This is a genomic window from Pseudomonas sp. Pc102 (assembly GCF_018408275.1).
In the GTDB taxonomy this organism is placed as follows: domain Bacteria; phylum Pseudomonadota; class Gammaproteobacteria; order Pseudomonadales; family Pseudomonadaceae; genus Metapseudomonas; species Metapseudomonas tohonis.
Map to the genome: position 1 here is coordinate 3374862 of NZ_AP021905.1, position 56059 is coordinate 3430920.

The 56059-nt window shown below is 66.6% G+C and carries 50 protein-coding genes and 1 pseudogene (2 of these 51 only partly in view); 32 read left to right on the plus strand and 19 right to left on the minus strand.

Annotation, left to right across the window (positions count from 1 at the left end):
- Both PHLH3_RS15530 and PHLH3_RS15535 read right to left on the minus strand, forming a co-directional pair.
- On the minus strand, positions 1-555 hold the start of the coding sequence (locus PHLH3_RS15530) for a HAMP domain-containing sensor histidine kinase (RefSeq protein ID WP_213630580.1). Its footprint begins 711 nt before the window's first position; only the first 555 of its 1266 coding nucleotides appear in the window; its start codon is at positions 553-555; its stop codon lies beyond the left edge, outside the window.
- 41 nt (positions 556-596) lie between these two features.
- Complete coding sequence (locus tag PHLH3_RS15535; protein WP_213624727.1) at positions 597-1337, minus strand: response regulator; 741 nt, start codon at positions 1335-1337, stop codon at positions 597-599.
- A 201-nt stretch (positions 1338-1538) separates the two neighbouring features.
- Here PHLH3_RS15535 and PHLH3_RS15540 point away from each other — a divergent pair, with 201 nt between their 5' ends.
- Together PHLH3_RS15540 and PHLH3_RS15545 are read left to right on the plus strand one after the other, a co-directional pair.
- Positions 1539-1805: a DUF2790 domain-containing protein gene (locus tag PHLH3_RS15540; protein ID WP_213624729.1), complete on the plus strand. Its 267-nt coding sequence runs from the start codon at positions 1539-1541 to the stop codon at positions 1803-1805.
- A gap of 36 nt (positions 1806-1841) precedes the next feature.
- Entirely contained in the window at positions 1842-3053 is a 1212-nt protein-coding gene (locus PHLH3_RS15545) for a cytochrome c biogenesis protein CcdA (protein ID WP_213624731.1), read from the plus strand.
- A gap of 64 nt (positions 3054-3117) precedes the next feature.
- On the opposite strand, the gene PHLH3_RS15550 is transcribed toward PHLH3_RS15545, so the two are convergent.
- Positions 3118-3324 (minus strand): 4-oxalocrotonate tautomerase family protein, encoded by a 207-nt coding sequence (locus tag PHLH3_RS15550; protein WP_173180224.1) that lies wholly within the window; start codon positions 3322-3324, stop codon positions 3118-3120.
- A gap of 134 nt (positions 3325-3458) precedes the next feature.
- On the opposite strand from PHLH3_RS15550, the gene PHLH3_RS15555 reads away from it, so the two are divergent.
- Positions 3459-4379: a LysR family transcriptional regulator gene (locus PHLH3_RS15555; RefSeq protein ID WP_213624733.1), complete on the plus strand. Its 921-nt coding sequence runs from the start codon at positions 3459-3461 to the stop codon at positions 4377-4379.
- A 36-nt stretch (positions 4380-4415) separates the two neighbouring features.
- On the opposite strand, the gene ssuD is transcribed toward PHLH3_RS15555, so the two are convergent.
- Together ssuD and PHLH3_RS15565 are read right to left on the minus strand one after the other, a co-directional pair.
- The gene (ssuD, locus tag PHLH3_RS15560) at positions 4416-5546 is read right to left on the minus strand and encodes an FMNH2-dependent alkanesulfonate monooxygenase (protein WP_213624735.1); all 1131 of its coding nucleotides are present in this window, start codon (positions 5544-5546) and stop codon (positions 4416-4418) included.
- A gap of 333 nt (positions 5547-5879) precedes the next feature.
- Positions 5880-6356: a hypothetical protein gene (locus PHLH3_RS15565; protein WP_213624737.1), complete on the minus strand. Its 477-nt coding sequence runs from the start codon at positions 6354-6356 to the stop codon at positions 5880-5882.
- A gap of 293 nt (positions 6357-6649) precedes the next feature.
- Between PHLH3_RS15565 and PHLH3_RS15570 the strand changes: the two genes are divergently transcribed.
- From PHLH3_RS15570 to PHLH3_RS15580, 3 genes and pseudogenes are all read left to right on the plus strand, one after another.
- On the plus strand, positions 6650-7561 hold the full coding sequence (locus tag PHLH3_RS15570) for a bifunctional GNAT family N-acetyltransferase/nucleoside diphosphate kinase regulator (RefSeq protein WP_244862886.1): 912 nt from the start codon (positions 6650-6652) through the stop codon (positions 7559-7561).
- Positions 7562-7739: 178 nt separating this feature from the next.
- A pseudogene (locus tag PHLH3_RS15575) lies at positions 7740-8462 on the plus strand (NtaA/DmoA family FMN-dependent monooxygenase); the annotation flags it as partial.
- Positions 8463-8548: 86 nt separating this feature from the next.
- Positions 8549-9649 (plus strand): sigma-54 dependent transcriptional regulator, encoded by a 1101-nt coding sequence (locus PHLH3_RS15580; protein ID WP_213624741.1) that lies wholly within the window; start codon positions 8549-8551, stop codon positions 9647-9649.
- 55 nt (positions 9650-9704) lie between these two features.
- On the opposite strand, the gene PHLH3_RS15585 is transcribed toward PHLH3_RS15580, so the two are convergent.
- The 9 genes from PHLH3_RS15585 to PHLH3_RS15625 all read right to left on the minus strand — a co-directional run bounded on the left by PHLH3_RS15585 (position 9705) and on the right by PHLH3_RS15625 (position 22702).
- The gene (locus tag PHLH3_RS15585) at positions 9705-10835 is read right to left on the minus strand and encodes an LLM class flavin-dependent oxidoreductase (RefSeq protein WP_213624743.1); all 1131 of its coding nucleotides are present in this window, start codon (positions 10833-10835) and stop codon (positions 9705-9707) included.
- Entirely contained in the window at positions 10825-11859 is a 1035-nt protein-coding gene (locus PHLH3_RS15590; RefSeq protein WP_213624745.1) for an LLM class flavin-dependent oxidoreductase, read from the minus strand. Before PHLH3_RS15590 ends, PHLH3_RS15585 begins: the two co-directional genes overlap by 11 nt.
- A 32-nt stretch (positions 11860-11891) precedes the next feature.
- On the minus strand, positions 11892-12932 hold the full coding sequence (locus tag PHLH3_RS15595) for an LLM class flavin-dependent oxidoreductase (protein ID WP_213624747.1): 1041 nt from the start codon (positions 12930-12932) through the stop codon (positions 11892-11894).
- A 39-nt stretch (positions 12933-12971) separates the two neighbouring features.
- Positions 12972-13997: an LLM class flavin-dependent oxidoreductase gene (locus tag PHLH3_RS15600; protein WP_213624749.1), complete on the minus strand. Its 1026-nt coding sequence runs from the start codon at positions 13995-13997 to the stop codon at positions 12972-12974.
- Complete coding sequence (locus PHLH3_RS15605; protein WP_213624751.1) at positions 13994-14935, minus strand: 5'/3'-nucleotidase SurE; 942 nt, start codon at positions 14933-14935, stop codon at positions 13994-13996. The genes PHLH3_RS15600 and PHLH3_RS15605 overlap by 4 nt, the downstream gene beginning before the upstream one ends.
- Positions 14932-16290 (minus strand): LLM class flavin-dependent oxidoreductase, encoded by a 1359-nt coding sequence (locus PHLH3_RS15610; RefSeq protein ID WP_213624753.1) that lies wholly within the window; start codon positions 16288-16290, stop codon positions 14932-14934. Before PHLH3_RS15610 ends, PHLH3_RS15605 begins: the two co-directional genes overlap by 4 nt.
- Positions 16291-16302: 12 nt before the next feature.
- Positions 16303-18576, minus strand: coding sequence for a TonB-dependent receptor (locus tag PHLH3_RS15615; protein ID WP_213624755.1), 2274 nt, complete (start codon positions 18574-18576; stop codon positions 16303-16305).
- Positions 18577-18803: 227 nt separating this feature from the next.
- Positions 18804-20381, minus strand: a complete 1578-nt coding sequence (locus PHLH3_RS15620; protein WP_213624757.1) for an alkaline phosphatase D family protein — start codon at positions 20379-20381, stop codon at positions 18804-18806.
- 50 nt (positions 20382-20431) lie between these two features.
- Complete coding sequence (locus PHLH3_RS15625; RefSeq protein ID WP_213624759.1) at positions 20432-22702, minus strand: TonB-dependent receptor; 2271 nt, start codon at positions 22700-22702, stop codon at positions 20432-20434.
- Between the two features lie 351 nt (positions 22703-23053).
- On the opposite strand from PHLH3_RS15625, the gene PHLH3_RS15630 reads away from it, so the two are divergent.
- A complete protein-coding gene (locus PHLH3_RS15630) occupies positions 23054-24049 on the plus strand; it encodes a P1 family peptidase (protein WP_213624761.1) in 996 nt (331 codons plus the stop codon).
- Positions 24050-24072: 23 nt separating this feature from the next.
- On the opposite strand, the gene PHLH3_RS15635 is transcribed toward PHLH3_RS15630, so the two are convergent.
- Positions 24073-25449 (minus strand): tetratricopeptide repeat protein, encoded by a 1377-nt coding sequence (locus PHLH3_RS15635; RefSeq protein ID WP_213624763.1) that lies wholly within the window; start codon positions 25447-25449, stop codon positions 24073-24075.
- Positions 25450-25694: 245 nt separating this feature from the next.
- Here PHLH3_RS15635 and PHLH3_RS15640 point away from each other — a divergent pair, with 245 nt between their 5' ends.
- The 19 genes from PHLH3_RS15640 (at position 25695) to PHLH3_RS15730 (ending at position 49921) form a co-directional block, all read left to right on the plus strand.
- On the plus strand, positions 25695-27296 hold the full coding sequence (locus PHLH3_RS15640; RefSeq protein WP_213624765.1) for an ABC transporter substrate-binding protein: 1602 nt from the start codon (positions 25695-25697) through the stop codon (positions 27294-27296).
- The gene (locus PHLH3_RS15645) at positions 27293-28306 is read left to right on the plus strand and encodes an ABC transporter permease (RefSeq protein ID WP_213624767.1); all 1014 of its coding nucleotides are present in this window, start codon (positions 27293-27295) and stop codon (positions 28304-28306) included. The genes PHLH3_RS15640 and PHLH3_RS15645 overlap by 4 nt, the downstream gene beginning before the upstream one ends.
- A complete protein-coding gene (locus PHLH3_RS15650) occupies positions 28303-29136 on the plus strand; it encodes an ABC transporter permease (protein ID WP_213624768.1) in 834 nt (277 codons plus the stop codon). The genes PHLH3_RS15645 and PHLH3_RS15650 overlap by 4 nt, the downstream gene beginning before the upstream one ends.
- Complete coding sequence (locus PHLH3_RS15655; protein WP_213624770.1) at positions 29133-30758, plus strand: ABC transporter ATP-binding protein; 1626 nt, start codon at positions 29133-29135, stop codon at positions 30756-30758. The genes PHLH3_RS15650 and PHLH3_RS15655 overlap by 4 nt, the downstream gene beginning before the upstream one ends.
- A complete protein-coding gene (locus PHLH3_RS15660) occupies positions 30755-31975 on the plus strand; it encodes an LLM class flavin-dependent oxidoreductase (protein WP_213624772.1) in 1221 nt (406 codons plus the stop codon). The genes PHLH3_RS15655 and PHLH3_RS15660 overlap by 4 nt, the downstream gene beginning before the upstream one ends.
- Positions 31968-32816 carry an alpha/beta hydrolase gene (locus tag PHLH3_RS15665; RefSeq protein ID WP_213624774.1) on the plus strand — a complete coding sequence of 283 codons (849 nt, stop codon included), beginning with the start codon at positions 31968-31970 and terminating at the stop codon, positions 32814-32816. Before PHLH3_RS15660 ends, PHLH3_RS15665 begins: the two co-directional genes overlap by 8 nt.
- Positions 32817-33522: 706 nt before the next feature.
- Positions 33523-35403: a 3-dehydroquinate synthase gene (locus PHLH3_RS15670; protein ID WP_213624776.1), complete on the plus strand. Its 1881-nt coding sequence runs from the start codon at positions 33523-33525 to the stop codon at positions 35401-35403.
- Positions 35400-36290, plus strand: coding sequence for a UbiA family prenyltransferase (locus tag PHLH3_RS15675; protein ID WP_213624778.1), 891 nt, complete (start codon positions 35400-35402; stop codon positions 36288-36290). Before PHLH3_RS15670 ends, PHLH3_RS15675 begins: the two co-directional genes overlap by 4 nt.
- Positions 36287-37039 carry an EboA domain-containing protein gene (locus PHLH3_RS15680; protein WP_213624780.1) on the plus strand — a complete coding sequence of 251 codons (753 nt, stop codon included), beginning with the start codon at positions 36287-36289 and terminating at the stop codon, positions 37037-37039. The genes PHLH3_RS15675 and PHLH3_RS15680 overlap by 4 nt, the downstream gene beginning before the upstream one ends.
- Positions 37040-37061: 22 nt before the next feature.
- Positions 37062-37946, plus strand: a complete 885-nt coding sequence (locus tag PHLH3_RS15685; protein ID WP_213624782.1) for a TatD family hydrolase — start codon at positions 37062-37064, stop codon at positions 37944-37946.
- On the plus strand, positions 37943-39163 hold the full coding sequence (eboE, locus tag PHLH3_RS15690; RefSeq protein ID WP_213624784.1) for a metabolite traffic protein EboE: 1221 nt from the start codon (positions 37943-37945) through the stop codon (positions 39161-39163). The genes PHLH3_RS15685 and eboE overlap by 4 nt, the downstream gene beginning before the upstream one ends.
- Positions 39156-40601, plus strand: a complete 1446-nt coding sequence (locus PHLH3_RS15695) for a nucleotide pyrophosphatase/phosphodiesterase family protein (protein ID WP_213624786.1) — start codon at positions 39156-39158, stop codon at positions 40599-40601. The genes eboE and PHLH3_RS15695 overlap by 8 nt, the downstream gene beginning before the upstream one ends.
- Positions 40571-41734, plus strand: a complete 1164-nt coding sequence (locus tag PHLH3_RS15700; protein ID WP_213624788.1) for a hypothetical protein — start codon at positions 40571-40573, stop codon at positions 41732-41734. The genes PHLH3_RS15695 and PHLH3_RS15700 overlap by 31 nt, the downstream gene beginning before the upstream one ends.
- Positions 41731-44133, plus strand: a complete 2403-nt coding sequence (locus tag PHLH3_RS15705; protein WP_213624790.1) for a hypothetical protein — start codon at positions 41731-41733, stop codon at positions 44131-44133. The genes PHLH3_RS15700 and PHLH3_RS15705 overlap by 4 nt, the downstream gene beginning before the upstream one ends.
- A gap of 73 nt (positions 44134-44206) precedes the next feature.
- On the plus strand, positions 44207-45139 hold the full coding sequence (locus PHLH3_RS15710; RefSeq protein WP_213624792.1) for a hypothetical protein: 933 nt from the start codon (positions 44207-44209) through the stop codon (positions 45137-45139).
- 18 nt (positions 45140-45157) lie between these two features.
- Positions 45158-46429, plus strand: a complete 1272-nt coding sequence (locus tag PHLH3_RS15715; protein ID WP_213624794.1) for a hypothetical protein — start codon at positions 45158-45160, stop codon at positions 46427-46429.
- Between the two features lie 4 nt (positions 46430-46433).
- A complete protein-coding gene (locus tag PHLH3_RS15720; protein WP_213624796.1) occupies positions 46434-48239 on the plus strand; it encodes a hypothetical protein in 1806 nt (601 codons plus the stop codon).
- 10 nt (positions 48240-48249) lie between these two features.
- Entirely contained in the window at positions 48250-49308 is a 1059-nt protein-coding gene (locus PHLH3_RS15725; RefSeq protein WP_213624798.1) for a hypothetical protein, read from the plus strand.
- Positions 49309-49417: 109 nt separating this feature from the next.
- Complete coding sequence (locus tag PHLH3_RS15730; protein WP_213624800.1) at positions 49418-49921, plus strand: hypothetical protein; 504 nt, start codon at positions 49418-49420, stop codon at positions 49919-49921.
- A gap of 1 nt (position 49922) precedes the next feature.
- Here the strand turns inward: PHLH3_RS15730 and PHLH3_RS15735 are convergent, their stop codons facing one another.
- On the minus strand, positions 49923-50333 hold the full coding sequence (locus tag PHLH3_RS15735; RefSeq protein WP_213624802.1) for a hypothetical protein: 411 nt from the start codon (positions 50331-50333) through the stop codon (positions 49923-49925).
- Positions 50334-50545: 212 nt separating this feature from the next.
- On the opposite strand from PHLH3_RS15735, the gene PHLH3_RS15740 reads away from it, so the two are divergent.
- Together PHLH3_RS15740 and PHLH3_RS30675 are read left to right on the plus strand one after the other, a co-directional pair.
- Positions 50546-50830, plus strand: coding sequence for a hypothetical protein (locus tag PHLH3_RS15740; RefSeq protein ID WP_213624805.1), 285 nt, complete (start codon positions 50546-50548; stop codon positions 50828-50830).
- Positions 50831-50980: 150 nt separating this feature from the next.
- On the plus strand, positions 50981-51106 hold the full coding sequence (locus PHLH3_RS30675) for a hypothetical protein (RefSeq protein ID WP_271106178.1): 126 nt from the start codon (positions 50981-50983) through the stop codon (positions 51104-51106).
- A 265-nt stretch (positions 51107-51371) separates the two neighbouring features.
- On the opposite strand, the gene PHLH3_RS15745 is transcribed toward PHLH3_RS30675, so the two are convergent.
- The 3 genes from PHLH3_RS15745 to PHLH3_RS15755 form a co-directional block, all read right to left on the minus strand.
- Positions 51372-52325, minus strand: a complete 954-nt coding sequence (locus PHLH3_RS15745; protein WP_213624807.1) for a FecR family protein — start codon at positions 52323-52325, stop codon at positions 51372-51374.
- 67 nt (positions 52326-52392) lie between these two features.
- Complete coding sequence (locus PHLH3_RS15750; RefSeq protein ID WP_213624809.1) at positions 52393-52938, minus strand: RNA polymerase sigma factor; 546 nt, start codon at positions 52936-52938, stop codon at positions 52393-52395.
- Complete coding sequence (locus tag PHLH3_RS15755) at positions 52935-53522, minus strand: STN domain-containing protein (RefSeq protein ID WP_213624811.1); 588 nt, start codon at positions 53520-53522, stop codon at positions 52935-52937. Before PHLH3_RS15755 ends, PHLH3_RS15750 begins: the two co-directional genes overlap by 4 nt.
- Before the next feature lie 299 nt (positions 53523-53821).
- On the opposite strand from PHLH3_RS15755, the gene PHLH3_RS15760 reads away from it, so the two are divergent.
- The 4 genes from PHLH3_RS15760 to PHLH3_RS15775 form a co-directional block, all read left to right on the plus strand.
- Positions 53822-54139 carry a hypothetical protein gene (locus PHLH3_RS15760; protein ID WP_213624813.1) on the plus strand — a complete coding sequence of 106 codons (318 nt, stop codon included), beginning with the start codon at positions 53822-53824 and terminating at the stop codon, positions 54137-54139.
- 250 nt (positions 54140-54389) lie between these two features.
- Positions 54390-55202, plus strand: coding sequence for an ABC transporter substrate-binding protein (locus PHLH3_RS15765; protein WP_213624815.1), 813 nt, complete (start codon positions 54390-54392; stop codon positions 55200-55202).
- A gap of 123 nt (positions 55203-55325) precedes the next feature.
- A complete protein-coding gene (locus PHLH3_RS15770; RefSeq protein WP_213624817.1) occupies positions 55326-56051 on the plus strand; it encodes an amino acid ABC transporter permease in 726 nt (241 codons plus the stop codon).
- A gap of 1 nt (position 56052) precedes the next feature.
- On the plus strand, positions 56053-56059 hold the 5' portion of the coding sequence (locus tag PHLH3_RS15775) for an amino acid ABC transporter permease (RefSeq protein WP_213624819.1). 686 nt of this gene lie beyond the right edge of the window; only the first 7 of its 693 coding nucleotides appear in the window; its start codon is at positions 56053-56055; its stop codon lies off the right edge, out of view.

Genomic DNA, 56059 nt, shown 5'->3' on the forward strand with positions numbered 1-56059 from the left:
CAGCGGCGTGGCGGGCGTGTCTGGGTCGAGCTGGTCGACGGCGCTGGCCAGGCGGGTGAGGGGGCGGATGGCCATGCGCACGGCGAGCCAGGTGCACAGCAGCAGCACCGCCAGTTGCAGGCTGAGCATCAACGGCAGCCAGCCGGCCATGGGAATGGGCGCGGGAGTCACGTCCAGCGTCAACGGGTGGCCGTCGCGCAGTCGCATGTGCACCTGGAAGTGCGGCGCGGGCCCTTCGAGGGTGGCGAAGCTCAGGGCGTAGTCCTTGCCCAGGGCGCGCTCGATGGAGGTGGCGGCCATGGGCGCCGCGCTCATGTCCATGGGCGTGCCCGGCAGGCCCGGGTCCAGGCGGTAGCGGTAGTTCGGCCGCTCCAGCAGCGGCAGCCAGGCCGCGCGCTCCTGGGCGGGGAGGCGGTCGATCAGGGCGACGACGGTGCTCACGTCCATTTCCAGGTTGTTGAGCATCATGCTGCGGCCGGTCTGGTAGCGCTCGTAGAACTGCGAGCTGAAGGACATGCCGTAGGCGAGCACCAGGCCACTGAGGAAGATCAGCATCAGCCGCGCGGCCAGCGTCCGTGGCCAGTGGAGGAGGGTGCTCACGACAGGGGCTCGATCAGTTGCACGGGCAGGGAGAAGACGTAGCCCTCGCTGCGCACGGTCTTGATGCAGGCCGGCTCGCGGGCGTCGTCCAGCAGGCGTTGGCGCAGGCGGCTGACCAGCAGGTCGATGGACCGGTCGAACACGTCGGCCTCGCGGCCCTGGGTCAGGTTCAGCAATTGCTCGCGGCTGAGCACGCGCTGCGGGTGGTCGAGGAAGACCCGCAGCAGGCGGTACTCGGCGCCGCTCAGGGCGACCATGGTGCCTTCGGCGTCGAGCAGGTGGCGTGCACTGGTGTCCAGGCGCCACTGGCCGAAGCCGATCAGGCGGCTGCTTTCGCTGATCTGCAGGTTCGGCGGCAGCATGCGGGTGCGGCGCAGCACAGAGTTGATCCGGGCCAGCAGCTCGCGGGCGGAGAAGGGCTTGGTCAGGTAGTCGTCGGCGCCCATCTCCAGGCCGACGATGCGGTCGGTCTCCTCGCTGCGGGCGGTGAGCATCAGCACCGGGGTGGACCTGTGCCTGCCCACGCGCAGCTCGCGGCAGAGCTTCAGGCCGTCTTCGCCGGGCATCATGATGTCGAGCACGATCAGGTCGACCGTGTTGCCGTCGAGAAAGCCGCGCATCTGCCGGCCATCGGCCGCCAGGCTCACGCGCAGGCCGTTCTTCTTCAGGTAGTTGCCGACCAGCTCGCGGATTTCCCGGTCGTCGTCGACGATCAGGATGTGGTCGATGTGGTCCATGGAGCGTTCCTCGGAGGGTGTCGGCGCTAGTGTATCGACGTCGCGCCCGCTTGCCCGCTGCCCTTTGTATTGCAGTGTATACAGGGCGCGTTTGTTACCTGGCGCGGCAAATCGGCGGCGCTTCCGACACAGTGGCGATACCCCCTGGCCTTGCAATGGAGGCCCGGCAACCCGGCCGGCTTCCATCACCAGGAGATCGACATGAAATCACTCGCCCGTACCGCCGCCTTCGCCCTGTCGCTGGTCCTGCCGCTGCTGGGCTCCGGCCTGCAGGCGGCGCAGACCCTGCCCGTCGAGCAGTACCACTACGGCATGCAGCTGGATGTGCAGAAGGTCCTGGCGCTGCACGAGGCGCCGAACGTGCTCTGCCAGGTCGTCGAAGCCCGCATGGACTACCTGGATTCCCAGGGCCGCGAACACCGTCTCGCCTACCTGAAGCACGCCACGGCCTGCCAGGACAGCAACTGAGCCGTTGCCCCCGAAATCGCCTGCGCCGAGGTGCCCATGCTGCTCATCGCCTTCATCGGCGGGGTGCTGACCCTGTTCAGCCCCTGCATTCTTCCCGTGCTGCCGCTGCTGTTGTCGCGCTCCGGCAGTTCGACCAGTTCGACGCTGCTGACCCTGCTCGGCCTCGCCTCGGGCTTCGCCGCGCTGGCGAGCCTGGCGGCCGTTTCCGCCGACTGGGCCATCGAGGCCAGCACCTGGGGGCGCTGGGTCGCCCTGGCGGTGCTGGGCTCATCGGCGCTTGCGTTGCTTTCCAGCCGTGTCGCCAACTGGCTTTCCCGGCCCTGGCTGTGGCTGGCCGAGCGCCTGCACGGCCAGGCACGACGGCTGCCGTCGGCACTTGCGGCCTGGCTGCTGGGCTGTGCCACGGGCCTGCTGTGGGCGCCCTGCGCGGGGCCGATCCTCGGGCTGATCCTCTCCGGGGCGATGCTCGATGGCCCCAATGCCTCCACCAGCCTGCTGCTGTTCAGCTTCGGCCTGGGCAGCGCGACCGCTCTGGCGGTGGCGATCTTCCTCGGGCGCGGCGTGCTGCAGCGCCTGCGGCCGTCATTGCGGCTGGTCGGCTGGCTGCGCCGCGGCACGGGCGTGGTGGCGCTGCTGGCGGTGGTCGGCATCGCCAGCGGTCTCGGCCCGCGACTGGCCGGCGCCGGCTCATCGGCCCTGGCTTCGGGTCTCGAAGCTCGGGTGCTCGATGATCTGCCGGAGCTGCTGGAGCATCTGGTCGGCGATGCCCGCGCGGATGGGCGGCTGCCCGACCTGGGCCCCGCACCGTCGCTGGGGGGCGCCAGCCAGTGGCTTAACAGCCCGTCGCTGGACATGCAGGCGCTGCGCGGCAGGGTGGTGCTGGTGGATTTCTGGACCTACGACTGCATCAATTGCCGCAACAGCCTGCCCCATGTGAACGAGTGGGCACGCCGCTATGCCGACCAGGGGCTGGTGGTGATCGGGGTGCACACGCCGGAATACCCCTTCGAGCGGGTCGAGGCGAATGTACGCCAGGCCATCACGCGCCTGGGCATCCGGCACCCCGTGGCCACCGACAACCAGTACCGGGTGTGGCGCGCGTTCGACAACCAGTACTGGCCGGCGCACTACTTCATCGATGCCAGGGGGCGCATCCGCCACATGCATGCGGGGGAGGGGCGTTATGCGGAGCAGGAGGCGGTGATCCAGGCGCTGTTGAAGGAGCGGGATGAAGCGGCGCAACGCTGACAGGAGGGCTGACGGAAAAAAGGGAGGCACCGGGCCTCCCTTTTGCACCTGCTGCCGGCGGGCCTCAACCGGGCGGGTTCCTGCGGTACTCGGTGGTGGTGATGCCGGCGTAGCCCCAGTTATCGGTGTCGACTTCCTCGATGACGATATGGGTGAGGTGCGGGTCCTTGCCCAGGACCCGTTGCAGGGTGTCGGTGATCTCGGCGATGACCTGGGCCTTCTGTTCGCGGGTGACGCCGTCGCGGGTGATGCGGACGTTGACGAATGGCATCTGGAGTTCCTCTGGAGGGGGCGGATGGCGCCGAGGCACGTGGCGTTCGGCGGGGGTGAGGGAACTGTATTTGTTCCGTTTCGCTGGATAAATGTAGGATCGGAAACTTCAGTTGATACCCGGTGTAATCAATCGTGAAGCGTCATTTCGAAGACATCCAGCTGGGCAGCATCGAGCTGTTCTGCCTTGCCGCGGAAGAAGGCAGTTTCACGGCGGCCGCGCTGGTGGCCGGGGTCACGCCGGCGGCGGTCAGCCGCTCCATTTCACGCCTGGAGGAGCGCCTGGGCACGCGGTTGTTCCAGCGCACGACGCGCAGCATCCGCCTTACGGAAAACGGGCGTGGCTACTTCGAGCAATGCCGCCAGGCGCTGACCCAGCTGATCGAGGCCGAGCGCGACATGATGGGCCGCCAGCAGGAGCCGACGGGCCAGCTGCGCATCAGCATTCCCACCACCTACGGTCACCACCGCATCCTCCCGGTGCTGGCGCGCTTTCGCGAGCGCTGCCCGGGGGTGAAGCTCGACATCCACCTGAGCAACCGCAACATCGACTTCGTCGGCGAGGGCTACGACCTGGCGATCCGCGTGCGCGCGTTGCCCGATTCGACGCTGATCGCCCGGCACCTGGAAGACGCCGCCCTGGTGGTGGTGGCCAGCCCGGACTACCTGGCCAGGGTTCCGGCGCCGCAATCCCTGGAGGAGCTGGCCGAGCACGACTGCATCCAGTTCGAGCTGCCCAGCAACGGCCGACGCATCCCCTGGCTATTCAACGAACGGGGCCAGGAGCGGGAGCTGCTGCTGACTGGCAACTACTGCTGCTCGGACGATGTGCTCGGCGGCGTGACCCTGGCCAAACACGGCGCGGGGCTGTTCCAGACCTACCGCTTCATCGTCGAGCGGGAGCTGGCGGAGGGGACGCTGGTGGAGGTGCTGCCGGCGTTCGGCGGGCGTTCGCGGCCTTTCACCCTGCTGTATCCGCAGGGCCGGCACATGCCCTTGCGCCTGCGCGCCTTCATCGAGTTCCTGATGGCGTGCAAGCGCGAGTGGAAGGTCTGAAACCGGGCCCTTGAACAGTGCCCGGATCGGTCCTTTCTAGGCAGCCCGCTCCTTGCCGGCGCGGATATCGAAGGCGCCGCCGGTGAAGGTGCCCTCGGTGGTGACCTTGCCCTTGCCGGGCAACAGCGGGAACACCAGTTCGGCGAAGCGGTAGGCCTCTTCCAGGTGCGGGTAGCCGGAGAGCACGAAGCTCTCGATGCCCAGGTCGGCGTATTCCTGCAGCCGCGCGGCGACGGTCTGCGGGTCCCCCACCAGGGCGGTGCCCGCGCCGCCACGTACCAGGCCCACGCCGGCCCAGAGGTTGGGCGCCACTTCCAGACGGTCACGCCGCCCCTGGTGCAGGGCGGCCATGCGCCGCTGGCCTTCGGAATCCATGCGCGCGTAGTTGGCCTGGGCGGCGGCGATGGTGGCGTCGTCCAGGTGGCTGATCAGTTCGTCGGCGGCGGCCCAGGCCGCCTCGTTGGTCTCCCGCACGATCACGTGCAGGCGCACGCCGAAGCGCACCGTGCGCCCGTGTTCCGCCGCGCGGGCCCGTACGTCGGCGATCTTCTCGGCCACCGCCGCCGGAGGCTCGCCCCAGCTCAGGTAGGCGTCCACATGCTTGGCGGCGAGCTCGTGGGCCGCCGGTGAAGAGCCGCCGAAGTAGAGCGGCGGGTAGGGCTTCTGCAGTGGCGGGAAGAAGTTCTGTGCGCCCTGGACCTTGTGGTGGTCGCCGTCGAAGTCGACGGTCTCGCCCTGCAGCAGGCGGCGCCAGATGGTGAGGAATTCGTCCGAGGCGGCGTAGCGCGCGTCATGGTCGAGGAACACGCCATCGGCGGCGAGCTCCGTGGCGTCGCCGCCCGGCACCACGTTGAGCAGCAGGCGCCCGCCGCTGGCCTCGTCGAGGCTCGCGGCCTGGCGGGCCGTGGCGGTGGGGTTGCCGAGGGTGGTGCGCAGGGCCACCAGCAGCTTGATGCGCTGGGTGACCGGCACCAGGCTGGCAGCGGTCACCCAGGGGTCGAGGCAACTGGCGCCGGTGGGAATCAGCACGCCGTCGTAGCCGAGCTGGTCCGCCGCCACGGCGATCTGCCGCATGTAGGCGTTGGTGGCCGGGCGACCACTCTCGGAACGGCCAAGGAAGCGGGTATCGCCGGAAGTCGGCAGGAACCAGAAAACGTCGAAGCTCATGGATCAATCCTCGTTGCAGGCCAGCGTCCCGCAGAGGGCAGGGCGCATCGATGGTGTGCAACGCAGGGCAGGAAGGCGCTTGCTCGGGCAAGTCTCTGTAGCGGGCTGGGCCCGGTGGATCGGCATATATCCTAAAAGCTCAAGATGATCTCCGATAAATAATTTCGGGGAATAAGTATGTGCCAAAACACGCGGCGACCGGGGTGGGCCGATGGGCGGGAGGCGGCAGGCCCGCGCTGGGCGGTGCGGGCTACCAGGGCAGGGCAGTGCGACTCTACGGGTGCGTTGGAGGGATGCGAGGACGGCCTTGCGACATTGCCTCGCGTGCGGGGCTCACTGCGGATTCATGCAGTTGATCACGCTGGCGTTGGTGATGATGTCCTTGCCGTCCGTGTAGAGCGTGATGCTGCAGAAGTAGTCGAGCACGGTGCGGTTTTCGTAGTAGCCGGTCTCGCGGTACACCGGCTCGCTGCCGACCTGCGCCACGCCGGCGACGCCACCGCCGCCGACGCCCACCCAGGTTTCCTTCTGGCCGACATATTCCTTGCCGGTGCTGACGAATACCTGCTCCGGCGTCACGTGGGTCTGTACGCGGTTCCAGGCATAGAAACCACCGCTGCCGTACGAGGACGGCCCCATGCCCTGGTCGGGCTGGCCGAACAGCTCGAAGGCCTTGCTGGCCGGTTGGCCGATGAGCTTCTGCGCGGCCGCGCGGACGCCGTTGTCATCGGTATGGGTCGGCGTGTGGACTGCGCATGCACCAACGGACAGAGCCGCTAGAGCGATGAGGGCGAGCCTTAGTGAGGACACGGTTTCACTCCTTGTGATGGCAAGAATCCTTCAACGGGCCTGGACTCTATTACCCGCGCCGACCGCGGTCGATTAGGGCGAGTGTGCTAGTGGCGAACGGCTGCGCCTCTGGGGTGATTGGGCGTGAGCCCGCCGATGCCGCGTCCAGGTGTCGGGAAGCGCTTAATCTCGGGGCAATGGCGCACAGGTTGTTCGGCAATCCCGCGTTATGGCTTAAAGTCGCCGGTCGCCGAAAGAACCGTCATGGCCTAGCCATGAAGGGCTTTCATCCTCTAAGAACGAATGGGGTGAAGATGAACAGGCCTTTCATTTCCCTGTGCCCTGAAATTACCCGGGCAGACGCGCTGAAGCTGATGGATTGGTTGGAGGATGAGCGCGTCACCAGCTACCTCAGCGATTCGCGGGACGTCTCCCGTTCCATTGAGCAGGCCATGGAGCGGACCCAGATGCCGATCCTGACCCATCTGTTCAACGGCGACGGGCGATTCTTCATGGCCTATGACCGGCAGGACACCCCGGTGGGCTTCGTCCGTCTCATAAAGAGCGGGTCGTGTTGCGAGATCGTCCTGGCGATCGGGGACAGCGGCAAATGGGGCCGGAACCTGGGCGCCCGCACCATCCGCGAGGGCATGAAGCTGGCCTTCCTCGACATGCGTGCCAAGAAGCTCATCGCCAAGATCCACCCGGACAACACCCGTTCGCTGAAAGCCTTTCTGCGCAGCGGCTTTCAGCGCGAGAGCGAAACACCGACATTGCATTCGTTTTCCATGACGGCGGGGCGCTATCTCCAGCTCCTGCGCGAAGGTGCCGTGAGCGACGCCACCGGTATCTGCATCACCGAGATCGACAAGGCCCGGCTCGAAAGCCTGCTCGTGCTCGAGGAAGGCCCGGCCGTCGTCGAGCTCGAACACGAACTGGAGCGAGCCATGGTCGTCCAGCCGCAACGGGTGGCGCGCAATGTCGTGACGATGAACTCCAGGGCATTGCTGCAACTGGACGACGAGGAGATCGAAGTGGCCCTGGTCTATCCCGAGGACGCGAACAGCCGCGCCGGGAAGCATTCGGTGTGTTCCGACATCGGCGCCGCCATCCTGGGTTATCAGGAGGGGGACGCCATCGACTGGCGGATCGCCGATCGGACGCGAAGGATCGAGATCAGGAAAGTGCTGTACCAGCCGGAAGCAGCGGGCGACTTCCATCTCTAGCGTCGTCGGGCTGACGTGAAGATCCCCTGGGACGGGGCGAGGCGGGCGTGCATCGGCCAGGCTCGCCCGACCCATCCTGTTATGCGTTTTGGTTCGCCTGAGAGACGTTTTGATTTCTTCAAAAAGGCGGATGGCCTTGCAAGACTGGCCATCTCGCCTACTCGCAAGGAACGCCCTCATGCCGTCTCGCCAGCTCAAGCTCGGTGCGTTCATGCGACCCGTGAGTATCCACACGGGGGCCTGGCGTTATCCGGGTGCCTTTCGTGATGCCAATTTCAATTTCCAGCACCTCAAGCGTTTTGCCCAGACCCTGGAGCGGGGGCGTTTCGATGCGTTCTTCATGGCGGACCACCTCGCCTTGTTGAACATGCCGCTGGAGGCGCTGAAGCGAAGCCACACCGCTACCTCGTTCGAGCCGTTCACCCTGCTTTCGGCACTCAGCCAGGCCACCGAGCACATTGGCCTGGTGGCCACGGCATCCACCAGTTTCGAGGAGCCTTTTCATGTAGCCCGCCGCTTTGCCTCGCTGGATCACCTGAAGCAATGGCCGCGCCGGGTGGAACATCGTCACCACGTCCAACCCGGAGGCCGCGCTGAATTTCGGCCTGGAGGAGCATATCGAGCACGACCGTCGCTACCAGCGTGCGCGGGAGTTCCATGACGTGGTCACCGGCCTGTGGGACAGCTGGGCCGACGATGCGTTTATCCGCGATGCCGACAGCGGCGAGTACTTTGACCCGGATCGCCTGCATCGCCTGGACCACAAGGGCGAGTTCTTCAGCGTGCGCGGTCCCCTGCATATCGCCCGTCCCCCCAGGGGTGGCCGGTGATCGTGCAGGCCGGAGCCTCGGAGGCGGGGCGCCAGCTGGCTACGGCGATAAAGCTCAATTTGGCATTAGGATATAAAAATATATTATTTATTGTTATAAGCGGGCGCCGCCTATCGTGCCTTTCATCCTCCGTGACGACAGCCGATCCGAGCCGTGCATGAACAGTCTTTCTGACAAGGATTCAGCTGTACTGACGCTCCCCGAAGGGGAAAGTCAGCCGCTGTCGATTCGCGCCAAGGCACTGGTGTTCAACGACCCCCGTTCGCGCGAACTGCTCGGGTATCTGGATCGCCTCGCACCCAGCGAAGTGCCGGTGCTGATCAATGGCGAAACCGGTACCGGCAAGGAGCTGGTCGCCCGCTACCTGCATCGCCACAGTGGTCGTACCGGTCGCTTCGTGGCGGTGAACTGTGGTGCGATCAATGAAAGTCTCGCCGAGAGCGAATTGTTCGGACACGAGGCCGGTGCGTTCTCCGGTGCCACTGGCCGGCGTATCGGCTGGTTCGAGGAGGCCGACGGCGGCACCCTGTTTCTCGATGAGATCGGTGACCTGCCGATGCCGCTGCAGGTGAAACTGCTCCGCGCGTTGCAGGAGCAGGAAATCGTGCGCGTGGGCTCACGTAAACCGATCAAAGTGGATATCCGCCTGCTGACCGCGACCAACGTCGACCTCGAGCAAGCGGTGGAGGCGGGCAATTTTCGTCTGGATCTGTTCTACCGAGTCAACGTCGCCCAGGTCAGCGTGCTGCCCTTGCGCAATCGTCCGCTGGACATCCTGCCGCTGGCCGAACACTTCCGCGATCGCTACTGCCAGCGCCTGAAGATCGCCCCGCCGATGTTTTCCGAAGCAGCGGTCAATGCACTGCTCGACTATGCCTGGCCGGGCAATATCCGCGAGCTCGAAAACGTCGTGCACCTGGCACTGCTGGTGGCCACTGGCAAGGTCATCCGCCCGGACGACTTGAAGTTCGCGGGTGGAGGACTGGCAGCCAGCCGTAACGTGGCGGGTGCCGGCAGCGCCGTGCCGCGTCTGCCGCAGGAGGTGATTCGCGAACAGTTCCAGCGCCTGTTCGAAGTGCCCGGCGAGACGCTATTCAAGGACCTGGAAGAACTGCTGGTACGTGAAGCCTATGCCTTTTGCAGCTACAACCAGGTACGCAGCGCGGCGTTGCTCGGAATCACCCGCAACGCCATGCGGACGCTGCTGTCCAACCACGGGCTGCTCAAGGCGCTAGAGCCGAAGGCCAAGGTGCGGTAAACGCGATCTGCTGGCGAGCCCTCCGCCAGGCAGAGGGCTCGGCGAGAGTCGCCTTTCAGGCTCCGCCCAATTGCCTGGATCGCTCCGTTCCCCGCACCCTCGGTAACAACTCCGCCCCCAGGTGTATTGCCTCTTCCAGGTGAGGAAACCCGGAAAGGGTGAAACTGCTCACTCCCAGCTGCCGATACTCTTCCAGTCGTTCAGCCACTTCCTCGTAGCTGCCCACCAAGGCCGTACCTGCCCCCCCACGAACCAAGCCGACCCCGGCCCAAAGGTTTGGCGAGACTTCCAGCTCCCGGGCCCCTGGCTGTCGCCCGCGGTGCAGCTCGTTCTGTCGTGACTGGCCCACCGACTGGTAGGAATCCAGCTGCTGCTGGGCACGCTCGATGGCGTCCTTGGGAATCTCTTTGACCAGCCGTTCAACCTGCGTCCAGGCCTGTTCGGCACTGGGCGCGGCGAACACGTGCAAGCGCAAGCCGAAGCGCATGCTGCGACCGGCCGCCGATGCCAGCGCGCGCATGGTCTCGACGCGCCCGGCGATCATCGCCGGCGGCTCGCCCCACATCAGGTACACATGCGCCTGAGTGGCAGCCACCTGCTGTGCTGCCGCCGAGGCACCGCCGAAGTACAGGTGCGGCAACGGGCTGCCCGGCGCCTCCTGCAATCCGGCACCGGTGTGGTAATGCCGCCCCTGGTAATGCTGGCCCTCACCGGCCCAGAGCGCCTGGAACAGCTGCAGGAACTCTTCGGTGCGCGCGTAGCGCTCATCGTGTTCGAGAAAGTCGCCCAGCGAGCGCTGTTCGAAGCGGCTGGACCCCGTGACCACATGCAACGCCAGTCGGTTGCCGCAGATGCGCTGCAAGGTCGCGGCCTTGTGAAGGGTGTAGGCGGGTAGCTCTACACCCGGGCGCAGGGTGATCAGGAATTTCAGGCGCTGCACTTCCTGAGCCAGTACGGTGGTGATCAGCCAGGGGTCTTCGAAGCCGGCCGCGGTGGGCACCATGATCGCGTCGAAGCCACTGCGTTCGGCAGCCCGCACGACCTGGCGCAGATAGCCCAGTGTCGGCGCCCGCTCACCCTTGGGGAACAGCCCCGATTTGGGAAGACCACTGCTGGTGAGGTGACGACCATCGCCGTTGGTGGGCAGGAACCAGTTCAGTTCCAGGGGTCGCTCGTCATTGCCCATGGCTGTGCTTCTCCGTGGTCACGCCGCGTGCGCGCAGGCGCGGCAGCAATTCTTCTCCGACACGGAGGATCTCCTGCACGGCCGGCGCCCCTTGCAGGATCACGTGGTCGATACCCAAGTCCTGCAACGCCACCAGGCGACTGGTCACCTGGTCGAGGCTGCCCACCAGAAACACCGGCAGCAGGGCGGAAGGACGCCACAGATTGGGGTAGATCTCGAAGCGTCGAACCGTTGCCGTGGCGAGCTGGACCACCGAGCTGTCGGCAAAGCCACTGGGTGGCGCGACAAAGTGGCGGTGTTCGCTCAGCCAGGTGTCGGCTGCGGCCCAGGCCTGGGTCTCGTCGTCCGCCATGATCAGGCCCAAGGTGGTAGCGAAGCCCAATCGCCGTTGATGGCGATCGGCAGCCTCGTGCAGGCGCCCGATGGTAGCGGCCAGGCGTTGCGGTGCCTGGGCATCGAGCAGGCAGGTATCGGCATGGGCGGCGATCAGCTCGGTGCTCTGGGATTCGTCCAACAGCAGCGGCACTGTCTGGCGGCTGTGGCAGTCGGCATACCCGGCATTTTCCAGATGGAAGTACTGGCCGAAGAAGTCCAGCGATCCGTTGGCCGGACCGAGTAGATGCCCAAGGATATTCAGGTATTCACCAATCCGCTCGCTGCGCTGGTCGCGGTTGAGCAGGTCACCGAAGGTGCGACGCACGCTGCTGTGCTCGCTATCTGGCAAATGCAGGTGCAGGCGGTTGTGACTGATCGACTGCAAGCTCTGCGCAGCGGCTGCCAGTGCGGCGGGCAGCATGACATCGCTTGGGAAACTGGTGGTCAGGCGCAGGTCGCGCGTGTGGGCACAGAGCGCCGCCGCCACGGTAAAACTCTCCGGCAGGCCCGCTCCGCTAGGGATGAACAGGCCATCGAGGCCGGCATATTCCGCTGCCTGAGCCACCTGCACCCAGTCGGCGAAATCCGTTGCTCCGCTCGCCAAGGGGCCGGTGGCAGGGGATAGGCGCCAACTGATGGAGAGGCTCATGGCTCGGAGGGACTCGTGGCGGGCGTGCCGCATCATCCCACCGCGACACCTGGCTGTGTAGTGCCAACGGGCGTATCAGCGCCACGCTGGCGCGGCTGCCAGCCGAGGGCCGGGGCGATCTCCCTGGCGATGGTTTCCAGGCGGCGGAGAATCTGTTCCTGCGTCGAGCTTTCCGATTGCACCAGGGGGATGAAGTAGTCGGCGTAGGGCAGCAGCGACGGATCGGAGCGCAGGCTGGCGATCACCTCGTCGGGATGGCCGTGGTGCACGTTGAGCAAGCGCAGGTGCTGCTCCAGGGTGGTGGCCTCGTCGATGATCCCTTCGCGGATCAGGCGCGGCACGTGCAGCTCGATGTCCGGCGCCAGCTCGGCCTGGGCGGTGGCGCGGTCCCTGGCGGGGAATACCGCGCGGACCACGCCGATGCGTGGCCTGGCATCGCTGTGGTTCCAGGCCGCGAGGTAGGCGTCGGCCAAAGGTTTCTGCACGGTCAGCGGGTCGTGGGTGGCGGTGCCCAGCAGCAGGCCATTGCCCTGCCGTGCAGCGTCCACCGCGCCCTCCGGCGTGCCATGGGAATGCCACAGGCGACGGTCCAGCTCCGCTGCCGGCGGTTGCAGGCTGGCGGCATTGGCCAGCGGGGCGCCGGACAGGGCCTGTCGCAGCCTGTTCAGGCCGTCCCGGAACAGCGCGTTGCGTTGCTCGGGGTCCTGGCCGAAGGCGTCGAACACCGCCAGGTTGGCGCCACCGCTGCCCAGGCCCAGTTGCACCCGGCCACCGCTGATTTCGTCCAGCACGGCGGCGTCTTCGACCAGGCGCAGGCTGTCTTCCAGGGGCAGCACGATGACCCCGGTGCCCAGTTCGATGCGCTGCGTGCGGGCCGCCACGGCAGCCAGCAGCACCAGGGGTGACGAGGCCTGGCCGAAACCGCCGCTCAGGTGGTGCTGGGCGATCCAGCCGCCGTCGAAGCCGAGTGCTTCGGCCACTTCGAACTGCTCGATGAGGTCGCGGTAGGTCTGCTTGGGGTCACGGCCAAAGGCGTGGGTGAGAAAGCCGAGTTTGAAGCGGCGTTGGCTCATGGAAGGTACTCCGGTATCGGTGACCGTTCGTGGTCCGGCCTAGGCGGTGGCGGTGGTGGGTTGGGGGGCGCTTGCGGTGCCATGTGGCTGCCAGCCCAATGCCGGCGCAATCTCGCTGGCAATGCGCTCGAGGTGGTGGATGGCTTCGTCCAGGCCGGTGGAGCTGGTCTGTACCTGCACCACCAGGTGATCGTCGGGCTGCAACCGGGCGCCCTGGGCCAGGCGGCGGACGATGCCCTCGCTGTCGCCGTAGAGCACGCCGAGGCGATTGAGTTCTTCGGCAAAGCTCAGGCCGTCATCGCCGGGATAGACGCCGATGCTGCGTTGGCGCTGGAGGTAGCGGCTGATGTCCTGGCGCAGGCTGGAGTCCGGATCACTGGCATCGACGCCGGGAAAGATCGCACGCACCAGGGCCACCCGCGGCCGCGTGCCATGGCCCAGTAGCCAGGCGTCGCGGTAGCGATGGATCAACTCGACACTGCCGGAGGAGGGCTGGTGCGGGTTGGGGGCGACGATCAGGCCGTTGCCGCGCTCGGCCACCTGTTCCACCCGCGAAGTGGCTTCCCAGAGCCGTGCGCCGAGGCCCGCTGCCGGTGGATTGAGCGCCTGCCCCTGGTCGTTGAGAACGGCGCCGGCCAGGTAGTTCTGCAACTGCTGCAGACGGTCGTCGTACAGTTCATGGCGCTCGCCGATGGGCTGGCCGAAGGCACTGAAGCTGTCCGGGTCGAACCCTGCCCCCAGCCCCAGTTGCAGGCGCCCATCGGCGAGCAGGTCCAGGGTGGCGGCATCCTCGGCCAGGCGCAGTGCCGGCTCATGGGGCAGCACCACGATGCCGGTGCCAAGCCTGATCCGCGATGTGCGTTGTGCGGCCGCTGCCAGCAGGGGCAGCGGTGAGGGCAGGCGGCCTGTTTCGCAGCCCAGGTGGTGCTGGGCCACCCAACCGCTGTCGAACCCCAGCGCCTCGGCGACGCGGAACAGCTCCAGGGCGTTCTGGTACACCTGGCGATCGTAGAGCGGGCTGTAGACCCGATTGAGAAAACCTAAGGAAAAACTGCGCCGGCTCATGGCTGCGTCCCCTTGCTGTCGCGGGTCAATTGAAGGGCCGTCAGTGCTTTCAGGCTGGCCGGTGTCGGCGCTTCGCCGGGCAGGCCATTGAATGGACTGATGGTGAGGAATCCCTTGGCCAGCCACACCGCTTCGTCCTCTTGCTGCCCGGGGCCGGCCGCCGGAACGGCGGCGAAACTGATGCCAGGCTTGCCAGCCTGGGCCTTGAACAGCGGTCCGAGGTCGTCGGTGTACGCCACCTGGAAGGGCACCTGGCTGCCGATGCGGGTAAGGCGAATGCCCTGGATCGCCCCGGTGGGCGGCAGGTTGACGTTCAGCCCCACCCCTTTGGGCAACAGCGCGCCATCGGGCTGCCGATGACGCTCCAGCGTGCTCACCAACCGCCCCACAATCGCCGCCACGCGGCCACTGTCGGCCTCTTTCAGGTCCGTGCTGACGGCAATGCTCGGCACGCCGCGCTGCAAGGCGGTGGCAGCGGCATTGAAGGTACCGGAGATGTTGTTCAGGGCGCCGAGGTTGTTGCCAGGGTTGGGCCCGACGATGACCAGGTCGGGACCCGGCAGCACCTTTTCCAGGCCCAGCAGCACGGCCATCACCGGCGTGCCGCTGATCTCGACGGTCACGTCCTGGCCGGCACAGGCCTGGCTCTCACAGCGGCCCTGTTCAGTGGTGGTCAGGTAGTAGCTGTCGGGGTAGGCCGGGTCCCTGTCCTGGCCGATCTTTACCTCGCGGCCATAGAAGAACGCACCGCCGCGGGCGCTCTGCTCACTGTAGGGCGCGGCAATCTTCACACGGTGCCCCTGGTCCTTGAGGGTCTGGTAGAGGGCGCGGATGTTCGGGTGGTCGTAGCCATCGTCATTGCTCAACAGGATGTCCAGGGCGCTGGCCGGGGCGGCGGCCAGGGCGAGCGACAACGACACCCAGGTCCAGGGCTTCATGCGCTGACCCCCTGCGTACTCAGCCGGTTGACCGGTCGTTTCAGGCCCAGGTGCTCACGCAACGTGCGGCCCTGGTACTCGGTGCGGAACAGGCCACGGCGCTGCAGCTCGGGAATCACCTGCTCGACGAAGACTTCCAGCCCCGTGGGGAACACCGGGAAAAATACGTTGAAGCCATCGCAGGCGCGGGCCTGGAGCCAGCGCTCGAAGATGTCGGCGATGTCGCTGGCGGTGCCGATGGCAGGATTGCCGCCGGCCAGGCGCAGGTAGAGCTGGCGGATGCTCAGATTCTCGCGGCGGGCGAGGGCGATCACCTGGTCGCGACGGCTACCGCGCTGGCCCACCGGGGTGTCCGGCAGCGGGCCGTCGATGTCGTGGTCCGACAGGTCGATCTCGTCCCCCAGGGTGTCGGCCAGCAGACGCAGGCCCACCACCGGGTCGATCAGCGCCTGCAGCTCGTCGAACTGTGCCTGCGCCTCCTCGCGGGTGTTGCCCACGAACGGGGTGATGCCCGGGAGGATCTTGATCTCATCCGGACCACGGCCGAAGGTGGCCGCCAGTTCCTTGATTTCGCGGTAGAAGGCCTGCCCGGCCTCGATGTCATGCGGGGCGACGAAAATCGCCTCCGCCACCCGCGCTGCCAGGGCCCTTCCGGCAGCCGAAGCACCGGCCTGGACCAGTACCGGGTGCCCCTGCGGCGGGCGGGCCACGTTCAACGGCCCGCGCACGGAGAAGTGCGCGCCCTTGTGGTTCAGCACGTGCAGCTTGGCCGGGTCGAAATACAGGCCGCTGTCCTTGTCACGCACGAAGGCATCGTCGTCCCAGCTGTCCCACAGACCCTTGACCACGTCGTGGAACTCTTCCGCACGCTGGTAGCGGTCGGCGTGGTCCACATGGCTTTCGCGACCGAAGTTCCAGGCTTCGTCGGATACCACCGAGGTCACCAGATTCCACGCGGCCCGGCCCTTGGATATGTGGTCCAGCGAGGCGAACTTGCGGGCGATGTGGTACGGCTCGTTGTAGGTGGTGGTGGCGGTGGCGATCAGGCCGATGCGCTCGGTGACTGCCGCCAGTGCCGAGAGCAGGGTCAGTGGCTCGAAGTGTTCCGCACGGGCGGTACGGCTCAGGGCGTCGAGATGATGCCCCCAGAGCGCCACCACATCGGCGATGAACAGGGCATCGAACCTGCCCCGTTCGGCCAGTTGGGCGATGCGCTTGAAGTGCTCGAAATCCTGGCTGGCATCGGCCTGGGCCAGGGGGTGGCGCCAGGCAGCCACGTGGTGGCCGCTGTTGGCGAGAAAGACGTTCAGGTGCAGCTGGTCGGTGCGTGGTAGCCGTGCGTTCGGGTCGCTCATCGGACTGTCCCCTCAGTAGCTGTACGAAGCGCGCACGCCGACGCTGCGCGGGTCGCCGGCCTGGGCCACGCTGGTGCCCGGCAGGAAGAAGTTGCGGGTCACGTCGTACTCTTCGTCCAGCAGGTTGCGCGCCCACACTCCGGCGCTCCATTTGCCGTTGCGCGGCGACAGGGTGACGCTGGCGTTGACCAGCCAGTAGGGGTCGACGGTGTAGTCCTTGCCGAGAAGGATTTCCTGCTTGTATTCGTCGCGGTAGCTGTAGTTGGTTTCCGCGCGGATCTCGAACTGGTCCACCGGCCAGGTGTAGGCGAACGAGCCGCCGTAGCTGAGTTTGGGGAAGCTCAGCGCTTCACCCTTGTAGTTGGTGTAGCGTTCACCGCCGGCGGCGAGGGTGGCGGCGCCGTTCACGGCATTGAAGTCGTCGGTGTATTTGCCTTCCTTGTAGCCCAGGTATTGCTGGACTTCGAAGCCTTGCAGCGGATGCCACAGCAGCTCCAGTTCGCCACCGGTGATGCGTGAACGCGGTGCGTTGACGAAGGCGCCCACCAGCGAGTTGCTCTGCTGGCTGTAGCTCAGGCCCAGCACCTGCTGGTCGTGGTAGCCGTAGTAGAACAGCGCACCGTTCAGACGCAGCCGGTCGGTGATATCGCTCTTGAAGCCCACCTCGAAGGCGTTGACCGACTCCGGATCGAACGGTGCGATCGCCAGTTGGTTGCCGCTGTTGTGTGCGGTGTAGCCGCCGGACTTGTAGCCACGGCTGTAGCTCGCATAGAGCAGGTGGCTGGGGGTGAGCTGGTACTCCAGGCCGACCTTGCCCGAGGTGCCGGTGTTGGAGAACGAGGTGTGGTCCGGGAAGGCGGTGGTGCCGGGGAACAGGGTGCCGTTGAGGAAGCCCGAGTAGTAGTCCTCCAGGTCGCGTTTCTCATGCTCCTGGCGCAGGCCGATGATGCCCTTGAGCTGATCGGTGAAGGCGTAGTCGACCTGGCCGAACAGGCCCTGGGTCTGCACTTTCTGCACGTAGCTCGTCAGGGTTGAAAAGCCCAGGCGGTCGGTGAAGTCGGAGTTGAATTTTTCGTTCAGGCGGTCCTGGGAAAGGAACACCCCGGTCACCCAGTTCAACTGCTGCTTGCCATCCGAACCCAGGCGCAGTTCCTGGGTGACGCTGTTGACGCGGTCATCGAAGTACTCGTCCGAGTCGGCATTGACCGTGGCATCCCAGTCCCCCAGCTCACGGCGGCGCAGTTCGTTGTAGCCGGTGACGCTGGTCAGCAGCAGGCCGCCGACGTGCCAGTTGGCGGTCAGGCTGATGTTGTCGTTGGTGTTGTCGACATGGGGCTTGCTGCCACCGGAAATATCGGCCGCTTCGGCGAATTCCGGGCGCAGGCTCCAGCCGGTGTGATGGGTGTTGCGGTCGCGAATGGTGCCGGTCCTGGCCGAGGTGTAGTCCTGGAACAGGTACAGGCCACGGCTCTCGGACTTGTCGTAGGCGTGCTGCAGGCTCAGGCGGAAGTCCAGGTCGTCGGTGGCATCCCAGGCCAGTTGGCCGCGCACCGCGAGTTTGTCGCGATCGCCCAGCGACTCGCCGGTATCGCGGTTGGTCTGCCAGGCCCCGCCCTGGTCGGTGATGAACGACAAGCGCCCGCGCAAGGTGTCGGTCAGCGGCCCGGAGACATAGCCCTCGGTGGTCCAGGCATCGTAGGAGCCGTAGTCGGCGGTGATGCCGGCCTCGAACGAGCGGGTCGGGCGGCGGGTGATGAAGTTCACCGTACCGCCGGTGGTGTTGCGCCCGTACAGGGTGCCCTGGGGGCCGCGCAGGACCTCCACGCGGTCGATGTCGAAGAGTACGCCCTGGGTCTGGACCGGCAGGGAGAAGGCCACGTCATCGACGTTCACGCCGACGCTGGAGGAGTTGTTCGAGGTGTAGTCGATGAAACCGATGCCACGCAGGCGGAACTGCGGCTGGCCGCTGCCGAAGGCCGGCTCCACTTCGAGGCTGGGGGTGACGCGCTGCAGGTCATTGACCGTGGAGACGCCTTTTTCCTTGAGGCTGTCGCCCTCGATCACCGAGATGGCGGCACCGATATCCTGCACCGCCTCCTGGCGACGCTGGGCGGTGACCACCACCTTGGGCAGGGCGGTGCCGTCGGCCTGGACCTGGGTTTCTTCGCTGTTGCTGCCTGCTGTGGGCTCGGCCGCCTGTACCGGCGTTGCGAGCAACCCCGCGCTGGCCAGCACGATGGCCAATGCCAACGGGCTGAGCGGGGTAGGTTGGGTGTTGGATGACATGAATGGCTCCTGTGGGTGAACTGTGTCGTCAGCTCCCCGGCGCGTCCTCGTGTGGCGTAGCTGGGTTCTGAGGCTGCTTCAGCAAGGGCTGTGCCACTCATCCAACTCTTTGTTTTAAAAGGATATTTAGTGATCACTGGGTGTTGGCTGCTGATTTTCGTACAGCGTGCCGGACAGAGTGCTGGGAAGCGCGCAGGGCCGCCGCTCCCTGCAAGCGCCCAACTCGGCTAGGTCTCGTGCAGCGTGGCGCTGCCGTTTTCCAGGGTGAAGCGCTTGAGCGTGCTGAGGCGGGCATTCGGGTCGGCACGGTCGGAGATGGCCTGCATGCGCACCCGCAACTCCCCTGGTTGCAGGTGCAGGGACAGGTAGCCGCGCGAGCGGCTGTCGTAGAAGCGGATCGGCGGGTTGTCCGGCAATACGGCTTGTACGGCCTGGTAACTGGGCCCGTTGGAGGTGATGGAGGTGCCGACGAACTCGGCGGCCACCAGGGGCGAATCGGGGTTTTCCGGCTCCAGGTGCAGATGGTTGGCCCAGAACGAGTGGTAGTCGCCGCTGAGAATCACCGGGTTGGCAGCACGGCTCTCATGCAGGGTTTTCAGCAGGCGCGAACGGCCTGCCTGAAAGCCATCCCAGTTGTCGGTCCAGTAGCGATCCTCGGCATGGCCGGGCCCGGGAATGCGCAACGGCGCCACCAGCAGGTCCTGGGCCAGCAGGTTCCAGCGGGCCGTGCTCTGGCGCAGTTGCCGGTCCAGCCACTGTTCCTGTTGAAAACCCAGCAAGGTGCGCTGCGGGTCGGCCAGGTCCGGGCAGTTGGCCTTTGCCAGGTGCCCCTTGCCGTAGTCGGGGGCGGCGTAGCAAGGCTGCCGGGAGCGGTATTGACGACCATCCAGCAGCGGCAGACTGGCCAGGTCGCCGTAGCGGAACTGGCGATAGATTTGCGGCAGCCCATTGGTTCCGATGGGTAGGCGGCGCACCGGGAGGTTTTCCAGAAACGCCTGGTAGGCGGCCGCGCGCCGGCGGTGGAAGGCGGCGGGGTCGACACCGGGCAGCTTGGATGTCGCGCCGGAGTAGTCGTCCTGCACCTCATGGTCATCCCAGGTCGCCAGGCAGGGCGCAGCGGCATGCAGCGCCTGCAGGTCGGTGTCGCTGTGGTGCAGGGCATAACGGTAGCGATAGCCGGCCAGGTCCGTGGCCTCCGGCGCGCCGTAGGGGCGCACCAGGTCCGGTGTGCCGGCAGGCAGGCTGTACTCGTAGATGTAATCGCCGAGAAACAGCGTCAGGTCCGGTCGCTCCTCGGCCATGTGCCGGTAGGCGCTGAAATAGCCACGCTCCCAGTGCGCGCATGAGGCCACGGCCAGGTGCAGGCTCTTGGGGGCGGTACCGGGGGCGGGCAGGGTCAACCCCCGTCCCGTCTGGCTGATTTCGCCCAGGCCGATGAAGCGGTACCAGTATTCACTCCCGGGTTGCAGCCCGTGCAGTTCCACATGCACGGCATGCCCACGCAGGCGCAGGGCCGTGGTCTGGCCCCGTTGCACCACGCGACGGAAGGCCTGGTCCGTGGCCACTTCCCAACTCAGGGGGATGCGTTCGGGCAGGCTCAGCTCGTTGCCGGGGTAGAAGGGCAGTCGGGCCAGGCGTGTCCAGATCACGAAGCCGTCGGGTGCCGGGTCGCCGCTGGCGACGCCGAGAGTGAAGGGGGTGTCGAGCCCTGCCAGGGCGCGACCGTGGCGCAGCAGCCAGGGTGCGGCCGCCACACCGGCCAACAGGCGCAAGGCCTGGCGGCGGCCAATGGAAGAGGCATTCATCGCGGATATCCATTGAGCGCCGCAGCCAGGGCGGCTGCGGCGAGGTGGGGTCAGAAGAACCGGTAGGTCGCTTCCAGGCCGATGGTGCGCGGGTCGCCCGAGGTGGCGATCTGTGCGTTGGAGAGGAACGAGCCCTTGTACAGGTCGTATTTGCGGTCGAACAGGTTATGGGCGTACAGCGCCACTTCCCAGTTCTCCCCCAGGGGCGCGGCGGCCAGGCGGGCATTGGCCAGCCAGTAGTGGTTGGTGCTGCGCAGCGGGTCGCTGTTGACCAGGGTGTCGTGGTAGGCGTAGTCGAAGTTCGCCGTCCACAACAAGGGCCCGATGGGCCGGCTGTAGCGCAAGGCGCCGCCGTAGCTGGTCTCGGGGAAGTTGGTCAGCTTGTCGCCGGAGAAGTCGTTGTACACCGGGAAGGCATAGCCATTGGCGACGGTGGCGGCCGCGTCCAGTCCCTCGTAGTCCTTGTAGCGGCCTTCCTTGTAGCCGGCGTACTGGCTGATGGTCAGTCCGGACAGCGGTTGCCATTGCAGTTCGAGCTCGGCCCCCCAGATTTCCGAGCGGGGAATGTTCACCAGCTTGCCGACGTTGCCCACGGCCTGGCTGATCCACATCTGCGACTGGTACTGCTGGTCGCGGTAGTCGTAGTAGAACACCGCGCCATTGAGACGCAGGGCCTGGGTCAGGTCGCTCTTGAAGCCGATCTCGTAGGCCAGCAGTTTTTCCGGCTTGAACGGTTCGATCAGGCTGGCGGCCTGCAGCGCGTTGGTGTTGTAGGTGGTGAAACCACCGGACTTCACGCCGCGGCTGATGCTGGCGTAGATCAGGTGCCCGGCTGCAGGGCGCCATTCAAGGGCAAGCCTGGCCGAGGTTTCGTTGGTGTTCAGCTGTTCATCCAGGGGTGAAGTCCGGGCATTCAGGTAGCCCGTGACATAGTCGTTGAGGCTGCGCTCCTCATGCTCCTGACGCAGGCCGAACACCAGGGTCCAGTCATCGGCCAGGGCATAGCGGCCCTGGCCGAACAGGCTGTAGGTCTCGGCCTTCTGGTTGTATTCGGTGAGGTAGATATTGCCCAGGCCCCGGTACTCGGTGAAGTCGGAGTAGAACTGCTCATCGAGCTTTTCCCTGGCGTAGTAGCCCCCCACCACCCAATCGAGCGGGCCGTCGCCTTCGGAGGCCAGCCGCAGTTCCTGGGAGAACACCTTGATATCGGTATCGAAGAACTCGTCGGACTGGGCAATTCTCGAACCGTCCCAGTCGATGTATTCCTGGCGGCGCAGCTGGTTGTAGGCGCTGATGCTGGTCAGGGTCAGGTGCTCGTCGAGGCTGTATTCGGCCGTCAGCGACAGGCCCTGGTTGGTGTTGTCACGTCCCGGCTTGTCGCCTGCCTTCAGCCCGGTGGCCTGAGCGAAGGCCGGCTTCAGGCCCCAGCCGGTAAGGTCATGGCGGCTGTCCGGTGGAATGGTTGCGTAACTGGTCTGGCCGGCGATGTTGCGCGGCACCAGGCCCTGGTACAGGCGCGCGCCTCGGCTGTCGGACTGGTCGCGACCATGGTGGGCGGACAGGCTCAGGCGCAGGGCATCGTTGGCGTCCCATTGCAGTTGCCCACGGAAGGCCTGTATGTCCTGATCGCCGAGCTTCTGCCCGGTGTCGCGGTTCTTCTGCCAGGCGCCGCCGTCCTTGCCGGCGAAGGACAAGCGTCCTCGCAGGTCATCGGTCAACGGCCCGGAGACGAAGCCTTCCAGGGTCTTGTAGTCGTTGGAGCCATAGCCGGCCTTGATCTCGGCTTCCGGCTCGGCCGTCGGTTTCCGGGTGATGAAGTTCACTGCACCGCCCGTGCTGTTGCGTCCGTACAGGGTGCCCTGGGGGCCACGCAGTACTTCCACCCGCTCCAGGTCGAAGAGCAGGCCCTGGGTCTGCACCGGGAAGGGGTAGGCCACCTCGTCCACATACACGCCGACGGTGGAGGAGTTGTTGGTGGCGTAGTCACGCAGCCCGACGCCGCGAATGCGGAACTGGGTCTGGTCGCTGCCGTAGACCGGGTCGATCTCCAGGTTGGGCGTGGTGTATTGCAGCTGCTTGATGTTGTCGATGCCGCGTTCTTCCAGGTCCTTGCCGCTCAGCGGGGTAAGCGCCACGGCGACGTCCTGCGCCTGTTCCTTGCGCTTCTGTGCGGTCACCGTGAGTTTGGGCAGGGTGGTTTCTTCGCTGCTGTCCTGTGCCAGTGCGTCGGGCGCCTGCAGCGACAGGAGCACGGCACCGGTCAGGGCCAGCAGGCGGCTGCCGGCGGGATGAACAGTCGCTGGGATGGGGTGTGGAGGCATTGCAGATTCCTTGTGTTGGCGTCGTGCATCGCGGGGCTGGCCGCGTGCTTTGTCATAGGGGAGTCCGCTCTTTGAAGAGTCCGGTGCGAGGCCCTGGAGCACGGGGTGTGCCAGAACGGCGGAATCGGCCGGAGGCCCTTGGTGTGCAACAGGTTTTCCCTGGTATGACAGAGATGTTGCGCTGGGATGACTGTGCCTGTTTTCCATCAGGGCGATGGCAGGGTGCTGGCTTAGCAGCAGGTTCGCGGGGGTGCTTGGCGTGGTCCTGCCCGATGCTCACGCTGGCCTCGGCGCTTGGCATGCATCTGGCTTTGCGCAAGGCTCCGTTCGCCTACCCTTGGAGTGCCCTGCATGTATCGTCCCGGTCCCCGCAACCTGATCACTGACATCCCCGGCCTCACGGTGGGCCACCATACGGACGAGCGTGTGCGCAGTGGTGTGACGGTGTTGCGCCCCGACGGCGCCTGGCGCGCCGGAGTGGATGTCAGGGGCGGTGGTCCCGGTGGACGTGAAATTGCAGCGTTGGAGCCGGAAAACATGATCGGCGAGTTGCATGCCCTGGTGCTGAGCGGCGGCTCGGTGTTCGGCCTGGCCACCGCTGATGGCGTAGCGGCGGCGCTATCCCGGCAAAACGTCGGCGTGCGCGTGCAACCCTGGACACCGGCGATTCCGGTGGTACCTGCTGCGGTGTTGCACGACCTGGCCAATCATGGTGACAAGGACTGGGGGTTGCAGCCGCCTTACAGGCAATGGGGCATCGAGGCGTTGGCGGCTGCCAGCGAGGACTTCGAACTGGGCGCGGTGGGGGCAGGGCGGGGCGCTCTGGCGGGGACTCGGCCGGGCGGGCTGGGCTCGGCTTCACTGGATCTCGGCAACGGCCTGGTGGTGGGCGCGCTGGTAGCCGTCAACCCGGTGGGCAGTGTGTACATGGACGACGGCAAGACCTTTTGGGCGTGGCCATGGGAAATCGACCATGAGTTCGGTGGCCAGCGCCCGTCTCCGGAAGTGACTCACCATGACCCGATCCCCGACCTCTCACGCCTGGAAACCCTGGGGCGCCTGCAAGCTGGAGCCAACACCACCCTGGCAGTAGTCGCCTGCAATGCCGCACTCAGCACCGCTGAATGCAAACGCCTGGCGATCATGGCCCAGGACGGTATCGCCCGTGCCATCCGCCCGGCGCATCTGCCGTTCGACGGCGACACCGTGTTCGCCCTGGCCAGCGGTGAGCGGCCACTGGAGGATGGGGCCAGGCGGCCGGTGACGCTGTCACTGCTGGGGGCGGCGGCGGCGGATTGCCTGGCGCGAGCGATTGCCCGGGGCGTACATATCGCCGGCAAGCACTGAGCCATGCAATGGCCTTGCGCGACCTAGCGGCATCCAGCCAACGCCTCCCTGACCCGCTCGTGCGCCTGTCGTGCCTGCTCCGGCAGCCCGAGCTCCCCATACACCCGGGCCAGGGTGCGGTTGGTCGGCACATCGTCGCCGTAGTGGCGGCGGCGTTGTTCCAGCAATTGCTGGGCGGTGATCCAATGGCCCGCACGTACGTGGGCGTCCTGGGCGATCAGGGTGAACAGGTCGCGTTGGGCGTGGCTGCCACCGGCTTCGACGAGGCGTGGTAGGACCTGATCAAGGCGTTTCGTGGCTTTGTCGTGGTCGCCCGTGGCATGGGCGTAGAGGCCTTCGGCGGCAGGCCAGGTGACTTCGCGCCAGACGGCTCGGCTGTGCTCTGGGGCCTGTTCGCTGCGCAGTTGCAAGGCGTTGAGCAGTTGTCTGGCTTCCGGGCGGCCGGCGCGCCCCAGGCCATAGAGGTACTGCAGGGAGAGAAACGGTTGCACGGTGTCATCGCTACGTGCCCCGAGGTACTCGGCGAGGGCCTGCCAGCGATCGCCAACGTCGACGCCGGCAAGCTCCAGCCGGGCGAGCAGTGACACAGCGCCGATCTGGTCCTGGGAGTATTCGGGGAGCACGCCCCAGACGTGCTCGTCATAGATGCCCAACACCTTTTGTTCCCGCCCCTGGGCCAGGTGGAACAGTGCCAGGTGCCACCAGTTGTGGGTGTACATGAAGGAATTGAGGCCGGTCCAGCCGTCTTTCACTGCCTCCAGGAAGGCGGTGCCTTCGGAGATGCGACCCTCGGTCAGCAATACGTGGGCGAGGGCGTGCTGCGCCCAGGGCTCGTCGGGTTGCAGGGCGAGTGCCTGGCGGGCTGCGGCCTCGGCCTCTGCCAGCAGGTGGCATTGCTCGTAGGCGAAGGCGAGCATGCCGTGGACTTGCGGGACTTCACTGGCGTACGGCAGCACCTTGAGGGCCACGCGCAGCATGCCGGGGGAGTCGCCCTGGTTGAAGCGCAGGTACTGGCTGAGCTTGAGGGCGAACAGGTCGCGGGGGTGGGCATCCAGCAACTGGTCCGCCAGGGCGAGGGCCTCCGGGATGGCGTCATCGACCCAGGCGCGCAGCAGGTCGAGGAGGGTGCGTTCGCGCCATGGGGTGCCGGAGTTCAGCAGGTCGTAGGCATGCTGCCAGTAGTGCCGGGCCAGCGGAGCAGCCTCGGATGACTCGATGAACATCGCCAGAAAGCCGGCGTACACGTTGGCCGGCAGGTCGTTGGGCGCGGCATCGGCGGCAGCCAGGATGCCTTCTGCGCGGGGCTCGTAGGTAAGCAGGCCGCCGATGAAGTCGTCGATGGCGGCACGGGTAGCGGCTTCTGTGGTGGACAGCGGGTTGCCTAGGTAATCCTGGGGCATGGTGGCACTCCAAAAGAACGTTCACTGCCGTCATCGCAAAGCGCGTGCCAGCGCCTGCTGCCCGTGATTGCTGATGCCGCCGGCGAAGGCCTGCTGCTTTCCACGCACTCTGCGCAACGGGCTGTTGGATAAGCAACAGCGGCATGCCGGAGAAGGCCCGCAAGGCCTGGTATCGCGGGGCTTGGAGCGCTGGCATGGGCCTTGCTCCCTGGCTGCTATCCCTACGGCCGATGATGAGACGCGCCATGCAGTACCGCACTTCTGCCTTCCTTCGCAGCACCTTCAGCGCTCTGGTAGCCGCGGCCTTGCTGGTGGCCTGGCTGCCTACGGTTCATGCCGCCCCGGTACACGGCGGCACGCTGGGCCTGGTGGCGCAGCCGGAGCCGCCGAGCCTGGTGCATGCGCTGGTGTCGCACGTGTCCACCCAGTACGTCAGCGGCAAGGTGCTGCAGAGCCTGTTGAGCTTTGATCACGAGCTCAAGCCGATCCCGGTATTGGCACGCGAGTGGAGCAGTTCCGCTGACCGCCTGACATGGACCTTCACCTTGCAGGATGGTGTCACCTGGCACGATGGCGAGCCCTTTACCGCCGATGACGTCGTATTCAGTTTCACGACCTTCTACCCGGCCGTGGACCCGCGGCAAAAGAGCCTGTACGCGGAGTATTTCCAGTCCATCGAAGCGCTCGATGCCCGCCACGTGCGGATCCAGCTGAAGAAGCCCTTCGCGCCGTTGCTCGACCTGTTGGGCAGCGGTCTGCGGCCGGTGGTGGCCCGGCACGTGTATGAGGGCAAGGGGGACTACCGTGCCAACCCGGCCAACCTGCAACCCGTCGGCACCGGGCCGTTCGTGTTCAAGGAGTGGAAGCGCGGCGCCTACATCCGGTTGGAGCGCAACCCGAACTACTGGAAAAAAGACCTGCCATACCTCGACGCGGTCGTTTTCCATGTCATTCCCGACGCCGCTTCCCGCGCGGCCGCCTTCGAGCGTGGCGACATCCATTCGCTGCGCAGTGGCGATGCCGACTACGCCGACCTGGCGCGCCTGGCCGCATTGCCCGGCGTCACCCGCAGCGAAGCGGGGTGGGAGCTGTTCCGGGGCCAGGCGTTCCTGCAGATCAACACCCGCAAGGCGCCGCTGGACGATGCCCGGGTACGTGAAGCGATCCTGCTCAGCCTCGACCGCCGCTTTATCGTCGACAACATCTTCTTCGGCACCGGCAAACCGGCCGAAGGCATCTTTCCGATCGGCAGCCCCGAGCACGACCCGCAACTGGAGCAGCACAGCTATAACCCGGCCAGGGCGCTGCAGTTGATCAAGGAATCAGGCGTGGACGTGAGCAAGGTGCGCCTGCGTCTGCTCAACGGCGAGAAGGGCGGCGCCTGGGAGCGTCTGGCCGAGTACACCCGCCAGGCTTTGCAGCCGCTGGGCATCAAGGTGCAGGTGCTGACATCCGATTCGGCAACCTGGTACCAGCGTGTGAGCGATTGGGACTTCGACCTCACCTACAACTTCAGTTTCCAGGTTGGCGACCCGTACCTGTCCACTTCGTATTTCTACCGCACCGACAACATCGCCAAGGGGTCGCCGTTCAACAACGTGGTCGGCTATTCCAATCCAGAGGCCGACGCACTGTGGCGCGAAGCCACGGATGCGCCGGATGCCGTCGCGCACCAGGCCACTTACCACCGGCTGGAAGCCCTGCTCAATCGTGACCTGCCGATCCTGCCGATCTTTGAAATGCGCTTCCCGACCCTGTATCACGGCAGCGTGAAAAACCTGCTGCGCACCGCCACCAGCCTCAACGACAGCCTGGATGAGGTGTACCTGGAGCAAGCCGGCCAATGAGTGCAGGGGGATTCATTACACAAGGGCTGGGCTTCCTGGCGCTGCGCCTTGGCCGGGTGGTGCTGGTGATCGCCGTGGTGCTGATCGGGACCTTCCTGCTGCTGCGCCTGGCCCCCGGCGACCCGGCATTGACCATGGCCAGCGCGGCCGGCCTCGACGACCCGGCCTATGTCCAACGGCTGCGTCAGGAAATGGGTCTGGACCAGCCGGTACTGGCACAGTTGCTCGCCTATCTGAGGAAGGTTCTTCAGGGTGATCTGGGCTTCTCCCATCGCAACCAGGCGGCCGTCTGGCCGCTGATTGCCGAACGTCTGCCAGCCACGTTGCTGTTGCTGCTTTCTGCGTTCATTGCATCCACCACCCTCGGCATCGGCCTGGGAGTGCTAGCCGCGCGCAGCCAGCGGCGCGGCGGCAAGCTGGACCGGGTGATCGGCGCAGTGGTGCTGCTTCTGTATGCAACCCCGGCGTTCTGGCTGGCCTTGCTGCTGGTGATCGTGTTTTCGGTGGCCCTCGGGGTATTACCGGCCTTTGGCATGGAAAGCGTTGGCGCCGGCTTGCGCGGGTGGGCAAGAGGCATGGACGTGGCACAGCATCTCTTGCTGCCGCTGGCGTCGATGACCTGCATCTTTCTCGCCGTCTACGTACAGCTCACCCGAGGCGCCATGCTGGAGGTGTTCAACCAGGACCATGTACGCACCGCGCGCGCCAAGGGCGCCTCCGAGCGCCGGGTATTGCTGCGCCATGTGCTGCGCAACGCCATGCTGCCCGTCACTACCTACGCAGGCCTGCAACTGGGCCAACTGGCCAGCGCCAGCCTGCTGGTGGAGGTGGTGTATGCCTGGCCAGGAATCGGCCGGCTTCTGTATGAGTCACTCGAAGCCCGTGACTATCCATTGCTGCTGGGGGTGTTCCTGGTGATTTCGCTCCTCGTGCTGCTGGGCAATCTTGTCAGCGAATTGGCCTGCTATCTGTTCGATCCGCGCGTTGCTGCGAGCGGAGGGACGTCATGAGCGTTCTGCGACGTTTTCTCCGGCAGCCGGGCGCCGTGTCGAGCGCCGGCTTTCTACTGCTGCTCGGTGCCCTGGCGCTTGCCGCACCCTGGCTGTACCCGGCCACTCCCTGGGCCATGGTGGCGCCACCGTTGCAGCCACCGTTTACCCATGCGCAGTGGCTGCTCGGCACCGACATGCTTGGGCGCGATCCGCTGGCGGGCCTGGTGTTCGGCGCTCGGATTTCGTTGAGCATCGGCCTGTCGACCACCGTGGCAACCCTGTTGCTGGGCATTGCAGTGGGCGCCATCGCGGGCTATTCCGGCCGCTGGGTTGATGCGGTGCTGATGCGCCTGACCGATGTCTTCCAAGTGATCCCCGGTCTGTTTCTGGCAGTGATCCTGGTGGCAATTCTCGAGCCTTCGCCGTTCTCCCTGGTGCTGGCGATAACCCTCACGGCCTGGCCACCGGTGGCGCGTATCGTGCGCAGCGAGTTTCTGCGGCTGCGCCAACTGGATTTCGTGCTAGCGGCACGCACGTCAGGCGTGTCTCCGCTGGCGATCGTTTTCGTGGAAATCCTGCCCAACGCGTTGCCACCGGTGCTGTCGCTGGTAGGGCTGGTGATGGCGGCGGCGATTCTGGGTGAGTCGGCTCTGTCCTTCCTCGGGCTGGGTGATCCGGAAGCCATGAGTTGGGGGGCCATGATCGACTCGGCGCGCAACCTGGCACGGCAGGCATGGTGGCTCAGCCTGTGGCCGGGCCTCGCGATTCTCGCCACCGTCCTGGCCGCGCATCGCGTGGGCGAGGGCTTGCGGCTGGCGTTCGATGTGCGTGAGCAGGTGTCTGCATGAGTGGGTCACTGTTGGATATTCGCGGCCTGTCGGTACGCTTGCCGGCCGGCGCGTCACGCACTCATGCCTTTACCGACCTGGACCTGCGACTCGATGCCGGCGAATTGCTGTGCGTGGTTGGTGAGTCCGGCTCGGGCAAATCGACCCTGGGTGCGGCGATTCTGCGTTTGCTGGCTCCGGAATTGACGATCACCAGCGGCAGTCTGGCGTTTGCCGGGCAGGAACTGTTGCACCTGGATGAGCGAGCCATGACGGCCATCCGAGGCTCGGCCATTTCCCTGGTTTCTCAGGAACCGCTGCTGGCCCTGAATCCGGTACAACGGATTGGCGTGCAGATCGAGGAATCCCTGTTGCTGCACACAACGTTGACGCGCCATGAGCGCCGAGCACGGGTGACGGACCTGCTGGCCTATGTCGGCTTGCCCGACCCGCAGCGCCTGCGCTCTGCCTATCCATTCCAGCTCTCCGGTGGGCAGCGTCAACGCGTTGCGATTGCCATCGCCCTGGCCAGCGAACCGCGCCTGCTGGTAGCCGACGAAGTCACCTCGGCGCTGGATGCCGGCACACGAGAACATATCCTGGCGCTGCTGCAACGAATCCAGCGTGACCGCGGCATGGCCGTGCTGCTGATCACCCATGACTTTGCCGTGGTCAGCCGCGTGGCCGATCGTGTACTGGTGATGGAGGCGGGCAGGGTGGTGGAGCAGGGCGCCGTTGCCCAGGTACTGCACGCGCCGCGCAGTGATTACACCCGTCGCCTGTTGGGCGCCGCCATGTTGCGGCCCCGTGCGCCCCGGCCCATCGGCAGCGAGGCACCGTTGTTGCAGGTACGTCACCTGAAGAAACAGCATTGGCGGCGCCAGGGGTTTCGGCGTCATGGCATCACGGCATTGCAGCAGGTGAGTTTTGAGCTGAGGGGAGGGGAGACGCTCGGTATCGTCGGCGAGTCTGGCTCGGGCAAGTCCACGCTGGCGCGTACGCTGCTTGGTTTGAGTCGTGCCGATAGCGGCAGCATCCGTCTGGACGGGCAGGAGTTGGTGGGGCTCGACGGGGCCGGCTGGCGCGCCATTCGCTCGCACATCCAGATGGTGTTCCAGGACCCCGGTGCCTCGTTCAACCCGCGCCGTCGCATCGGTGCAGCGCTGATCGCAGGGCCGGTCGCGCTGGGCATTCCTCGCGCCGAAGCCGAGCAACGTGCCCGCTCATTACTGGAGCGTGTCGGCCTGCAGGACAGCGCTTTCGATGCATATCCACATAGCTTTTCCGGCGGCCAACGCCAACGCATCGCCATCGCCCGGGCCCTGATGCTCCATCCGCGCGTACTGGTGGCGGATGAGTGTGTATCGGCACTCGATGCCCTGGTACAGGCGCAAGTGCTCGATCTGCTGGAAGGCTTGCAGCGGGAGCTGGGCCTGGCGCTGATCTTCATCACCCATGATCTGGGCGTGGCGGCGCGGATCAGCGATCGGCTGCTTGTGATGCAGCACGGCCAGGTGGTGGAGCAGGGCGCCTCCGCTCAGGTACTCACCCAACCGAACCACCCATACACCCGCACGCTCCTGAGCGCCTGTGCCGCCGAGCTGCGACCGCCGCTACGCGCCGCCGTAGGGGAAGCGCCATGAGCCGGGCCAATCAACAGCTGGCCCTCAACGCCTTTCTGATGCCAACCGGGCACCATGTCGCCGGTTGGCGTCATCCGCAGGCCAGGGCCGATGGCGGCTCCAGTATCGACCACTATCTGGCCTTGGCGCGCAAAGCAGAGCAGGGCGGCTTCGACGCGATCTTCCTCTCCGACACCCTGGCCATGCTGCCCGGCAGCAGCGACGAGCTCAGCCGCATGGCGCGCACCGAGCATTTCGAACCCCTGACCTTGCTCGCTGCTCTGGCGGCCAATACCCGCCGTATCGGTCTGATCGCCACCGTGACCACCTCGTACAACCGTGCTGCCGATGTAGCGGCCAGCTTCGCCTCATTGCAGGCCATAAGCGGCGGCCGTTGCGGCTGGAATCTGGTGACATCCAGCAATGCTCGCGAAGCCTTCAACTTCGGCCGTGAGCAGCACTATTCCCATGCCGAACGCTATCGCCTGGCTGAGGATTTCCACGCACAGGTGACCGGGTTCCTGCCAGCCCAGGGCATCTATCCGGTGCAGGTGCTGGCAGGGGATTCGGAGGCGGGTCGTGTCTTTGCAGCGCGGCACGCCGAGGTCCTGTTTACCGCTCAGCCAACGCTGGACGGTGCTCGTGCCTTCTACCGTGACGTGAAGGGCCGCCTGGCCCAGCACGGTCGTCATGCGGACAGCCTGAAGGTCATGCCCGGCATTCTGCCTGTCATTGGCCGCAGCCGCGCCGAGGCTGAAGATCACCACGGGCTGTTGCAAAGCCTGGTGCAGCCGCAAGTGGGGTTGTCGCTGCTGTCCGATGTGGCCGGCGGCACCGATCTGTCGGCCTATCCATTGGACGGCCCTCTGCCCGTACTTCCACTGACCGAGTCCGGCCGCAGCCGCCAACAGCTGCTCGTGACCGTGGCACGTGCGGAAAACCTCAGCATTCGCCAGCTGTATCAACGCATCGCCATGTCCCGTGGGCATCTGGCGGTGGTCGGTACTGCAATCGATATCGCCGACACCCTGGAACACTGGTTCCAGCAGTTCGCCGCCGACGGTTTCAACGTCATGCCGCCTTGGCTACCCGGTGGCCTGGACGATTTCGTCGATACAGTGATCCCCGAACTGCAACGTCGCGGCTTGTACCGTCGCCACTACACCGGCAAGACCCTGCGCGAGCACCTTGGCTTGGAGGGCTGCACCACTCGGCAACAGGAGCCTGTTCATGCTTGATTTCACAACAAAGGTGGTCCAGGGCGAGCCCGTGGAAGTCCGCCCCGGGCGCTTTCTCAACCTGGCCCGACGCGTCGTCGACAAGGGCGCACCGAGCCTGTTCTTCGCCCATGGTGGCGGCGGTAACAAGGACCAGTGGCGACTCATCTGGCAAGACCCGCGCCTGGCCCGCTACAACCTGGTGGCCTGGGACCTGCTGGGCCATGGCGCCAGCGAAACGCCCCGACAAGCCAGTGCCTACGCCTGGGAAGAACTGGTGGCCGATCAGCTGGCGATCTTCGAACGCTTCGCAAGCGAGCAGAACGTTGTGCTCGCTCATTCCTTCGGCACCGCGCTCACCCTTAGCGCCCTGGTGCGCCTGCAGGAGCGCCAGCAACTCAATCGCGTCCATGGCGTGCTGCTACTCGGCACCCAGCTGCAATCGCCACGCGGGAGCAGCCCGCTGCTGAAACTGCCAGCGTGGGTGCTGGAGCTGATCCGCCCCTTGTTATCCAAAGGCTTCCGCGATGCGGCCTGGCACCCGGACACCGACCCGGAGTTGATCGCATACGAGGAAAAACTCACCGAACGCAACCGCCTGCACGTTTTCAAGGCGCTGCTCAGTCAGACCCGCTGGATACCCGAGGAGCAACTGGCGCAGCTCAGTGTCCCGATCCGAATTCTTTCCGGCGAACACGACAGGCTGACTCCGCCCGAAGGCGGGCGTGCACTGCACCACAGGCTGCCAGGTTCCGGTTTCGCCATCATCGAGGGAGCAGCTCACCAGTTGATGCTTGAACGACCAGAACCGGTCACTGAACACCTGTTGGCGCTATTGCGAGAAGTCATCGCCGTACCTTGAGTACGTTCAGCCAGCATGGCGGATGGATGGAAAGTCCAGGGCTACGTTCCTGCGTTCGGAGAAATGCTGGAGGGAGAGGGATTGGAAAAGGAATTGGAAATATGCGATTTAACATAATCTACATTATAGGTAATTTCGTATTTTCCCAGCAGGCGCCCAGGGCGCAGATTTCAAAACCAAAAAGCGTCATTTCAAGGTTCTACGGCCTTTCTGCTTCGTGGCGAGCCTCGGTTACGCTCACGACGATCTGCTGTGTTCTCCCTGCTGAGTTTCTTCTCGCGATTTGCGTGACGAACTCCTGAGCCGACATCGACACACCCATCCGTCTTTCGAACGCTGTAACGCTGGCGAGTCGAAACCCATCCGCTTCGCTAGAGCCATTCCTCATCACGGCACCCGATATCCATAACCGCTTGACCGTCGCCCCGAGCCGCAACCGGGATCGCGCCTTGCTGCAAGGTCACGGATTTCGCGGCCTGCGTCTGCCGGCTCGGTTTCCTGAGCTATCCGACAGCTTTTCAATCTGCGCCTTGAGCTGCGCGCAGCGGTCATCCGCTTGCTTGCAAAAATAACCCCACTGTCTACGTTGCAATTACGCAGTCACCGTGGACATGCGCCCCAGCCGCTCAGGACGTGAACGCTGGACCTGACGAAGCACAGCCTCGTCGGGGATAGGGAAATCAACCAGAAGCACAAAGGGAACTTGATGAAGCGCCTGATGAGTCATGTCCTCTCGCGTAGAGGTCCGTGGGAACACTTGTGCCTGTCGCTCGCGCTGTTCGCGGTGCTGGTGATCGTCAGCTTCCTCCTTTTCGAAGAACCCATGCAGCGCCTGCTGGCGAGTCTTGGCCAGCAGCCTGCAGACCCCGTGCGTGCGCTCAACCTCGCCGTTCTCGTCATCGCGTTGCTGGCCCTGGACGTGGTGCTGCCGGTGCCGTCCAGCATGGTTTCGCTCCTGGCGGTTGCGGTACTGGGCGCCGTGGGCGGGTACCTGGTGATCTTCGTCGGCCTGTGCCTGGGGTCCCTGCTGGGCTACTGGCTGGGGGCCGGGTACTTCCGCATCGCCTCCGGGCTGCTGGACATCGAGGACTGGCGCAAGGCCGGGCGCCTGGCCACCCGGCTCAACACCTGGTCGCTGATCTGCCTGCGTGGCGTGCCCGTACTGGCGGAAACCTCGGTGCTCGCCGCCGGCATGCAGCGCTATCCGCTGCGACGTTTCCTGGTCATCACCACCCTGGCCAACGCGGGCCTTGCTGCCGTGTACAGCGCACTGGGCAGTTTCGTCGCGGAGGACCAGGTCCTGCTCCTGGCGGTAATGGCCAGCATGCTGTTGCCGGCATTGTTCCTGGCGGGCCGTGGTGTGCTGGCGCGTCGCGGCCTCACCACGGCCGCCTCCGACGCCCACCAGCTCGAGGGTTCCTTCACCGTCACCTACCGCTATCCGGTGCTGTTCACCGAGCACCTGTTCGCTGCGAACAACGACTGCCTGCATCGCCAACTGACGGACAACGGCACCCGCATCGCAAGCGCCATGGTCTTCGCCGACGCGGACCTGCTGCGCAGCAACCCCGCCCTGGCCGCGCAGATCCAGGGCTATTTCCAGTCCCGCGCGAGTCAGCTGAAGCTGCTGGCCGATCCCATCGCCGTGCCCGCCGGCGAGTCCTGCAAGACGCCCGATGTGCTGCAGCGCCTCTATGGGCAGATGCTCGAGCACGGCCTCGACCGGCACTGCTACGTGCTCGCCCTGGGCGGTGGTGCGTTGCTGGACGCCGTGGGCTACGCCTGCGCGACGTTCCACCGTGGCGTGCGGCTGATCCGCATCCCCACCACCGTGCTGGCGCAGAACGATGCCGGCGTCGGCGTGAAGAACGGCATCAATGCCTTCGAGCAGAAGAATCTCCTGGGCGCCTTCCAGCCTGCCAACGCGGTGATCAACGACTTCCAGCTGCTGCTCGGGCTGCCCCGGCGCGACCAGTTGGCCGGGTTGGCGGAAGCGGTCAAGGTGGCGGCGATCAAGGACGCGACCTTCTTCGCCTGGCTGGAAGAACACGCCGACGCCCTCTCCGCCTTCGCCCATGAGCCCAGCCGCTATGCCATCCGCCGTTGCGCCGAGCTGCACCTGGAGCAGATCACCCGGGGCGGCGACCCCTTCGAGCGCGGCAACGGCCGTCCCCTGGACTACGGCCACTGGGCGGCGCACAAGCTGGAGAAACTCAGCCAGCACCGCCTGCGCCATGGCGAGGCGGTGGCCGTCGGCATGGCCCTGGATGCCCTCTACGCCAAGGCCCTCGGGCTTCTCGCGGCGCACGAGGCCCAGCGCCTGCTCGGCCTCCTGGCCCGGCTCGGCTTCAACCTGTCGCCGCCCGAACTGACCCTGCGCGATGACCGGGGCAACCTGTGCGTGCTGCAAGGGCTCGAAGACTTCCGCCAGCACCTGGGTGGCGAGCTGTCCATCCCCATGCTCGAACGCATCGGCCGCGCTGTGGATGTCCACCAGATCGACCAGCCGACCATGGAGCTGGCCCTGCAACGACTGGTCGAGATGCGCCCACGCGAACCGGTCTGGACCGAGGGCTACGCGCGATGAGCCAGCCGACGCCCAGCCTGCGGACCTGGATGACCCTCGGGCGCATCTCCAACCTTCCCACCGTCTGGACCAACGCCCTGGCCGCCACCCTGCTGGCCAGCAGCGCGAGCGCCCTCGCCCCGCCCTCCCCGCTGGCCTGGGCCCTGCTGCTGGCGGCCGCATCCGCCCTCTACCTGGCCGGCATGCTGCTCAACGACCTGATGGACGCCGACTGGGACAGCCGCCACCACAACCCACGGCCCATCGCCCTCGGGCTGGTCACCCGGCAGCAGGTGGCGCTGGCCAGCACCGCGCTGTTGCTGCTGGCCGCCGCCGCGCTGCTGGGCCTGAGCCAGCTGATCGCACGGCCCGGCTGGTTGCTGGCCAGCGCGGCCCTGCTGCTCGGGCTGATCCTCGCCTACAACCTGCTGCACAAGCGCCACGCCCACAGCGTCTGGTTCATGGGCGGCTGCCGCGCGGCCCTCTACCTCACCGCCGCGGCCAGCCTCACCGCTCCGCCGGCGCCGCTGTGGCTGTGCGCCCTGCTGCTGGGCACCTACATCAGCGGGCTGACCTACGTGGCCCGGCAGGAGCACCTCAACCAGCTGGCGAGCCTGGCGCCGCTGCTGCTGATGCTCAGCCCGCTGGCCCTGGCGGTCTACGCCCAGGGCCTGTGGTTCTGGCTCATGTTGCTCCTGTGGCTCGGCTGGCTGGGCCTGAGCTACCGGCGCCACCTGGCGGCGCCCGAGCGGCGCAACGTGCGCGCCTTCATCGGCGCAGGGCTGACCGCGCTGCCGCTGATCGACGCCATGGTCCTGGCCCTCGCCGGCTATCCGCTGGGCAGCCTGGCCTGCGTGGGCGTCTTCCTCCTGCTGCCGCGCTTGCAGCAATGGGTGAAACCGACATGAACAGCCCGACCACGCTCCAGCTCGGCCGCGATCGCATCGCCGACCTGCACCAGGCCCTGCGCGACGAATTGACCGGCGCCGCCCTGGCCTGGTGGAACCAGGCCCGCGAACGGCTCGCCGCACAGCCCGACATACAGGCGCTGATGCGGCTCAGTGGCCCGTGCCGACGTCAGATCGGCGATGCCCCGGTGGCCGACCTGCCGTGGACGCGCGCGGCTCTGGCACGCGCCCTGCTCCTCGCCCAGGCCCTGGAAGCCGACGCCGGCCCCGGGCGGGCCGCCCTGCTGCAGCGGTATTTCGAGTGGGGCGACGACCAGGAGAAAGCCGCCGCGCTGCGGGCCCTGGACTGGCTCGACGGCCAGGGCGCCAGCCTGGAACTGGCGCTGTTCGCCGGGCGCACCAACAGCTGCGAGGTGTTCGCCGCCCTCGCCCTGGACAACCCCTACCCGGCCCGGCACTACCCCGAGCGGGCCTTCCACCTCCTCATGCTCAAGGGCGTCGGCATGGATTTGGACCTGCGCCACGTCCAGGGCCTGGCGCCGCGTCGCGGCCGCGAACTCAACCAACTGGCGCTGGACATGCTGGAAGAGCGCCTGGCCGCCGACCGCCCCGCTCCACCTGGCATCTCGCACCTGCTGGCGTGGCCACTGCTGGCGCCCGAACAGCTCCAGCGCCTCGACGCCCATCACCGCCAGGGGCGCCTGCCAAGCGGCTGGCTGCCCGGCGAGCTGCCTTTCCAACACCGATAACGACAACGCAAGGGACGCCGACATGCCCACCTATTTCGACCCGCACATCCACATGGTCAGCCGCACCACCGACGACTACCAGAACATGGCCGCCGCCGGCATCACCGGCGTCATCGAGCCGGCCTTCTGGCAAGGCCAGGCGCGGACCAGCCTGGGCAGCTTCGTCGACTACTTCGACACCCTGGTGGGCTGGGAGCGCTTCCGCGCCAGCATGTTCGGCATCCACCACTTCTGCACCATCGGCCTCAACCCCAAGGAGGCCAACAACTACGGGCTGGCCCACGAGGTGCTGGAGATACTGCCCCGCTACCTGGTGAAGGATGGCGTGGTCGGCGTCGGCGAGATCGGCTACGACGACATCACCCCGGAGGAAGACCGCTTCCTCGCCCTGCAGCTGGAGCTGGCCCGGCAGTTCGACCTGCCGGTCCTGGTGCACACCCCGCACCGCGACAAGATCGGCGGCACCAAGCGCACCCTGGCGGTCATCCGTGAAGTCGGCATCGCCGAAGACCGCGTGCTGATCGACCACCTCAACGAACTGACCCTGCCCCTGGTGCTCGACAGCGGCTGCTGGCGCGGGCACTCCATCTATCCCAACACCAAGATGTCCGAGCAGCGCATGGTCGCCCTGCTGCAGCAGTACGGCACCGAGAAAATGGTGGTCAACAGCGCCGCCGACTGGGGCGTGAGCGACCCGCTCAAGGTGCCCAAGACGGCCGACGCCATGCGCCAGGCCGGCTTCAGCGAAGCCCAGGTGGAACAGGTGCTGTTCCACAACCCGGTGGACTTCTTCGCCCAGAGCGGCCAGCTGGACAAGGCCGCCGTCGCCACCCTGCTGCCCATCGACCAGCGCCGCAAATGGCAGGACAACTCCGCCCTGCGGGGCCAGGAACCGGTGGTGCGATGAGCCCGGCAATGGGATGGACCCCGCCCCGGCTCGGCTACTGCGGCAACGTGCACCCGGCCCATGACCTGGCCGCCCTGCGCGCCTCCATCGCCGGGCCTTTCCAGGCCGTGCGCCGGCAGCGCGGCCTGCCCTGCCAGGACAGCGGCCTGTGGATCAGCGCCCGGGCTGCCGCCGAGCTGCAGCAGCCCGGCCCGCGCGCGGCCTTCCTCGCACAGTTGAAAGACTGCGGCCTGCGCCTGACCTCCCTCAACGGCTTCCCCCATGGGCGCTTCCATGGGGGCCACGTGAAGAGCGGTGTCTACCGGCCGGACTGGTCCGAATCCCCGCGCCTGGACTACAGCCTGCAACTGGCCGCGCTGCTGGCCGAGGCGCTGCCCGAGGACTGCGACCAGGGTGTGATTTCCAGCGTTCCCCTGGGCTATGCCGCCGATTGGTCGATCGAACACCTGGCCCGCGCGGAGATGCACCTGCTGCAACTGACCGAAGCCCTCGCGCAGCTGAAGCGCAGGACCGGCAAGAACATCCGCCTGTGCCTGGAAATGGAGCCCGACTGCGTGCTGGAACACACCGACCAGGCCCTGGCCTTCTTCGCCCATTGGCAGGCCCGGGACCCCAACCATGACCACCTGGCGTTGTGCTTCGACGTCTGCCACCAGGCGGTGCTGTTCGAGGACTGCCACGCGTCCCTTTCGTGCCTGCGCCAGGCCGGCATCGCCATCGGCAAGATCCAGCTCTCCAACGCCCTGGTGTGCCGCCTGCCCGGGGACGGGCAGCGCCGCGAGGAGGTGCTGGCCGTGCTCGGTGGTTTCGCCGAGGGCACCTACCTGCACCAGGTCAAGGCGCGCCACCGCAGCGGCCAGTTGCTGGCCTGGGCGGACCTGCCCGCCGCCCTCCTCGACCCGGCCCTGGCCGGTTGCAGCGAACTGCGCGTGCACTTCCACGTGCCCCTGTTCAGCGAGCGCTTCCAGCTGCCGGAACTCGGCGGCAGCCAGCAGGCCCTGGGCCGGGTCTTCGAGTACCTGGCCCAGCACCCGGACTTCCGCCCGGCGCTGGAGGTGGAGACCTACAGCTGGATGGTGCTTCCCGAGGCCCTGCGGCCCGGCTCCGAAGCCGCCCTGGCGAGCGGCATCGCCGCCGAGCTGGACTGGGTGCAGGCGCAGTTGCAACGGCATGGCGTCCTCGCCGGCGAGCCGCTGCGGGAGGTGCGACATGCTTGAGCCCAGGCCCCTTCTGCTGGTCGATGTGGTCGGCCTCACGCCCGCCCTGCTGGGCGAGAACACGCCGTACATCAACGCCCTGCTGGGCCGTGGGCGCATGGCCTGCATGCAGCCGGTGTTCCCGGCGGTCACCACCACCGTGCAGTCGTCCATGCTCACCGGGCTGCCGCCCTCCGGGCACGGCATAGTCGGCAACGGCTGGTACTTCCGCGACCAGGCCGAGGTGCGTTTCTGGCTGCAGCCCAACGCCCTGGTCCAGGGCGAGAAGGTCTGGGACGTGCTGGCCCGCGAGCTGCCGGGTTTTCGCTGCAGCCAGCTGTTCTGGTGGTACAACATGTACGCCGACGTCGGCGCCTCCATCACCCCGCGCCCGCACTACCCCGCCGACGGGCGCAAGGAATTCGGCCTCTACTCCTCCCCCGACGGCCTGCACCAGGAGATCGAGCAGCGCATCGGCACCTTCCCCTTCCAGCACTTCTGGGGGCCGGCCGCCGGCATCGGCTCCAGCCGCTGGATAGTCGACTGCGCCATGGCCGAGTTCGAGATCAACCGCCCGCACCTGCAGCTCGTCTACCTGCCGCACCTGGATTACGACCTGCAGCGCCTGGGCCCCACGCACCCCGGCATCGCCGCCGAGGTGCGCGCCATCGACGCCGAGGTCGGCCGCCTGCTGGCCTTCGCCCAGGAACGGGGCGCCGCCGTGATGCTGGTGTCCGAGTACGGCATCGAGGCGGTCGAGCGTTCCGTTTCCATCAACCGCCTGCTGCGTGCCGATGGCTGGCTGCAGGTGCGCCAGTCCCTCGGCTGGGAGCTGCTGGACCCGGGCGCCAGCGCGGCCTTTGCGGTGGCCGACCACCAGGTCGCGCACATCTACCTGCGTCACGGACAGGACCTGCCCAGGGTGCGCACGCTGCTGGAGTGCGAACCCGGCATCGAGCGGGTGCTGGACCGCGTCGAGCAGCGCGCCTGGCAGCTGGAGCACCCGCGCAGCGGCGACCTGGTGGCGATCGCTGCCCCCGGGCACTGGTTCGACTACCAGTATTGGTTCGATGACCACAAGGCGCCCGACTTCGCCCGCACCGTCGACATCCACCGCAAGCCCGGCTACGACCCGCTGGAGCTGTTCATCGACCCCGCCATCACCCTGCCCAAGCTCAGGGTGGCGCGGCGCCTGCTGCGCAAGAAACTGGGGTTCCGCTACTACATGGACCTGATTCCGCTGGACACCCGCCTGGTACGCGGGAGCCACGGCCGACTTCCCCGCAGCGACCAGGACGGCCCGCTGCTCATCACCGATTGCGACTTGCCTTTACCGGACCGGCTGCCGGTCACCGCGGTAAAACAGTTGCTCCTGCAGTACTTCCTGGGGCACCGAACTCTCGACAAGGCCATAGCCAAGGAGACCCCATGCAACGAGCCCTCCCCCTTGCAGTACTGAGCGCCCTGGCCGGATTGGCCCAGGCCCAGAGCCAACCCGCCTTCGACTGCACCGCCTTCTTCGAGTACGGAGGCAAGCCCGAAGAGGTGCGCAAGGCGTTCGAACAATCCCCCGAGACCCTGGCCTGGAACTGGTTCGTCTGCCTCAACCAGCCGGAGATCAAGGGCAGCGCGGACCGCGTCTGGGAGGGCCTCAAGCCCACCGACCAGGTGTTCCTGCCTGACGGCGGCCAGCCATTGCCCTATGAGCAGCGCGAACCCACGCCCATCGCGGTGATCAAGGCCGCGCAGGCCATGGGCATGGACACCAAACGCACCTTCCACAACCTCGACAGCATCCAGCAGGTCGACGGCCTGATCCTGGAGATGGGCGGCAATGTGCCGGCGGCGCAGAAGGGCCAGCCGGTGCGCTTCCAGCTGCTGATGGGCAGGGACACCTTCGGCTACATCGTCGACAAGGGCGTCTACAACGTCGACGGCCAGGCCGCGCTCACCGCCAACCTGGCCTTCCCCGCCGCCGCCTGGGAGCTGAAGACATCATGGATCTGGATCGGCAACGACCAGGCGTTCATGAAGACCCTGGCCAATGACGGCTACTACATCGCCCAGGCCTACTACCTGCAGAACGGCAGCCAGTACCAGGTGGGCTACGCGGCCCTGAGCGGCATGCACGTCATCAACAAGCTCACCGAAGACTGGGCCTGGACCACCTTCGAGAACCGCAACAACAGCAAGTACACCGTCACCAACGACATTCCGCCCAAGCCCATGACCAACAGCACCGGCCCCACCAGCGCCGCGCAACCGGTCAACGCCAGCTTCCAGTCGCAGTACCCCGCCCTCGCCCAGTACGAGCTGATCGGCGTGCAGCACACGGCGGGCGGTGCACCCAAGCTGCTGGCCAACTCCCAGCTGGAATCGGCCTTCCAGAGCCAGTCCTCGTGCCTCGCCTGCCACGACACCGCGGCCTATTCGGCGAAGAAGGGCTACTTCAACTTCGCACTGCCGCAGCAGGACGGGATCGTCTACCCCACCGAGCCGCTGCCGGATTCGGCCTTCGCCGGCTACAACAAACTGGACTTCGTCTGGTCGCTGAAACGCGCCCAGTGGAAGCGTCAAGGAGGACAGCAATGAGCGTCTTGAACTTCCCCCGCCTCTACCTCAACGGCCATATGTTCTGGAACCCGCCCACGGCCAACAACAACGACATCTACCCGCTCTACGACGCCGCGAAGATGGACCTGAACTGGCCCTTCCTGGAGAGCTTCGGCATCAACCCCGCCAACGCGCGTGACAAGGTGCTGCCCTGGATGATCACCCCGCTGCCCGAGGCCCAGGTGCCGGACTACGTGCTGCAGGTGCCCAACAACAGCGCCAACAGCGGCCTGCCGCAGATCCCCGCGGAATGGGACCTGTTCGGCGACAACGCCTGCGGCACGGTGGACTACAACGACATCCGCTCGCTCATCATCGGCGGCGAGCTGCAGGCCAACAGCTACATCGAGCAGGACAGCATCGTGGGCAAGGGCTTCCAGTTGCTGGGCAACCCCTTCGGCAGCGACAAGCCCACCCCGGCGCGCTTCGTCGATATCAGCCCCTGGCAGAACACCTTCACCGCGCTGTACTTCGACCGCCTGGTGCTGGGCGACGCCACCTGCGGCCTCACGGCCAAGCGCGCCTACCGCATGCTCGACCGCTTCCTCAACTTCAACTGGGGGGCCGTGCAGGGCCTGAACACGGTCACCACCACCTGGCAGACCTGCTTCCCCCGCGAGAACCTGCAGTGGCAGCTGGGCGACTCGGCCCTGCTCAAGGCCCTGCAGCAACAGATGGAGGCGCAGAACGCCAAGGGCCTGATGTTCCGCTTCACCACCTACCTGACCTACTACGACCGCAACGGCATCTTCAACGACTACCCACCGGTGGTGACCCGCACCGGCGGGCCCGGCTGCAACACCTGCGCGACCGATCCCCAGTGCGCTGACTGCCAGCAGTGCCTGAAGACCCTGGCCGTGCAGCAACAGGCGCTGCAGGACATGTACCAGAAGGGGCTGGACAACGTCGCCGACATCTTCTTCAACCCGGCCTACAGCCGCACCGCCGGTGTGCTGGGCCTGTGGTTCGCCGATGAGTACCCTACGGCCCCTGCCGGTCGCCGGCTGGAGCCGGTCGGCGACTTCCCGATCCCGGGCGGCAGGCCGGGAGCGACTATCCAGTTGGGGGTGATCTCCGCCCAGGCCCAGGGCGACCTGCTGTCCCTGGACCTCGGTACCGGCTTCCCCTTCCAGCCGTTGGAAGCGACCGAGGCGACCGTGCCGGAGTGCGAGAAGCTCCAGCTGGGCGATTTCCAGGTCGGCATCCAGCAAAGCGGCCAGTTCCAGCCCCTGGCCGACCTCGTCTACGCCCAGTACGCCCAGGCCGCCTTCGACAAGCGCGCAGGCCTGGTGGACCTGCCGGTGAAGGATGCCGTGGCCAGGACCCAGGCCGGCACCCTGGCCCTGCAGACCCAGGGCGCCAGCCCGGTGCTCGCCGCCCAGCAGCGGATGTGGACCGCCGAAGTGATCGAGAGCGGCACCTTCATCGATGTCGGGGACACCCGCACCCTGCAGATCATGGTGCAGTACGACGGCCTTCCCGCACCGGCCGGCACCACCCTGTGGGTGGCGGAATACAACAACCCCTACATGCTGACCACCAGCAGTTACTTCCTGGCCTTCAGCAATGACGTGGATTTCGGGCTGATCGCAGACGACCCCGCCAACCGCAACAACAACGCCACGCTGCTGCCACAGTTCGTCGGCACCCAGGCGCCGGCAAGCCTGGTCAGCGAGGGTGCAGGTCGCAGCCTGCAGAGAGTGCTACCGGCGAGCGACGCCCCCACGGGCACGATCAACTACCAGCACGTCAAGGCCACGCCCGCCGGCGTCAGCCTGGCGCCCTGCCTGCAGTTCATCCCATCCATCCCGCGCACGGGCGTGCTGGGCAACGGCGCCACGGTGGACTACAGCCTCACGCAGATCACCACCGACGCCAACGGCATCGCCCAGGTGACGGTCAAGGCCATCGCCGCCGGCTTCCCGACCCTGCGCTTCTTCGTCCAGGACGGCCCCGGCGCGGCGCCGGCGGTGCCCTTCAGCTTCGACTATCCGACCGCCTACACCGACTTCCTCGCGCCCTTGCGGGTGCTGCCGGACGAGCCCGGGCTCATGGGCGAGTTCGTCGCGGCCTGGAACAAGGTGTGCACCCAACAGGACGCGCGGGTGCAGATCTGGGAGGGCTTCATCTACCCGCGCATCTTCGAGCCGTTCTATTACCTCTACCCGATCATGGACAAGTACATGCCGCTGAACTCCCTGCAACGCATCGAGGGCGCGATCGACCAGTTGATCCGGCTGGTCAGCAAGCCCTACCAGGAGGAAAGCACCCTCGCCATGCCCATCACCCGCGACCTGCCGCAGAGCCGGCGCGCGGTGCTGGAACGCTGGGCCAACGAGCTGGTGAAGCTCAACTACCCGCCCCGGCCCCTGACCTGAACCGTCTTGACCTGGAACCCGCAGGCGGGCAGGCACCGCTCGCCCGCCCTGCCCGTTACGAAGGAGTGTCCCCATGAAGAAAGCCCGACTGCTCACCTGGCTGCTGCCCCTCGCACTGCTCGGCCAACCCGCCCTCGCCGCCGATGACGAAGGCGACGTGTTCTTCACCAACGGCGTGCACAACACCCTCGGGTGCGACGCCAGCAACGGCAACTGCATCGCCGAGCGCAAGCCCGGCGAGCCCAGCGATCCGTTCTTCCCCGCCACCTGGATCAGCGACTGGACCATGTTCCGCGTCACCCAGAACTACGAGAAGAACCCGCCGCCCTACAGCAACCCGCCCAGCACCCTCAAGCCGGCCGACTACACCGTGTCCAAGGGCACCAGCTACTACGACACCACCTACATCCCCGCCGATGGCGACGGCTACGGCGCGATGATGGAGCACTACGAGAAGTACTGCCTGCCGATCTTCCCGATCAAGGACAACAACTACACCTGCTCCTTCGTCTCCCTGGGCAACAAGGCCTTCTTCCTCACCTACGAGGACCGGCCCAAGGACATGCCCGAGTGCTGCTCCTTCTCGCCCATGAACCACCCGGCACGCCAGGACTTCGTCCAGCACCTGCCCTACAGCCCGGCCCGCAGCCAGAACCTGGGCGGCAGCGTGCAGGCCTATGCGCTGGACGTGCAGTCGCCCCAGGGGCCGATCCTGTTCGGCTACGCCTTCTACAAGGACGCCACCCGCGCAGCGCCTGGCCAGCCGCTGTTCCGCCACCCGCAGTCGTTCTACTTCTCCGGGGACGCCAGCGTCGCCAACGCTCCCATCGTCAGCCAGAACTACGTCAACTTCCGCACCGACAAGCCGGACCCGGCGCAGACCTGGGACCAGGTGGCCAAGAAGTGCCCGGTGAACCCCGAGCCCTGCCAGTTGTTCAACCCGCCGACGTCCCAGGACAACGGCGCCGAGGCGCAATGGAACAAGCTCCAGTCCCGCAAGCCCTGACCGGCAAGGAGAGCCACCATGAATCCCAGTTTCCGCCTTTCCGGGCTTGCGCTGCTGGCCATCGCCTGCACGAGTTGCAGCCTGCACGAACAGCCGTCCAAACCCACCCTGGGCACTGCACCGACCAACACGCAGTGTCAGCCGCCCACCAGCGCCCCCGCCGCCAACGCCAGCCAGCAGGCCTTCGATGACTACAGCTGGCAGTTGTTCGTCGCCCTCAACTGGCCCGCCCAGGCCGGTCAGCGAGGGCAGCCGGACTGCAACCAGCCCCTGGGCAGCGCAGGCCCCACGGTGTGGCAGAGCTACAAGACGGTGAGCGAGATCTTCCTGCCCAACGGCGCCAATCCCGGGCCCTGGAACGCCCCGCTGGGCAAGCGCAGCCTCGGCATCATCAACATCGCGGCCCTGAAGAACACCTCGGTGGTGCAGGCTGTCGACCAAGCCGTCGGTGGCTGGCTGATCGATCAGCGAGGCAACCCCACCTACTACGACATCTCCGCCAACCAGGCCTCCTACGACTACATCGTGCAGAACGGTTTCTACAACGCCAATACCGTTGCCAAGGCGCAGAGCATCGCCTTCCCGGCCCAGGCCACCGAGGTCAAGGCCGCCTGGCGCGTACTCACCCGCCAGGACGACGCCAGCCGCTACCTGACAACCCAGGCCGAGGTGGCGCAGTTCGATGCCCAGGGCCGGCCCACCGGTAGCACCGCCCCGGCCACACTGGGGCTGGTCGGCCTGCACATCATCGTCAAGGCACCGGGCTACCCGCAGTGGGTATGGGCCACCTTCGAGCAGGTGGACAACGTCCCGGGCGCCTCGGCCGGCAGCAGCCCCTACAGCTACTACAACGCCAGCGCACCGGCGGCGAGCGTCAACCAGTCGCCGTGCAACTGGCAGCACCAGGGCAGCCAACTGGTGTGCACGCCGAAGCCCGGCGCCACCTTCCAGACCCCCGACCCGCTCAGCCGCGTCACGCCCATCGCCAGCTCCACCGCAGCGGTCAACAGCCAGTACCAGCAGAGCCTCTCCAGCAGCGTGCTGCGCTATTACCAACTGGTCACCACCCAGCGGCCGCTGATGCCCGACAACCCCGGCAACCCCCTGGGCCAGCCGACGCCCGCCCTGGCGGCCAACGTCACCATGGAGAGCTACATCCAGCCCAACAGCAGTTGCATGAGCTGCCACTCCATGGCCACGCCGGTGAACAGCGCCGTCAGATCCGATTTCTCCTACCTGTTCAAATTCGCCAAGGCGCCGGCAACGGCACCCCACAAGGACGAGGAATGACCCCATGAGCATCCTGAACGGACCCCGACTGAACTTCTGGGGCGGCATCCGCACCGACGTGAGCCTGCCCAACAACTCGCCGACCATTCCCATGGGCACCGACGGCTCGCAGACGCTGAACCTCTTCGACCTGCCCAACTCCCAGGTGGCGACCGAGGCCCAGGGCTACAGCGACGACCAGCTCAACGAGCTGATCAACGCGCCCTCGGGCGACTACTACACCGCTGGCGGCTGGAACCATTACGGCCAGCACGTGGTGGACATGCAGAACGTGCTGATCAGCTCCCAGGGCACGCCGGGCGCCATCAGCACCACCGGCGACCTGGTGGGGCAACCGGTCTACCTGCTCGGCTCCAAGGACCCGGTCACCGGGCAGGCCCCGGTCTCCGGCCCGATGATGGTGGACCTCGACCCCACCAGCGGCATCACCACGCAGATCTACATCGGCGGGCTGCAGATCGGCGGCACCAGCAGCCCGCAGCTGGTGATCCAGGCCGACGTGGTGGCCAGCAGCTTCGACGTCGCCAAGCGCCTGCTGGTCGGCGAGACCGATGCGCCAGGCTCCTCGCCGCTGTCCGGCACCTTCCAGGTCACCTTCCCGCTCAGCGCCATCGTCAGCTGGAACCAGTCCAGCGCGATGCTCAAATCCATCATCCAGGCGCCGGGTGCCACCGGCATCGTGGTGCGCTTCGTCATGTACGAGATGTGCCCGGGCATGACCACGCCGCAGCTGGACGCCGACTACGCCGCCGGCCAGTACACCCCCAACCCCAGCATCGGCCGTGTGGTCGGCACCCTCGCCCCGGCCTTCGCCGGCGAGCCGCTGATCTGCCCGGCCGGCCGCCAGCTGGTGAACGGCAAGACCGGGGGCACCGGCTACGCGCAGACCTTCGCCTTCAACGGCCAGAACCTGCTCAGCCTGGACATGCTCAACCTGATCCCCAAGGCCACCTTCCGCGCCGTGCGCACCGACATCACCAGCCCCATCGGGCCCAACATCAACTACGGCGAGGTGAGCGTCAGCGCCGGCGGCAACAATCTGTTCGGCCTGGACCCGAACAGTCCCTGCCTGCTGGACTACTACGTCTACGGCGGCATCGTCGACCAGGCGCTCTCCGCCACGCAGCTCAGCCAGGTGCAAAGCTCCGCGCTCGCCCTCTCGGCGCCGAACACCGTCGCCGGCACCACCCTGGCGGTGAGCGAAGTGACCTACCGGCTCTACTGCGACCAGCGCAACCTGTACATGGACGAGTACCCGGAAGGGGTCACCCTCGACCTGCAGGTGCGCTACCTGGGCGGACCGGTGCCCGCAGCAGGCACCATTACCCTGTCCGCCTCCTCCCCCGGCAGCTACGAGGACTCGCAGTACTGGGACCTGCTCGACTACCCCGCCACCTTCCCCATCGCCAAGGGCCAGACCAGCGTGCAGATCCCTATCACCTGCAAGGCCGGCACCTCCGCCGAGGCGGGCTACACCAACCTGGAATACTCCCTGGGCGACGGCAGCAGCTTCAGCAACTTCCGCATCTATTCCATCACCGACTTCGGCATCCCCGCCGGCAGCATCCCCACCTGGGACCAGGTCTACCCGGCCGTGCTGCGCTTCCACTACCTGGCCTTCCCGGCCATGTCGCGCTTCATCCCGCTGAACCAGCAGGACGCCATCTGGAACGCCCGCGCGGCCATCGTCGCGCGCACCGCCGATGCCTATCGCGGCACCACCCTCTACATGCCGGTGGTGCGCTCCATGTCGCCGAGCCAGCGGGCCCTGCTCAAGGCCTACCTCACCAGCACGCCCTGGCAGCCCTGAGGAGGCGCACATGAGCATCCACATCCCCCACAGCCCCGATGAAGACCTGCGCCCCACCGTCGTCGTCGCCGAGGGCCTGCTCAACCCCCGGGGCCTGTGCCGGCAGTCCGACGGCAGCCTGCTGCTGGTGGAAGCCGGCTCCGGCCACCCCGATGCGCCCTTCAGCGGGCGCATCAGCCGGCTGCGACCCGCCCCCGGTAGCCCGGGTGCCTACCTGGCGCCCGAGGCGGTCGCCCAGGGCTACCGCTCCATGAACATGCAGGTGCGCATGCTGCGTGACGAAATCATGGGGCTCTCCGACGTGGCCTGCGCCGATGGCCGTTGCCTGGCCAGCCTCACCGACTACGTCGAAGGCTCGCGGGTGCTCGACCTGGGGCAGGACCCACCGGTGCCGGTGTTCCACAGCCGCGGCAACCTCAACGCCCTGTGCTTCCACCCCGGGCGACGGACCTGGCTGTCGGTCAAGCCCGATACCAACCAGGTGGTGGAATTCGACGACCGGGGCGAACGGGTCGTCGCCCAGATACCCGACATGGACCAGGGCCAGGACGCCGTGCCGGTCACCCTGGTACACGAGCCCACCACCGGGGCCGTCCTGGTCAGCCTGTTCTCCGGAGAACGCCGGCTGGACCCAACGCGGCAAGGCATCGACTTCGTCGAGCGGGCCGGCCGGGTGATCCGCGTCTGGCCGGAAGACGGCTCCATCCAGCCACTGGTCGACGGCCTGCAACTGCCCACCGGCCTGGCCTTCACGCCGGGCGGTGGCCTGCTGGTCCTTGAACTGTGCCGCTCCCTGCTGCAACCGCTCGATCCACAGTGGCAAGGCGAGGCGCGGCATGGCGGCTTCGAACGCTTCAGCGGCCGCCTTCTGCACTGCGACCTGGCCAGCGGCACGGCCCGTGTCCTCGCCACCGGTCTCGACACCCCATCCAACCTCTGCCTGCTCGACGACGCCGTGCTGGTCAGCGAAGGCATGGGCCTCCACGGCCGCGCCCTGCCCCTTCCTGGCGGCGGGACGGTGCCGCTGGATGGGCGGATACGGCGGGTGTCGTTGCGAGGGTATCTCTAGGAACAGGCATTCCCGTGGCGGCAGGCCGTCACGGGAATTTTCCGTTACGTAACATTTTCTTTTTACCGTTACGTAACTAGAATTGTGCCGTCCCTTCAGGAACGGCCCCATGAATACCCCCGAATCCCCCGGCGTCCGCAAGCGCGGTCGCCCCTCCAGCGGCAACGCCATGAGCAACGCCGAGCGCCAGCGTGCCTACCGCGAGCGCCAGGCGCAAAAGCGTGACGCCGAATCCGTGACGATGAACAAGCGCGCGCAGCAGGCCCTCGAGAGCACCGCAAAACTGCGATCGCAACGCGACCAGGCCCTCCGAGCGCAGGAGCAGGCCGAGCACAAGGCGCGGGAATGGGAGGCCAAGGCCACCTCATTGCTCAAGCAGCTACGCGAGCTGGAACAACGCAAGGACGCCCCGCTCGCCTGGTACCAGGACCCGGGGATAGAAGCCGTCTACGTGCTGGAGTCGCGCCTGCGCGAGGAGAAACACTGGAAACGTGTCGCCTCGATGGGCGCATTCACCCGCAGGGAGGTGGCGGATGAATGGCTGAAGTCCATGCTGGCCCACAGCAGCATGATCGAGTACCGGGTGAACCGGATCAGGTTCAAGACCGAATGAGTCACACCCGCCGCCTGAGCCGCCAGCAGTAGACCAGGCAGCCGGTGAGGCAGCCCAGCGAAAGGAGACAAAGCAACAGCGTGCCGCGCTCCTGTGCGTTCACCAGCCAGTACAGCTGGTACGGCAGGTAGGCCAGCAGCAGCCACAACGCCGATTTGCGGGAGAAGAACAGCAACACCCCGGCAAGCATCAGCAACAGCGCGAAAAGGACACCCGCAGCGCCGGCGAGTATGGAGATTTCCCCGGCCCTCATGGCCTCCCAGATTGCCCCGCGGTTCCACAGCAGCGCCAGGAACTGGGCCGAGCAGAACGCCAGGATCGCCAGGCGCAGCGCGGTGGGGGTGATGCTCGGTCTGGTGCTGGTTTTCTCCGTCAGCGAATCGCTCATCGGAGGTTGAAACGGGTTGTCCATGCCATGTGCTCGGTTGTGGGAGCGGGAAATCTAGCCTTCTTCTGCGGCCTTCACCACTGCAAGATGGGTCGTTCAGGGTGGCCCCGGACTGCCGCTTCGATAAACCGAACCGGAAGCCCTCGTCCGCAGTCGAAAACCAGGTAGTCCCCATTCTCGTGCCAACCGTGACCGAGTCATCGGATGCGGCCCGGCCGTACAAAGGAGACCCACCGATGGTCACTCACTACAAGGTCGCCGGGCACCTCGCCTGTGGTCGTCACGGCAACAACCTGGTTTCCACCACTGAACTGGCACGGGTCAAGTGCCGTACCTGCCGCAGCACCGACGTCTTCAAGGAAGCCCGCCGCACCGCGCGCAACGCGGCACGACGCGCCGCCCGCAAGGCCAAGGCCGAGAACGTCGCCATCGACTGGCGCAGCAGCTGGGAGCAGCACCTCACCGCCCTGCCCGGCCGCCAGCGCCTGCCGCGCGGTTTTGGCGAACAGGGCTTCGTCTGACCCGCTCTCGGGGTCGCCCTCCTGGCGGCCCCGCCTCCGCTCCGCCCTTCCCTACAGCCTTTTGCCGCAACGCCGATGGCCTCCCCGCGCCCCCTGGCCGACAATCCCCGGCAGCCCTGAGCCCATGCTTTCCTGGAAATGGAATCCGCGATGCAGAACGCTCATATCGGCCTGGCCATCGTCGGCCTCATCGTCGTCTTCGGCCTGGTTCTGTTCTATTTCGACCACCTGCGCGAGCCCCGCAAGCCGCCACCCGCGGAGGATGAAGCCACCTGAAACGCCAACGGCCCGGATCATCCGGGCCGTTGCGTTGATGGCGTGCAGAATCAAGTGAGCCGTATACAGCGCAATGCCGGGCCAGGTCGCGTGGGCTTCGTAGGATGGGTAGAGGTACGAAACCCATGCTGGCGTCGTGGGTGGGTATCGCTGCGCCCAACGGAGCGACACCGAACCGGAGCGCGTTGTACGCAATGGTACCAAGGTCATTCGCGAGCAGAGCTCGCTCCTACGGGCCGTGCTCCGGCGCTGGGATGCGGGCCGATCAACTGACCAGCACCACACCACCCGGCAATTCGGTCACGGTCGCGCCGTAGGCCTCGCGGATCAGGGAGGCGACCTCAGCCAGCTGGTCGAGGCGGAAGCGGGCCTGCACCTTGCGCCGGCCGAGTTCGCCGTTGACCAGCAGGATCATCCCCGGGCGGTAGCGGTTGATCTCATCGATCACCACCGCCAGCGGGGCGTCATCGAACACCAGCAGTTGCTCGCGCCAGGCCATGACCACCGCCGGGTCGAAGGCCACGGGCTCGCTGCGCCCGTGCGGGTCATAGCTCAGTTGGCGGCCGGGCGGGAGCAGCAGGCTGCGTCCGCGCACCTCCACGGCCAGGCTGCCTTCCAGGCAGGTGACGCAGATGGCATCACCCACCGCGCGCACGTTGAAACGCGCGCCGGCCGCATCCAGGGTGCCGGCTCCGGCCACCACGCGGATCGGCGCCTTGGCCAGCACCTCCACCTCGCCTTCAAGCAGCTCGATACCCGCCACGCCGCCGCCCAGCGGGCGCCGGTTGATGCGGGTAAGGGTGTTGAGCTCCAGGGTCAGCCCCTCCGCGAAATCCACGCGGCGCTGCTCGCCCACCTCGGTGCTGTAGTCGGCGCCCAGGCCGGACAGCGCACCCGGCAACGAGGGCCGTACCAGCACCACGGCAAGGGAGGCCGCGATGGCGCCGCCGAGAAACGCGCGCCGGCCGAAGCGCCGGGACGGCAGCCTGGCCGCCGGGACAGCAGGTTGCTGCAGCGCCACGGCGGCGGGCCCAAGGGCCTGCCACAGCTGCCGGGCGCGGGTGAAGGCCGCGCAGTGCTGCTCGCTTTGCGCGCACCACAGGCGGAAGGCTTCGGCGTCACGGGTGGTGGCATGGCCGGAGGTGAGGCGGAGCAACCAGGCCCGTGCTTCGTCCTCCAGCCGGGTCTGCCCGGCGGTGCCGGAATGAGGTCCTGTCATGGCGTCGTCGTTCAAGCGCAGCTGTTCTCGGGAGTGATCGGCGGGGCGCTCGTGTTGCCCCTCGACCCTATGACTGTTTTCCGGCGCCGGGACCGAACCGTTGCACCACTTTTCTTTCCAGGCGAGCCGCGCAATGGCCCAGCGCGGCCTTCAGCTCCTTCTCCACCATGCGCGTGGAGATGCCGAAGCGCCGGGAAATCTCCAGGTGCGGTACCTCCTCCATGCGCGCGGCGATGAGGATCTGCCGGCGCCGGGGCGTCAGCTCCGCCAGCGCGGTGACCAGCGCGCGGATCTCGATCTGCCCGCTGACGATCACCGCCGGGTCGAGGTGCTCTTCGCCCAGGTGCAAGAGCTCCTCGACCTCCTCGCCGGTGAGCAGGCGGGCGTCCTGTGCGCGGCGGTCGGCGGCGACGTTGAGGGCCATGCGATACAGGTAGGCGCCGGGCTTTTGCACATCCTCGGGCTCGTCCATGCGATCCAGGCGCAGGTAGGTTTCGTGGAGCACATCGTTGGCCAGGTCATCCGACCCCAGGCGCCGCCTCAGGCGTGTCCGGAACTCCTCGTAGGAGGCCAGAAACAGCCTGAGCATGGTGCCACGCTCCTTGTCATTCATGCCCCCGCAGCTCCTTCCCACTTGTTGCATTCCATGCTGGCGGCCGCCTCCGGCACCACCAGCACGGTGACCGGCTGGGGCAGGGAGGACGGTGGCGCCCTGTCGATCGTCAGGCCTCGCAGGCTTTCCACCAGTGCCGCGTCGCGCCGCAAATCACCGGTCGGCCCCAGCAGTCGACTGTGTTCCACCACGCCCACCGGGCCGATCCACAGTTGCAGCGCCGCGCGGTAAGCCCCTGGCCGGGTCAGTGGGGAACCGCACAAGGCCTTCCCCAATGCACCCTGCAGGGCGGCCGCGAAGCTGCCCTGTTCCCAGCGCGTCGTGGCGCCGTGGTTGCGCCCCGCAGGCGCGCTCGAAACCCTTGCCGGCAGCACGGTGAAGGCACGGCCCTCGCTGTGCTGGGCCATCAGTCCGGTGCCGGCCAGCAGCCTCGCCAATGCCTCGCGAGCCGGCAGCCGGCCGATGACCGAAGCCGAGCGCCGCCCGCGAGTGAGTTCGCGGTCCACCAGGATGGCCATGCCGCTGGTTGCGCTGAAGCGTTCCAGTGCCTTGGGCAGGTCCTGCGCCGGCAGATCGAAGTCCATCGGGCCGTTTCCGGCCCTGCCCTCGCCCGCCTGGCACGGCAAGGCCGCCAGGCAGCAGGCCGCGACGAGGAGAACGATCAGCACCGCTGGCGCGAGGCAGCCCCTCGCCACGGCTTCCATTGACATAGGCGGATTCCGACCCGTACTGCGTGTCGATGCATCGCTGGCTTGACTCAGGAAAGCCATCCTGATGGCTGTTCATGTCGATTGTGTGACGGGCGTTGCAAAAAAGACTTCGCAGCGATGACGGCGCTTTTACCGTAGATTTCCCGGCAATGATCCAGCACATGGAGGCGATCATGTCCGTTCGCATCACCCTCGCCGGCCTCGTTTTCGCCCTCGCACCGCTGCTGGCCGTAGCCGAAGAGGGCACCCCGCAAGGCAGTTGCATCAGCGCCGAGGTGAATGGTTACAAGGCCCTGTCCTATGACTGCCTCACCCAGCGACTGGCCAACCCCCAGGGCGCCGAGGCTGCCCGGCGCAACCAGGCCGCGATGCAGGTGCCGATCGAGCGCCGCCCGGCCAACCAGCTGGGTCTCGCCACCCCGGCCGCAACCGGCGTGCGCATGGGCGCCAACTTCGGCCATTCGGTGCAACCGCAGCGTCCCCTCCCCTGAGTCGGTGGCAGGAACCGCTCTAGCACGACACTTCCAGCGCAAGCCACAGCAGTCCTGCTTATTCTTTTATCGAATTTAAAAAGACAAATTAATTCTTTTTTGTTCGAGCCAGCCCCCTGACAGAATCGCCTCGCCAGCGGGCAACCCCCACCGGCGAACGGCGACGCTTCCCACCCGGAAGCGATCGCCCCCGACAGATGAGCGGAGCCCGGCCATGCGCGCCAGGGCCCGCCGAAGGAGCTGGATATTCATGAAGAAGCTGACTGCCCTCACCGCCCTCGCACTCGCCCTTTCCACCCTCTCCGGCCTCGCGCAGGCCGACCGCCTCGACGATATCCGCAAGGCCGGCGTCCTGCGTGTCGCGGCCTTCGACAGCAACCCGCCGTTCGGCTTCGTCGATGGCAAGACCCAGCAGCTCGCCGGCCTGGACGTGGACTACGCCCGCGCCATCGCCGACAAGCTCGGGGTCAAGTTGCAGCTGCAGCCCACCAACCCGGCCAACCGCGTGCCGCTGCTGGTGGCCAATAAGGTCGACCTGGTGCTGGCCAACTTCACCATCACCCCGGAGCGGGCCGAACAGGTCAACTTCAGCATCCCGTACTTCTCCTCCGGCCAGCAGTTCATCGTGCGCAAGGGCACGCTGAAGAATGCCGACGACCTGAACAAATGGCGCGTCGGCGTCGACAAGGGCACGGTCAACGAAGGCGTGCTGCGGGAGAAATTCCCCGGCGCCAAGGTGGTCGCCTACGACGACACGCCCTTCGCCTTCACCGCCCTGCGCAATGGCCAGGTCCAGGCCATCACCCAGGACGGCCCCAAGTTGATCGGCCTGCTGGCCAATGTGCCGGACAAGGACAAGTACGAAGTGCCGCCCTTCACCATCTCCAGCGACCTGATCGGCGTCGGCATCCCCAAGGGTGAAACCGCGCTGACCGAGTACGTCAACCAGACCCTGCAGGAGCTGGAGGACCAGGGCCGTGCCCAGGCCATCTACGACACTTGGTTCGGCCCGGACACCAAGACCCCGCTGGCGCGCCTGTACAAGATCGGCACGGTGCACTGATCGCGCCATGAACCGGTGGGCCCGCCAGCGCCAAGCGCTGGCCTGGGGCCCACCGACCACACCGCACGCCTTCCCTCCCTGATCCCCGCCCCTGCGGGGATCACCCATTGAAAGACCTCGACAATGTTCGGCGACCTCCTCGCTCCCCGTTACCTGCACTGGCTGCTGGACGGCTTCCTGCTGACCCTCGGCACCTCCCTGCTGGTCTGCGTCATCGGCACCCTGCTCGGCGCCCTGGTCGCGGTCGGCCGCCAGCTGCCGGGCCGCCTGTCCTGGCCCGCACGCGCCTACCTCTCGGTGCTGCGCAACACCCCGCTGCTGGTGCAGCTGTTCTTCTGGTACTTCGGCGTGCCCGCGCTGCTGCCCGAGGATTGGGTGTTCTGGCTCAACCTGCCCCATGAACGGGCGCTGGGCCCGCTCACGCTGGCCTGGCCGTCCTTCGAGTTCCTCGCCGCCGCGCTGGGCCTCTCGCTCTACACCAGCGCCTTCATCGCCGAGGAGCTGCGCGCCGGCATCGCCTCGGTGCGCCCGCAGCAGGCCGAAGCGGGCCTGGCGCTCGGCCTGCGACCCGCCCAGGTGTGGCGCTGCATCATCCTGCCGCAGGCGCTGCACACGGCCCTTCCACCGCTGTTCGGCCAGTACATGAACGCCCTGAAGAACAGCTCCCTGGCCATGGCCATCGGCCTCGCCGAGCTGTCCTACGCCTCGCGACAGGTGGAGACGGAGACCTTCAAGACCTTCCAGGCCTTCGGCATCGCCACCCTGCTCTACCTCGGCGCGGCGATCGCCATCGAAGTGGCCGGTACGCTGATCCACCAGCACCGCCGCCACGTGCGCGGGGAGGCCTGAGATGGACT

What these genes read in the sequence shown, in the direction of transcription:
- PHLH3_RS15535 (WP_213624727.1), bottom strand. Translation starts at nt 1,337, where the DNA reads ATGGACCACATCGACCACATCCTGATCGTCGACGACGACCGGGAAATC.
- PHLH3_RS15540 (WP_213624729.1), top strand. Translation starts at nt 1,539, where the DNA reads ATGAAATCACTCGCCCGTACCGCCGCCTTCGCCCTGTCGCTGGTCCTG.
- PHLH3_RS15545 (WP_213624731.1), top strand. Translation starts at nt 1,842, where the DNA reads ATGCTGCTCATCGCCTTCATCGGCGGGGTGCTGACCCTGTTCAGCCCC.
- PHLH3_RS15550 (WP_173180224.1), bottom strand. Translation starts at nt 3,324, where the DNA reads ATGCCATTCGTCAACGTCCGCATCACCCGCGACGGCGTCACCCGCGAA.
- ssuD (WP_213624735.1), bottom strand. Translation starts at nt 5,546, where the DNA reads ATGAGCTTCGACGTTTTCTGGTTCCTGCCGACTTCCGGCGATACCCGC.
- PHLH3_RS15570 (WP_244862886.1), top strand. Translation starts at nt 6,650, where the DNA reads ATGAACAGGCCTTTCATTTCCCTGTGCCCTGAAATTACCCGGGCAGAC.
- PHLH3_RS15580 (WP_213624741.1), top strand. Translation starts at nt 8,549, where the DNA reads ATGAACAGTCTTTCTGACAAGGATTCAGCTGTACTGACGCTCCCCGAA.
- PHLH3_RS15585 (WP_213624743.1), bottom strand. Translation starts at nt 10,835, where the DNA reads ATGGGCAATGACGAGCGACCCCTGGAACTGAACTGGTTCCTGCCCACC.
- PHLH3_RS15590 (WP_213624745.1), bottom strand. Translation starts at nt 11,859, where the DNA reads ATGAGCCTCTCCATCAGTTGGCGCCTATCCCCTGCCACCGGCCCCTTG.
- PHLH3_RS15595 (WP_213624747.1), bottom strand. Translation starts at nt 12,932, where the DNA reads ATGAGCCAACGCCGCTTCAAACTCGGCTTTCTCACCCACGCCTTTGGC.
- PHLH3_RS15600 (WP_213624749.1), bottom strand. Translation starts at nt 13,997, where the DNA reads ATGAGCCGGCGCAGTTTTTCCTTAGGTTTTCTCAATCGGGTCTACAGC.
- PHLH3_RS15605 (WP_213624751.1), bottom strand. Translation starts at nt 14,935, where the DNA reads ATGAAGCCCTGGACCTGGGTGTCGTTGTCGCTCGCCCTGGCCGCCGCC.
- PHLH3_RS15610 (WP_213624753.1), bottom strand. Translation starts at nt 16,290, where the DNA reads ATGAGCGACCCGAACGCACGGCTACCACGCACCGACCAGCTGCACCTG.
- PHLH3_RS15615 (WP_213624755.1), bottom strand. Translation starts at nt 18,576, where the DNA reads ATGTCATCCAACACCCAACCTACCCCGCTCAGCCCGTTGGCATTGGCC.
- PHLH3_RS15620 (WP_213624757.1), bottom strand. Translation starts at nt 20,381, where the DNA reads ATGAATGCCTCTTCCATTGGCCGCCGCCAGGCCTTGCGCCTGTTGGCC.
- PHLH3_RS15625 (WP_213624759.1), bottom strand. Translation starts at nt 22,702, where the DNA reads ATGCCTCCACACCCCATCCCAGCGACTGTTCATCCCGCCGGCAGCCGC.
- PHLH3_RS15630 (WP_213624761.1), top strand. Translation starts at nt 23,054, where the DNA reads ATGTATCGTCCCGGTCCCCGCAACCTGATCACTGACATCCCCGGCCTC.
- PHLH3_RS15635 (WP_213624763.1), bottom strand. Translation starts at nt 25,449, where the DNA reads ATGCCCCAGGATTACCTAGGCAACCCGCTGTCCACCACAGAAGCCGCT.
- PHLH3_RS15640 (WP_213624765.1), top strand. Translation starts at nt 25,695, where the DNA reads ATGCAGTACCGCACTTCTGCCTTCCTTCGCAGCACCTTCAGCGCTCTG.
- PHLH3_RS15645 (WP_213624767.1), top strand. Translation starts at nt 27,293, where the DNA reads ATGAGTGCAGGGGGATTCATTACACAAGGGCTGGGCTTCCTGGCGCTG.
- PHLH3_RS15650 (WP_213624768.1), top strand. Translation starts at nt 28,303, where the DNA reads ATGAGCGTTCTGCGACGTTTTCTCCGGCAGCCGGGCGCCGTGTCGAGC.
- PHLH3_RS15655 (WP_213624770.1), top strand. Translation starts at nt 29,133, where the DNA reads ATGAGTGGGTCACTGTTGGATATTCGCGGCCTGTCGGTACGCTTGCCG.
- PHLH3_RS15660 (WP_213624772.1), top strand. Translation starts at nt 30,755, where the DNA reads ATGAGCCGGGCCAATCAACAGCTGGCCCTCAACGCCTTTCTGATGCCA.
- PHLH3_RS15665 (WP_213624774.1), top strand. Translation starts at nt 31,968, where the DNA reads ATGCTTGATTTCACAACAAAGGTGGTCCAGGGCGAGCCCGTGGAAGTC.
- PHLH3_RS15670 (WP_213624776.1), top strand. Translation starts at nt 33,523, where the DNA reads ATGAAGCGCCTGATGAGTCATGTCCTCTCGCGTAGAGGTCCGTGGGAA.
- PHLH3_RS15675 (WP_213624778.1), top strand. Translation starts at nt 35,400, where the DNA reads ATGAGCCAGCCGACGCCCAGCCTGCGGACCTGGATGACCCTCGGGCGC.
- PHLH3_RS15680 (WP_213624780.1), top strand. Translation starts at nt 36,287, where the DNA reads ATGAACAGCCCGACCACGCTCCAGCTCGGCCGCGATCGCATCGCCGAC.
- PHLH3_RS15685 (WP_213624782.1), top strand. Translation starts at nt 37,062, where the DNA reads ATGCCCACCTATTTCGACCCGCACATCCACATGGTCAGCCGCACCACC.
- eboE (WP_213624784.1), top strand. Translation starts at nt 37,943, where the DNA reads ATGAGCCCGGCAATGGGATGGACCCCGCCCCGGCTCGGCTACTGCGGC.
- PHLH3_RS15695 (WP_213624786.1), top strand. Translation starts at nt 39,156, where the DNA reads ATGCTTGAGCCCAGGCCCCTTCTGCTGGTCGATGTGGTCGGCCTCACG.
- PHLH3_RS15700 (WP_213624788.1), top strand. Translation starts at nt 40,571, where the DNA reads ATGCAACGAGCCCTCCCCCTTGCAGTACTGAGCGCCCTGGCCGGATTG.
- PHLH3_RS15705 (WP_213624790.1), top strand. Translation starts at nt 41,731, where the DNA reads ATGAGCGTCTTGAACTTCCCCCGCCTCTACCTCAACGGCCATATGTTC.
- PHLH3_RS15710 (WP_213624792.1), top strand. Translation starts at nt 44,207, where the DNA reads ATGAAGAAAGCCCGACTGCTCACCTGGCTGCTGCCCCTCGCACTGCTC.
- PHLH3_RS15715 (WP_213624794.1), top strand. Translation starts at nt 45,158, where the DNA reads ATGAATCCCAGTTTCCGCCTTTCCGGGCTTGCGCTGCTGGCCATCGCC.
- PHLH3_RS15720 (WP_213624796.1), top strand. Translation starts at nt 46,434, where the DNA reads ATGAGCATCCTGAACGGACCCCGACTGAACTTCTGGGGCGGCATCCGC.
- PHLH3_RS15725 (WP_213624798.1), top strand. Translation starts at nt 48,250, where the DNA reads ATGAGCATCCACATCCCCCACAGCCCCGATGAAGACCTGCGCCCCACC.
- PHLH3_RS15730 (WP_213624800.1), top strand. Translation starts at nt 49,418, where the DNA reads ATGAATACCCCCGAATCCCCCGGCGTCCGCAAGCGCGGTCGCCCCTCC.
- PHLH3_RS15735 (WP_213624802.1), bottom strand. Translation starts at nt 50,333, where the DNA reads ATGGACAACCCGTTTCAACCTCCGATGAGCGATTCGCTGACGGAGAAA.
- PHLH3_RS15740 (WP_213624805.1), top strand. Translation starts at nt 50,546, where the DNA reads ATGGTCACTCACTACAAGGTCGCCGGGCACCTCGCCTGTGGTCGTCAC.
- PHLH3_RS30675 (WP_271106178.1), top strand. Translation starts at nt 50,981, where the DNA reads ATGCAGAACGCTCATATCGGCCTGGCCATCGTCGGCCTCATCGTCGTC.
- PHLH3_RS15745 (WP_213624807.1), bottom strand. Translation starts at nt 52,325, where the DNA reads ATGACAGGACCTCATTCCGGCACCGCCGGGCAGACCCGGCTGGAGGAC.
- PHLH3_RS15750 (WP_213624809.1), bottom strand. Translation starts at nt 52,938, where the DNA reads ATGAATGACAAGGAGCGTGGCACCATGCTCAGGCTGTTTCTGGCCTCC.
- PHLH3_RS15755 (WP_213624811.1), bottom strand. Translation starts at nt 53,522, where the DNA reads ATGGACTTCGATCTGCCGGCGCAGGACCTGCCCAAGGCACTGGAACGC.
- PHLH3_RS15760 (WP_213624813.1), top strand. Translation starts at nt 53,822, where the DNA reads ATGTCCGTTCGCATCACCCTCGCCGGCCTCGTTTTCGCCCTCGCACCG.
- PHLH3_RS15765 (WP_213624815.1), top strand. Translation starts at nt 54,390, where the DNA reads ATGAAGAAGCTGACTGCCCTCACCGCCCTCGCACTCGCCCTTTCCACC.
- PHLH3_RS15770 (WP_213624817.1), top strand. Translation starts at nt 55,326, where the DNA reads ATGTTCGGCGACCTCCTCGCTCCCCGTTACCTGCACTGGCTGCTGGAC.